A 57,671-nucleotide genomic window follows, 5' to 3' on the forward strand; every position below is an offset into this window, starting at 1 on the left:
CATTAACTCCCTGAGGGTATGAATGGTGGCATTCGGGATGTGCAGCATCAACCGCGTGACATAGCGAAAGATGACTGATTGCTTTTGCGTCATTTGTGCATCAAGCAGGGTGCCCAACACAAAATCATACAGTTCTAAAATGGAATTGGTCAGCCGTTCGCGTTCTAAGGGCGCATAGCCTGAGAGACGGTCTTGTCCCACGTCAAACAGATTGAGCGAGACAGGATATTCAACATCAGTCGGGTCAATGATGACAATACGGTCATGCAGTTCGCCGCCCTCGGCAAAGACCGCAAGATTGGATATATTGCGGATAAGGTCGCCTTGAGAGTCGAGTATAATAATTGACCGCTCACCGCGCATTACGGACCGCAAGTCATTGGCGATGAGATATTGCAGGGTTTGTGTCTTGCCATGCCCAGAACCCGCTAGAATATGATGATGTTCAAAGCGGGTTTTGGTGGGAATGGTGAAGTTCAACTTGCCCGAAAACAGGTCAGCAAGTGGAGTACCACCCACATAGGTCTGCACCAGTTCGTTCGCGTCTTTGATGTCTGTCTTGTTGGCATATTTGGGGGCGCGATTGAAGGCACTGGGGTCATGGGGATTGCCGCCAGAGGCCAGTATTAGTTTTACTTCAAGGGTGGATGTCAGGTCTTCAAATATACCCAATTCTTTGAAGTCATCATGGAAAACAAAGCCTGCTAGTTCATGCACCAAACCACCAAGGTCACTGATATTGTGAATGAGTTCAGACTGTACGCGAAGACCGTCATCTGTACTGCTTTCAGGAACCGATGCCCAGAGGCGATTGAAACAGGCGGTTGCAAGGTCGGTCAGCCGTTCGAGTACAAGGTCAAAGTTTGAAGCCAAGACCTTTTGCCGCTCCAAGAGCGTTTTGATTTCCCAGACTTTGGCAGTTGGTAGTTTGGGCTTCTCTTCGACAAAGGGCAGTTCAAACAGGTTTTCGAATTTGATGAGGCCCATAACGAAGTGAAAGATGCTTTGAACTCGATCCGCATCGTCTTGTACGGCCATGCGCTCGGCGACTTCGGTGATGATACGCTTAGCGACTGCAATACGACCAGCTTCATCCGCGACCCCGTGCTGTTCAAACAAGGCCGCAACTTCTTCATACAGCGTTCGCAGCTCTCTCCCTTCCTTTGACTGCCCCATGCCGCTCAACATGGCATGGATGCGTGGACCTAGGTCAAAGACCATATCAAAGCAGTGGACCTGAGAGGATGAAACGCTTGGCCTCTTCTGGGGGCATGGGAGTGATTGGGCGTGTTTCCTGACCATCCCAGTGCTTAGCGCTTTCCACCACTTGGCGGAAATAGTTGGTGATGGTTTCAAGGAAAGCTTCTTTACGTGCCAATTCAATCACAGATTTGCACTTGAACTTACGACCATGCAGCAGGTCTTTGACATAGATGGTTTCGCGTTTTTGGGTGTAGTAGATATATCCGCAAGCAATGCCGATGAGAACGGCTGCACCGAACACCATCATCGGTGAATACATCCGCGCTGAAAAAGCGAAGATGTTGACGGGCACCACCGCGACGATGGCCATCACAAAGGACAAGAGAATTGAGTTTCGGATGAGCTTTGGCTGAACCGCTTCGATCAGCATCGCGTCTTTCATCTTGTACTTGTTGATGAGAGCGTTTTCTTCGCTGTCTGGTTCAATTTTGGCCCAGAGCACGAAATTGGTTTTCTGGTGATTGTTGGTTTTTTGTTCTCGCTTAAACAGTAAATCCATAAATTTAATCTTCCCTAAATATTCAGGTATTGATTGAAATACTGAAAACTCATTCGCGTCAATGTATATGGCGATGCCGTTTGGGTGGGTGGTGGGTTTATACAGTAAAAAACTTTATGAAGTCAGGATGTTGAGAAACGACAAACTGCGCAGCTATGTGAGACAGTGTGTCGTGAAGTTGGCACATAGCTGGAGGGCAAACATGCATATACAGGGATATGCATGTTCCTTAGCCCGTTGTTAACACAGAATTCATAAACGGAAGCATGAAGTTCCTTACGACTTCATACTGCTCTTCTGAAAGTAATTTCTCTTTTGCGTCTGGATGTATTTGCTGTCCGTCAAAATCAACGCCGTGAAGACTGCCTGTTGCAAGTATCAGCTGACTTTCAGCTGGTCGCTGATTGATAGCAAAATCAATCATACGCTTTGCATTCTCTGGGTCGGGGTCTTGTTGAAGAGGCGTGTCAACTACAATGGGACAGAAACATGAGGTGGAGAACTCGTTAATAGTGTGCAGAACAGCATAGTTGTAAGCCAAAAGAAGCCGAGGTGCGCGGTTGCCCGTTTCGCGTATAGGGGGGCGAACTGAATTCCACATGTTTTCGGGAACATTCTGAACGCCAATTTTTCCGCAAAATTCACGCAGTTTATCAGCATAGAATTTTATGATTTTTTCTCTATGCTCCTTTTTGTTATATGCTTCCATCTTGCTTTTTGTCTCGGCGATCTGTTGGTTCAATAACCCAATGTCACCGTCGATAGACCGTTGCTCGTCCTCAAAGGTCGTGTCGACCAGACGCTCACTTTCATCGCGGAGCATATCTCCAAGCTTGATCTGCCCTCTTACTTCACTGAGGATTGATTGAATCGCATCAATTCGTTTTCGAACGCTTGGAACTGATTTTAGCTTCCGACTTATTTCCGCATCAAGCTTCTCCACCTTCGCTTTGGATTCTAAGAAGACGACTCGACATGCATCTGCGTCATTATGAAGGCCAAAGCGATTTGCGAAATCATTTTCATGAACGGTACTGCACAATGGGCAAACGATTTCGGCCTCGCTTAACTTTTTTGAAAATGCGATGTCAGCTTCAAGCTCCGCTAGGATTCTTGCCGATATCTCAACCTCTTCCTGCGTGGCGGTCCGTACGGATTGCAGTTGAGATATTTCACTCCGAACTTCATCATAAGATGCTTGCAAAGCATTTTGTTCTTTAAGCAGCGCTTCAATTCTGTCACCGAACTGCTCAACATTTAATGCGATCCCAAGCTTCTTCCGCTTGTCCGAAAACCGTTCCTTTGCTTTTAACAAGGCTGCTCGCTCTTGCGCTAATTCGCCTCTCTTCACTGTTACTTCGTCTGATTGTGCTTTCAGTCGGTAATATTCCTTGGGCCTAATGCCTGTATGATATTTTGAAATACTGTCTTTGTAAGAGCTAATGAACGCAAGCCCAGAAAAGGATGCCCATGTCTCCCCCCAACTATTCTCCTGATCTAGATAAAATGGCAAAAAGCAAAATGCTGGAGGCGGAGTAATATTCTTGCCCCCTTTCTGCTTCATCGAAATTTCAAAATCCAGTAACTCGCCAATTTTTGGTCCCAAATCGGATGTAACGGACGAACCTGTCCAAATAAGTTTTTCGTCGGCATTGAATAAAGCGAAACGCCCTGATTGCCGAAGCATGAAAAAGGTTATCCCAGAGATTTCAAATTCTAAAAGGCTCTCAACTTTGGCATTTTTCCAAGGATCAGGTGTACGAAATGGGTCTGCTCCCAAAGTCGCGTAAAGGGATTTTACTAAACTCGATTTGCCAAAGTCGTTATCGGCCACCACGGCAGAAGCCGCAAAATCAAAATTCTCAACTCTCGCGCTCTTTTCTTGACTTGATAGCAGCCAGAGCTTTTTGAATTTCAGCCTTTTCATACTGTTTCTTTCTCAAATTTCTAATCAGCGTTTTATAATTTTCCAGTTTAGTTGATTGAATACGTTTCATAGATAATCATCGCCTTAATTCGCTCTTCCGTTGCGGTCAGAAGTTCGCTTTCGATTTCAGCATGCACCACCGTATAAGCGTTCTGAACCAATTCGTTCAAACTCAATTCATCCCAATCATTTTCTGACAAGCAGCTTGCAATTATGCGTCTTGCTTTGCGGACAGCTTCATTGGGGTTTAATACTTCGATACGGTAAGCTTTATACTCGCGCATAAGCCTCTGCTTCGGTAGTGCCCCCATTTGGATGTCTGGCGCGATTGCCTCCCAGCTTGGGCAACTGACTGTCAAAGAAACACTGTCGATCCATGTTTGAGCATCTGCCTTTGTGATTCCACGCTTTTCGACCACGTCTGAAAAATTACTTAGATCGACATTTTTTTCTCGAGATTTTCGATCACACTCCTCAGAGACAGCCTTAAATAATGCGTCCAGTGAAAATTCGACAGTTTGACCAAGACTCTCGACAATAAATGTTTCCAACTTACCCTTAGCGTGATTGTCGGTATCGCTAAGGCTCAAGTCAGTTTGCTCAAGCCATATCAGCTCTGTTTTGATTGTGTCTTCAGCTGAAAACTCAGCCGACAACTTAGCGCTGATAGCTTGTAGCGTTTTGCTGTCGCATTCATCTAAACAAAATTTTGTTTTATCCGCAGGAGCAAAGTTAATAGATGCGTTGGAAAGAAAAGTAGCACTTTCAACTTGATCGCCAAAGTTGAGAACATTCTCATAGATTTTCCCCAAGTGCGAATGTGCTTTGGTACCTTTCTTTGTGGGTTGATTGGTCAAGGTGGCTGATGTCCAGTTCCCAGTTTGCCTTGATTTGACTTGGTAGAAACGAACCTTTGTAGGGGCCTGCGGACTATTTAGCAGCGCTATGTCGTCATGAAATTCGAACACCAGAGCAAATTCAGAACTCTTTTTATGCTCTTCTAGCACCAAGATAAGGCCGCAAAGAGCTTGATAGTGGTACCGCGCATTGGTTCGAGCGCCGCTGTCCTCACGCTGGGAAATTTGAACTAAATTTTCCTTTAAAGTGGCCAAGTTGAAATGCCTTGAAATACTACATCTAGGGGAACAATGCAGTATTTAAGTCATTTTTCAAGTATTTAGTGTCTAACGCCATGGCTTATTAAGACATTCGTTGACGACCCGAGTGTGCACCTCGGGCCGCCAGAGCTCCAATAAAGAGCCCGTGTTTACTCTCGAGCGAGTAAACGCTCTTCAAGCCAATCAAGTACTTCCTGTTCCACCCACCCGACACGATTAGGGCCCAGCGTTACCCGCTTGGGGAATTTGCCTGCCTTTTCCAGTCGAGCAATGTGTTGCGGTGAGTACAGAACCAACTCTTTAAGCGCCTTCTTCGACAGTATTTTCATCACGATATCTCCTTGAATAAGGAGCATCGCGATGCCCCGAGCTGAGGTTGAACCTCGGTCCGAGTGTTATACTTGTATCAAGAGTTGATCAGATTTTCTAGAAACGCGTCATACTCAATTAGCGCATCTTTCATCTCATCCGCATATGAATGCCTGTTGTACACCGCTGCAACGCCGCTAATGGTGCCGCTGACATGGTTCAACAACTTCTCCGTGACGTGAATGGGTGTCCCAATTTGCGCATGAACCGTTGCGAAGGTGCGGCGTAAATCGTGCAATGTGTATGGCTCAACATCATCCAACCCTTCATCAAACCGCTTTTTGTGCCATGCCCATGTTGTGAAGGGCTTTTCGAAGTCTGTTGCCGCTGGGAACAATAGGTCGCCAGTATTGGGCAAGTCGGCAATGACTCTTTGAGCCATTGAAGAAAGCGGAAAGCGATGCTCGCGTTTGTTCTTGGCAAAGCCTTTAGGGAACACGACCTCATCGTCTGAAATCCATGAACGCCTTAACTGACCGACTTCGGTTCTGCGCTGCCCTGTGAGGATAAGGAGCTGGACGATGGGTCCAAAGGGAAACGGGGTTTCTTGCGCACGCATGAAGACTTGACGCAGCTCATCTTCGGACAGCACCCTGTCGCGCTCTGCGGTCTTTTGTTTCATCGGCGGGACAACCGAATGCTCAACCAGTCCATGTCGAACGCACCAATTCATCATGGTGCGAATAGCGACATATGCATGGGATTGTTCCGATGGTGTCGATGAAAGGTTAGAAACCACTTTCATCACCTGCGCCCTGCTCACGTCCATAATGTCAGTCTTGAAGTTGAAATGCTTGTTCAGCAAACGGCGATAGTCAGCGACGGTGCGTGGTTTGTTGCGACCTTCACAGTCAGACAGGAATTGGAATCTAGCCTCTTCGAAGGAAACCTCTTGCCCCACTGGGACGACCAGTTCCTCTTCAAGTGCATTTCTGGAAAGAAGTTGCTTTGCACGCTTTCGCGCATCTGCCAATGACACATCTGGATAGCGTCCTAGGGTTTTCCTGCGGCGCTTTTCACCCAAGAGAACGATGTAGGATTTGCTTCGAGTTGAGCAACGGATGCCAAAGTTCGGTGTGAGCTCATCCCAATACGTCACCTGTCCATTCTCGGACAGCGGAAGCTTCTTCACAGCAAGGTCAGTCAAGCGGACGCGCATAATCTTAGGCTCATTTTAGGCTCAGGAATCTCACACGTAAGAACGTGTATCTATGTTCAACTATATGCCGATTTATTGATACTTTTCAATATACATAATGACTTAGGTGGCATCATGTTCACCTATGATTTTGACAGTCTGCGGATTGCAAATCCGTGTACACCGGTTCGATTCCGGTACTCGCCTCCACTAAATCCGCTTGGGACACCCCACAGACAATAGCGAATTTGCCTTTCAAAGGCGTGCATTCACGCCGTGAATTGTTTAGAGAATTCCACGAGTTCGATGACAGAGCCAAGCTCTAGCTTTTCCAGAATACGTGCGCGGTGATGGTCGACTGTTCGCGGAGAGATATCCAGAGCACGACCGATTTCCTTGCTGGCGGTGTTTGACGGGTTCTCCATCATAAATACTGCAATCTCCCGTTCGCGCGACGTGAGGCGGTCAAAACGCGCTTTTGCGTCGTTTTGGGCTGACAAAGCCGCGCGCATGTCCAAATCACGCGCAAAGGCGGTTTGGATACAGGCGACCAGGTCTCCTTGGCGGAACGGTTTTTCCAGGAAATCAACGGCCCCTGCTTTCATCGCCTGAACCGATTCAGGAATACCTCCGTGCCCGGAAATAAAGATGATCGGCAGGGTCAGATTGGTGTCGTTCATCAGAGACTGAAGCTCCAGCCCATTGATCTCGGGCATGCCGTAGTCCAACACAAGACAGCCATGTTCGTTTTGGTACTGGTCCAGAAAGGCGCGCGCCGAGTCGAAAGAAACGACTGAAAAGCCGCGTTTTTTCAGCGCGCGGGATAAAGTGCTGCGCACATCTTCTTCGTCATCAACCAGAAATACTGTTGGGCTATCCATAGAAACCATCCAGCCAAAGCGTCATCGCCTCTTCCTAGTCAATCTGGCGCGGGATCGTAAAGCAGAAGGTCGCGCCCGGCGTGCGGGTTTTGTCGTGCCAAAGTCGCCCACCGTTTGTTTCCACGATTTTCCGGCTGATGGACAAACCCAGCCCCATTCCGTCCTCTTTGCTCGTTTGAAACTGCTTGAACAGCTTCACATCCTTGGGCACGCCCGGCCCTGTGTCGGTGACGCTGACTTCAAGCTTGCCGTCTTTGGACACCGTCTGGACCGTCACCTCGCGATCAGCTGCCTTTGCCACCGAGATCGCTTCCAGCGCGTTGCGGATCAGGTTGATGAGCACCTGCGCGATTTGTACCCGGTTGCCAACCACAATCGGGTCAACGGCCTTCTCATAGACCAGTTTCACCTGATGATCTTCTGCCTCATGGCGCATCAAACGCTTGGCCTGTTCCAGAAGCTCGTTGAAATCGAATTCCGCAGTCTCGCCTTCGTCTTTACGCACAAACCCCCGCAGCGCGCGCACCACATCGCCACCTTGATGGGCCTGTTCATCCAGCTCGCTCAGAATGGCGATCAGATCCTCATTGATGGGCGTATCCTGTTTCGCGGTCGAAAGCGCTGCATCCACGTTCTGAGAAATCGCTGTCAGAGGCTGGCTCAGCTCATGCGCCAAGCCGCTGGCCATTTGCCCCATCACATTCACCCGCGAGAAATGCGCCAGGTCTCGGCTGAGTTCTTGGACTTTGGCCTCGGATTCACGACGTTGCGCGATTTCGTCAATCAGGGTTTTGTTGGCTTTGCTCAACTCGCGATAGGTGCGCGGCAGAGGCGCTTTTGCGGAGACCTCGCCCTGAGACACCAGCGCAGTCCGCACAGCGAAAGCGCGCACGGGGCGCAGGATCAGCTCTGCCAAGGCAAGACCGGCGAGCGCTGTGAAAATGGAAATAATAGCTGCAATTGACGTGTTTCGAGACCTGTTCTCTTTGATCTCGCCTATGAAATCGTCTTCAGGCGCGATCACAGCAACGGTCCAAGGCAGATCGATGCCGGCAAGAGGCGCGAATAGCCCAAGGTATTCTTGCCCTTCATATTCAAAGTTGGACTGCGTGCCAAAATCCTCGGATCCAGCGCCCTCGATATTCTCAAACGCAGCGCGTGAAATCGGGTCCGTCACGTCGTTGATATTGGTGAAACTCAGGGATCCATCCGCGTTTTCAACCTGAATTTGACTTGGGTCGGAATGGGCAAGTAGACTTCCTGTCTCGCTTAGGATCATAGCAGAGCCGCTTTCGCTGACCCGCAGATCAGAGAGGAATCGCGAGATATCGGAAATCTCGACATCCACGCCCACCACACCCTGCAGACCTTTGCCCGGCAAAACCACAGGCGCGGCGACGGTGATCCCCGGCTGACGTGAGGAGAAGAATATATAAGGATCCGTCCAGATCCGCGCATCCAGCGCCGTCGCCTCTATGTACCAAGGCCGCGTGCGCGCGTCGTATTTGTCCAGCGGATCCTTATCCCGCGCCACAACCTCATAGTTTGCTGTGCGCCAGATATAGTCGACCTCTCGGATACCGTTTTTGATCGTGATGAATTTGGTCCGAAACGGTCCGGGCCCTTTGCTCTTCATCACATAGACAAAGTTACCTTCTTCGTCGCCGTAGTTGACGCCCGCGATCTGGGGCTCGGTCTGGAGCAACTGAAAGAAATAGCGCTCCATGGTCTCGCGGTCTTTGACGCCCACAAGGCCACTGTTCAGCACACGCCGCGCCTGTTCCGTGGTTTCGCCAGCAGGTTCCAGAAAACGTTTCGTGTGCTCGATTGCATTGGCCCCTGCCCGCTCCATCAAGCCACGCGCATGTTCAAGGATGGCGCGTTCCGAGGACACATAGGAGGTGGTGACAACAAAGAGGATCGCAATAAACTGCAACCCGGCCAAGCTGATGGCCAGGACGAAGCCCAGCGAAAACCTCACCCCTTCTTTGCGCAGCTTACTTACCAAGAGTACCGATCACAGTCCTAAATCCGCAGAGACCTTGGCCACCGCCGCCCCAAGCTTGTCCACGACTTCTTCGAAGTGGTGGGGTTCCGAAATAAAGGGTGGTGCCAGCAGGACGTGGTCTCCGTGCTTGCCGTCAATCGTACCGCCCATCGGATAGCAAATCAAACCGGCTTCAAAGGCGGCCGCCTTGAGCCGCGCGTTGAACTTGTGGTTGGGATCAAGCTCCGCTTTGGTGTCGCGATCGGCGACGAATTCCATGCCGATGAAAAGGCCGCGTCCACGGATGTCCCCTACCAGAGGGTTCTGACCGAACGCATCGTTCAGCATGTCCGTCAATTGCTGCCCCTTGCTGGCCACCTGATCCACGAGCCCCCCGGTCAGCTTTTGCACCACGGCCAAGCCCGCCGCGCAGGCTGTTGGGTGGCCAACATAGGTATGCCCGTGCTGGAAAAACCCGCTGCCGTCTTTGATCGCGTCATAGATCTTGCCCGAACAGAGCATCGCGCCAATCGGCTGATAGCCCGCACCAAGCCCCTTGGCGATGGTGCAGATGTCGGGGCTGATATCTTCCTGATCTGCAGCAAACAGCGTCCCAGTCCGGCCCATGCCGCACATGACCTCATCTAGGATCAACAAGACCCCGTATTTGTCACAGATCTCGCGGATGCGTTTGAAATAGCCCTCTACCGACGGCACCGCGCCCATAGTCGCGCCGACGACGGGTTCGGCTATGAAGGCCATGACCTGATCCGCGCCAAGCTGCAGGATCTCGTCCTCAAGCTCGTTTGCCATGCGCTGGCCGAAGTCAAACGTTGTCTCATCGTCGCGCTTCTCGCGGTATTCATAGCACGGGCTGATATGGCTCACGTCGATCAGCAAAGGTGCGAATTGCGCACGCCTCCATTCGTTGCCTCCGACGGCCAAAGCGCCGAGTGTATTGCCGTGATAACTCTGACGGCGTGCGATGATCTTTGAGCGTTGTGGCTGGCCAATCTCAACGAAGTATTGTCGCGCTAGCTTCAAAGCCGCTTCTACTGCTTCGGATCCGCCGGACACGAAATAGACGTGCTCCAGCCCCTCAGGTGCGTGCAATACCAGCAGATCAGCTAGGGCCTCTGCAGGGTCTGAACTCAGAAAACCGGTATGCGCGAAAGCCATAGAATCAAGCTGAGATTTGATCGCGTCGATCACATCCTGATCGCCATGCCCCAGACAAGAGACCGCCGCTCCGCCCGATCCGTCAAAATAGGCCTTGCCGTCCGCGTCAAACAGGTGAACCCCGGCGCCGATTTTTCCAACCGGTGGTAACTTATTGGAATTTCTTGGAAATACGTGACTCATCTGATCGATTCCATAGTCGTGTCGAACGGATGCTGTCAAATTGGATAGGTGATTTCTATAGGTAGTGACGCGCATAGACAGAAAGCGTGCCTTTTAAGAACCTCTTAACGAGTGCTGTTCTGGGACCTCGGCTTTTGACCCTCAAACGCCGTGGAATGGGTGTGTGGGCCATTGGGCCGATGGGGGTTTCGCAGCACATAAAACTTTGGGAGAGACTCTATGTCATATTCAAAATTCACAGCTGCTGCCGCGACCGCTGTCGCGCTGACACTGTCCGCACCAGCTGCCTTCGCAGAAGACTTCGTCACCATCGGTACCGGCGGTGTGACCGGCGTTTACTATCCAACTGGCGGCGCGATCTGCCGTCTGGTGAACAAGGGCCGCAAAGAGCACGGCGTACGTTGTTCCGTGGAATCCACCGGTGGCTCTGTCTACAACATCAACACCATCCGCGAAGGCGAGCTGGAGTTCGGCGTTGCGCAGTCTGACTGGCAGTACCACGCCTATAACGGCACATCCAAATTCTCTGACGCGGGCGCATTCGAAGGCCTGCGCGCAGTGTTCTCTGTGCACCCAGAACCCTTCACCGTTGTGGCACGTGCCGACGCAGGCATCTCTTCTTTCGAAGACCTGAAGGGCAAGCGCGTTAACATCGGCAACCCAGGTTCCGGTCAGCGCGGCACCATGGAAGTTCTGCTGGAGGCAATGGGCTGGACAACTGGCGACTTCGCTCTGGCAACCGAGCTGAAAGCGGCAGAACAATCCGCAGCGCTGTGCGACAATCAGATCGACGCGATGGTGTACACCGTTGGTCACCCATCTGGCTCTATCCAAGAAGCAACTACCGCTTGTGACTCTGTTCTCGTGAACGTAGGTGGCGACGCGGTCGACGGCCTGATTGCTGACAACTCTTTCTACCGCTCCGCAACCATCCCAGGTGGCATGTATCGCGGCAATGACGCGGACACCTCGACCTTCGGTGTTGGCGCGACCTTCGTAACCTCGTCCGACGTTTCTGAGGACGCGGTTTACACTGTTGTTTCCGCAGTCTTCGAGAACTTCGACGATTTCAAAAAGCTGCACCCAGCTTTTGCCAACCTGAAACCAGAGGAAATGGCGACCGCAGGTCTGTCCGCGCCTCTGCACGCTGGTGCTGCGAAGTACTACCGTGAGCAAGGTTGGATCAACTAAACCAAGCGCTGCTTGCTTGCAGAGAGGCGGCCCTGCGCCTCTCAAACTTGGAGGGGCGTCCCTGGCGCCTCTCCACCATAACAACCCCAACATAATTGGGGCCGTCTGGGGGGACGATTATGACCGATCAAAAAACCGAAGGCCGTGCGCTGAGCGAGGAAGAACTACAGGAGCTTGTGTCGTCATCTGACGCGGGTGCCCGTAATCCGGTTGGTCATGTTGGCACATTCTTGGCGATCGTTGCCATCGTCTGGTCTGTGTTTCAGGTCGTTTTGGCCTCGCCTCTGGCAAACTACATTCTACCCGGTTCGATCATTAACAATTCCCGCCAGATCCACCTGGCATTTGCAATTTTCTTGGCCTTCATGGCCTATCCAGCGCTGAAATCCAGCCCGCGTGATTACATTCCGATCCAAGACTGGGTCATGGCCATCGCCGGCGCATTCATCGCGCTCTATGGCTATTTCTTCTACGACAAGATCGTGAATTCAGGCGGTCTTGCAGACAATACCGACAAATGGTTCGCGCTCGCGGGCCTTATCCTGCTGTTTGAGGCCGCCCGTCGTGCGCTTGGACCAGCAATGGCGATCATCGCGACGATCTTTTTGATGTATGTGTTCTTTGGCTCTTCCACTGTGGTGCCAGACGTCATCCGCTGGGGTGGCGCATCGCTGAAAAAGGCGATGAGCCATATGTGGATTACGTCCGAAGGCGTCTTTGGCATCGCGCTTGGTGTTTCGACCAAATTCGTTTTCCTCTTCGTTCTCTTTGGTGCGCTTTTGGATAAGGCGGGGGCCGGAAACTACTTTATCAAAATGGCGTTCGGAGCCCTTGGCCACCTCAAAGGTGGCCCTGCGAAAGCGGCCGTTGTTGGCTCTGCAGCCACCGGCCTTATCTCTGGGTCTTCCATCGCCAACGTTGTCACCACCGGCACATTCACGATCCCACTGATGAAACGCGTGGGCTTTAGCTCGGAACAAGGTGGCGCGGTCGAAGTGGCCTCATCCGTCAACGGTCAGATCATGCCCCCCGTTATGGGCGCGGCGGCCTTCTTAATGGTGGAATACGTCGGCATTTCCTACGTCGAAGTCATCACCCACGCGTTCCTGCCCGCGACCATTTCCTACATCGCGCTGGTCTATATCGTTCACCTCGAAGCGGTGAAACGCAACATGCCTGTCCTTGGCAACCGAGTGGTATCCATGGGCAAAACCATCGGCGGCATGGCGGCGTTTTTCGTTGGCTTCGCCCTGCTCTGCTATGGCGTCCAATACCCCGTTAAAGCCATTACATCGATCCTCCCTGCGTCTGGCCTGATCCTCTCGGCATTGGTTTTCCTCACCTATGTCGCCCTGCTCTATTTTGCGGCTGGGGTCCCTGATCTAGAGCCAGACGACCCCCATGCAAAGGAAGTCGAGCTGCCCGTGGTGGGCGAGATCTATAAATCGGGTCTCTATTTCCTGCTGCCTATCGTAGTGCTGGTCTACTTCCTGATGATCGAACAGAAATCCCCGGGCCTCTCGGCCTTCTGGGCAACCGCTCTGCTGTTCGTGATCCTTCTCACACAACGCCCGCTGAAAGCCATTTTCCGCGGCGAAAGTGAAACCATAGAGCGGTTCAAAGACGGAATTGTTGACCTGCTTCAAGGCTTGGTCGACGGAGCTCGCAATATGATCGGTATCGGTCTCGCGACTGCGACCGCAGGTGTTATCGTTGGCACCGTGACCCTGACAGGGGTAGGTCAGGTCATGGCTGATCTTGTCGAGTTCCTCTCCGGCGGCAACCTCATCCTCATGCTTGTCATGGTTGGCCTCTTGTCCCTCGTCCTCGGTATGGGACTCCCCACGACGGCCAACTACATTGTCGTGTCATCATTGATGGCTGGGGTTGTCGTCGAATTAGGCGCGCAGTCGGGGCTGATCGTTCCGCTGATCGCGGTGCACCTCTTTGTGTTCTATTTCGGTATTATGGCGGATGTGACACCGCCGGTGGGTCTGGCGAGCTTTGCTGCGGCTGCTGTGTCGGGCGGTGATGCGATCAAGACAGGATTCGTGGCCTTCTTCTACAGCCTGCGCACCGTGGCCCTGCCGTTTGTGTTCATCTTCAACACTGACTTGCTGCTGATCGACGTGACGCTTGCACAAGGGATACTCGTCTTTGTGACCGCCAGTATTGCGATCCTTGTCTTCACCGCGGGCACCATGGGCTACTTTGTCACCAAAAGCCGTATCTATGAGAGCGTCGCGCTGATCCTCATCGCCTTCTCACTGTTCCGTCCGGACTTCTTCCTCGATCGGATCCAACCGCCGTTCACGGATGTCGCCCCAACCGCGCTCGCGCAGACAGTTGAAAACGCGAGCCCCGGCACCGAGCTTAGGATTGTCGTCAACGGCCCTGACTTTGACACCGGAGATCTCAAGGACACGACCCTCGTGCTGGCGATCGACGACACGCCGGCGGCGGGCCGCATGGACGCCTTTGGCCTCTTGACCTTTGAAGAAGACGGCAAGCTGATCATGGAAGAGCCGCTCTTTGGCACGCCTTTCGCAACCACGTTGCAGGGCTATGACTTCTATGCCGATGATCTGGTGACCGTTAAGGAAATCAAAGCCCCAGCCGATCAGATGCCCAAAGAGCTTCTGTTCATCCCGGGTCTGATCCTCTTGGCCTTCATCTACTTCCTGCAACGCGCCCGCGCCTCGAAAGAAGGAGTTCCAGCATGAGCCGCCCAGTCCTATGTGCCATCGATATTTCAAACACTGGCAAAGATGATGCGGTCCTGAAAGAGGCCAAACGGCTCGCGGATCTGGACGGCGCGCAGCTGGATGTGGTCACCGTTATCCCTGATTTCGGCAAAAGTCTTGTTGCGGGGTTCTTTGACCAAAGCCACCATGACGATGCGGTCGCCTCGGCCAAAACTGCGCTGAAAGAACAGATCACCGCAAGTCTTGGGGCGGACGCTGACGCTGCCGTGCGCCATGTGGTTGCGACGGGCACCGCCTATGAGGAAATCCTGCGCGTCGCGAAGGAAACCGGCTGCGGGCTGATCGTGATTGGCGCGCATAAACCAGATTTTGCCGACTATCTGCTTGGTCCCAATGCCGCGCGCGTTGTGCGGCACTCGACCTGTTCCGTTCATGTTGTTCGCTAATAGACCCTTTAAATGACCCATAATTTCGCGCCGATTTCCGACGCCGACTGGCCCGAGGAAATCGCAAACATGCTGCCAGGTTTTGCGGGCGGCTTGAACGTCTATCGCACCATGGCTCACCACCCTGCCTTGCTGCAGGCCTGGTCTGCACTGCGCGAACATGTGGTCAATCAGACGTCACTGGGTGCTTTGCGCAGCGAAGTGGTCATCCTACGCACAGGAATGCGTCTGGGCTCAAGTTATGAATGGCAGCAGCACATCATTCGCGCGCGCAAGGCGGGGTTGTCAGACAAGCGGATTTCGCAATTGAATGGTGCGATCGATCAGATCCAGCACGACGAAGACCGGTTGCTGGCCCAAACCGTTGATATGCTGTTTGACAAGCATGGGCTCAGCGCAGAAGTACAAGAGCAACTCACAGGATTGATTGGCAAAAAAGGCGTTATCGACCTCATGGCAACCATCGGGTTTTATTCGACGCTTGGCTTCATCCTGAACAGTTTTGATACTCCTTTGGACGGCGATATCGCGCAGGAACTGACGCGTAGCCCGTTGACAGCGTAACAGGCGCTTGTCGCGAACTCATTTCCCCTTAGAGTGCTGATTAAGCAGCAAATCAGGGGCAGCGCATGACACAGGCATCTATTCCACCGACAATGATGGCGGTCGTGACCACAGGGAATGGTGGCTACGACAAGCTGGTCTATCGTGAAGAACCAACACCGCAGCCCGATGCTGGCGAGGTTTTGCTGCGCGTGCTCGCAGCGGGCGTGAACAACACCGAGATCAACACGCGACTCGGGTGGTATTCCTCGACCGTTACGGGCGACACAGAATCAACCGCTGAGGTGCAGGCCGAAAAGGGCGAGCAGAAGGCCGATGGCGGCTGGAACAAAGCCACGCCCTTCCCCTTCATCCAAGGCACAGATTGTTGCGGCGAGGTGGTGGCTCTGGGCGAAGGCGCACCCTCTTCGCTCTTTGGCAAGCGCGTCATCGTGCGCGCCTGTATGCGCCCGAATGGCTATGACACGATGGACAACATCTGGATGGCCTCGGATTTCGACGGAGCCTTTGCCCAATATGTCAAAGTCCCCGCCTCGGAAGTTTTCGCCGTCGACTGCGACTGGAGCGACGCCGAGCTCGCCACCATCCCCTGCGCCTATGGCACGTCGGAAAACATGCTGCACCGCGCGCAGGTGTCATCTGGTGAAACCGTTCTTGTGGCTGGTGCGTCGGGCGGCGTAGGTTCTGCGACCGTGCAACTTGCCAAGAGACGCGGCGCGACGGTGATCGCAATCACCAGCCCTTCGAAAGTCGACGACCTGAAAGCGCTTGGCGCGGATCAAGTGGTGTCGCGCGGTGCCGATTTGGTCGACGTTCTGGGAGATGAAAGCGTCGACGTTGTGGTAGACAACGTAGCCGGTGATCAATTCCCTCAGATGCTAAAAGTTCTCAAACGCGGCGGGCGATTGGTGTCGAGCGGTGCTATCGCTGGCCCGATCGTGGCGCTGGATATGCGCGATATGTATCTGAAGGATATCACCCTGATTGGCAGCACCGCTTGGGACGAGCCCGTTTTTCCAAACTTAGTTGGCTATATCGAACGTGGCGAAATCCGGCCTCTGCTGGCCAAGACCTTCCCCCTGAAAAACATAGCACAGGCGCAGGCTGAATTCCTTGAAAAGAAACATCTCGGCAACTTCGTCCTGATCCCGCCGCAGGACTAGGGCTCAACGAAACGCAGGAGTGGTTTGTAAAGACGCCCGGGGCGTTCAAAGGCCTGAAGGGCTGCCTGCCAATGCACGGCTGCAAACCCTTCGACACCTGGCAGATCAGTATCTTGCAACCGTGGCCACAGGGTCTGAAAGCCCACCTGCCACGCCTCTGGTGACAGATCTTTCAACCGATCCCGCAGGTGAAAACGCCGCAAATTCGCGCGCGTCTGCGCATTTGGAAAGACGCTTTGGCCAGACAAGAGGCCATAGCCCACGAACTCTCCGTCTGGCATTGCGTTCAGGATCGACAGGCCCAGAGGTCCGCCGACCGCATCAAACACCAGCCGCGTTGAAGCAGCGATGGATTGGATCAGCGGCGTATCGCTTTCGTGCACTGGCACGACACCCATCGCCTCAAGCGCCGCGCGCCGTTCTGGCGACCGGTAGATCCCAATCACCTCACTCGCGCCATCTTCACGCGCCCATTGCGCAAGAATTGAGGCGATGAATGACCCCGCGCCCGTCAGGACGACGCGTTTGCCCTGCGCAGGCCATTCGCGCAAAAGATATTGCGCCGTCAGAGGGTTAATATACCCCCGCGCGGCCACTTCCAGAGGCACATCCTCAGGCACCGGCACCGCAATGCTTGGATCACAATCCACAATTTCCTGCCACGTCCCATCCCCACGCAGAGGGAGCGCCAAGCGACCGATAAGGTTCTGGTAGGCTTCAGGCGCCTCAACCACCTCGCCGACACCTTCATATCCCGCAGTCATCGGCGGCGTGATCAGATGCTTATAAGCCCCCGTGATCGGGATCAGGTCCGACGGGTTTATCGGCGCGGCCAGCATCTTCACACGCAGCTTGTTCGGATCCCGACCTTCCGTCGCAACACGCTCAAAGGACAGAACATCCTGAGGACGTCCAAACTCGGCGTAGCGCAAAGCGAGGTGGGTTTGTTTTGAGGTGTCCATGAGCCCGTTTCAATCCAAAAACTGCCCGTTGTTAAGCCTTATGTAGACTAAGCGCACAAGTCAAAAGTCGGGCTCGCAGGGCAATCTACGCCACGTCGCGAGCGCAGAGGCTGCGCAAGCAGTCGTTGAAAGCGCAACGTTGCAAATGCAACTTAAATATCTGAAATAAAATAACTAAACCAAATCACCTAGATAGCGACCTGTTAGCGAAAACGTTGCAAGACTGCGTGGAAACCAACGCCTCTCAAGCATTGACTCACCGGCCCGCACTCATTATCCGCCCTGCCTAACCCGCGGGATCTCCGCCAGTCTGTGTAAGTCGCGTTTTGATCGAATTAACTGACGTCTCTGTCTCCTACAACGATAAGGTTGTGCTCTCTGAGGTCTCTTTGCGCCTCACAGAACGCCGCATTGGCGTGATTGGCAGCAATGGCAGCGGCAAAAGCACCTTTGCGCGGCTTTTGAACGGGTTGCTTCCGCCAGATCGCGGCACGGTCACCGTGGATGGGCTGGACACCAAGACACAAGCCAAGGACGTTCGCCAAAAGGTCGGCTTTGTGTTTCAGAATCCCGACAACCAGATTGTCTTTCCCCTGGTCGAAGAAGACATCGCGTTTGGTATGAAGAACCTCGGCTTTGACAAGGCGACCATCGCGGCCAAAACCGAAGAGGCGCTGAAACGCTATGACCTCTGGAATCATCGCACACATGCGGCGCAATTCCTGAGTGGCGGTCAGAAACAGCTCTTGGCAATCTCGGGCGTTCTGGTGATGGAGCCGAGCTATATCGTATTTGACGAGCCAACCACGCTTTTGGATCTGCGCAACAAGCTCACGGTGACACGCGCCATTCGAGAGCTGGAGCAAACAGCCATCGTTGTGACCCACGACCTCGATCTGATCGCCGATTTCGATCGCGTCATCGTTTTTGCAGACAACCGCGTGATGGCCGATGACGTGCCAAGCGTCGCGATCCGAAAATACCGCGAGGCGATGGGCGATGTTTGATCTTTATCGTCCCGGCACGTCCTTTTTGCACCGCGCGCCTGCGGGTGGAAAGGTTATGGCTTTGTTCGTTCTCGGCACGCTGGCCTTTATTGTCGATGACATCCGCTTCATTTTCGCGGGCCTTGCCCTGACCCTCCTGCTCTATCCCATCTGTGGATTGAAGCTGAAAAACGCATGGGCACAGATCCGCCCCACGCTTTGGATCCTGATCGCGATCTTCATCGCGCAGGCGATTTTCAACACGTGGCAACTGGGCGTTTTTGTGATCGCGCGCTTTGGGCTTTTGCTCTTGCTCGCAGGGCTTCTGACTCTGACAACCCGCGCCTCTGACATGATTGACGGTATCGAGCGGGGCCTCCCGTTCCTGCGTCCGCTCGGCGTGAACCCCGCGAAAGTGAGCCTCGCCCTATCGCTGGCGCTACGGTTCATTCCGGTGCTTGCCCAAATTACCCGAGAGGTGCGCGAAGCCCAGCGCGTGCGTGGGTTGGAAAACAGCGTGATCGCCCTCGCGGTCCCCCTTTTCGTGCGCACCTTGCGCATGTCTGACGATATTGCCGACGCCATCGAGGCGCGCGGCTACCGACCTTAACGATTGAGAAAACGAAGGACACAGTGATGACCCTTAACACCCGCGACATCGTGATGATCGCACTTTTTGCGGCGCTAACCGCCGCGCTCGGCCTGTTCCCACCGATCACCCTGCCAATCGCAGGCGGCGTGCCGATCACGGCGCAATCAATGGGCTGCATGCTCGCAGGCGCTCTGGCAGGCGCGAAACGCGGCGGCCTGGCGCTGGCGCTCTTTGCTCTGTTGGTCGCAATCGGTCTGCCCTTGATGGCTGGCGGCCGCGGCGGGTTCGGCCTGTTCCTGACCCCATCAGGCGGCTTTATCATCGGCTTTGCCGCCGCAGCCTTTGTGATCGGCTGGCTCTTTGCGCGTCATTCTGGCGAAGTGCCTCTGGTGACCTCGATAATCTACATCGCCATTGGTGGCATCGGCGTGGTCTACCTCTTTGGTATTCCGTGGTGGGCCTATACTGCCGAGCAGAGCATCGCTGTCGTTGCTGGCAAATGCACGGTCTTCCTACCAGGTGACTCGATCAAAGTCGTGCTGGCTGCGCTGATCGCGCGCGGCGTACGCAGGTCTTATCCGGGCCTCTGAACTGCCCAGACAAATTGACAAAGAAAGCGCGGCATCTTTGGTGTCGCGCTTTTTTCATGGAAGGTGGGTCGCTAAGGCCGTGCGCAAAGCTTCCGGTATCTCCAGTGACGCACCCGAAGCCTTGTCGACGCAAATCCAGACGATGTCAGCCGAGGCGCAGTTCCGTTCACCAACGACCATCATCAACTGAAAACTCAAGCTAGATCGCCCAAGACGCGCGAGCTTTGTCGCAACCACGATCTCTTCGTCATAGTAGCAAGGCGCTTCATAGGTCACCTCGATCTTGCGGACCAAAAAGACATACTGTCCATTGGGAGCAAAATCCGCGTCAAGCCCCGCTTGCCTCAGTGCATGACTTAAGGCGGCCTCAAAATGGCTGACATAGGCCGCATTATGCATGTGCCCATGCATGTCGATGTCCCGAAACGGAAGCCTGATCCGATAGCTGCTGTCCATCTGCGCCCTCTATCTGCCATGTCGCTTCTCTTTATGCGGCTGCGCCCTTTGCATCAAGAAAGGCCACGGCGCTCAACATCAGATTTCCTCTCGCCCCAAAGCAGGATAAAGAGGCCCGACTATCAGGAAAGGACCCCCATGCCCCTGCGCGCGGCCTTGGCTCATTTTGCACAAACGCAGCCGGATAAGCTGGCCGTATCCATCGATGCACGCAGTGTTTCGTTTCGCGATCTCTATGAACGCAGCCAGCGGCTCGACGGATTTCTGGCCACACTGGAGCGACAGGAGAGATCCCATGCATCGGTCCAAAACGTGCCGCTGATTGCGATCCACCTGGGCAACCACGCGGCTCTGCCGGAACTTTTGGCAGCCGCTCTGGCGGGGTCGTGCTGTGTCATGCTGCTGGACCCTCTGCTGCCTGAGGCCACAGTGCAAGCGACGCTTGATCGTTTGCCACCGGATGCATTGTTCTCCGCTTCGGGCGACGCGACTTTCTCCATCAAAGCGCCCGTCTTTTCGGTGACCTCGCAGGAATGCCTCGATCCTCTGATCGCCGCGGGAACCATTCCCAGTAAGCCCCCAAGCCCCACAGACCCATTCATGGTTGCCTTTACCTCGGGCACAACGTCGACCCCAAAGGCCTTCGCCCGAGACCGCGCCAGCTGGCAGAGGTCTTTGGCGCGCGGACAGACGCATTTTGCTGTTCATACAGACCTCAGCACCTTGGCCCCGGGGCCATTGGTCCATGGCTTGTCGCTCTATGCTTTGGCTGAGACCCTGCACGCGGGTGCGAGTTTTCACGCTTTGGGGAAATTTTCGGCCGAAGGCGTTGCGTCGATTGTGGCACGCGAGGACATCAAACGCCTGGTCTGCGTCCCAACGATGCTGGAAGCGCTAAGCGTGCATGGCGCGCCATTGCCGCAACTGTCTCAGATCACCACAGCGGGCGCGAAACTGAACCCGGATCTCTTGGCCAAAACGCGAGAGGTGGCCCCTTCCGCCGAGGTCACCGAATATTACGGCGCGTCGGAACTGGGCTTTGTGACCACAATCACGCATCTTGCGGACGGCGGCGATGCACAAAGCGTGGGCCCATGCTTTCCAGAGGTCGAAATCGACATTCGGTCTCCTAATGCAGATGGCAACGGAGAAGTCTGGGTGAAAAGCGACCTGATCATCGAGGACTACCTCTGGCGCGATGATGATCGCGGGTTCCGGCGCGAAGGGGCCTGGAGCACCGTCGGCGATATCGGGCGCATGATTGGTGGAGCGTTGCATCTGACCAGCCGCGCGGGCGGGATGGTGACGTCGGGTGGCAACAATATCTATCTGGAAGAGGTCGCGGCGCATCTGCGACGTCACCCAGCCATTCAGGACGCCGTGGTCTTGGGCATTGCAGACAGCTACTTGGGCACCAGGTTGGTGGCCATTGTTTCTGTCGTGACCCACTTGGAACATGCTGACCTACTAGAGCATTGCCAAACAGGCCTGCAAAAATACAAAATCCCACGCGATATGTATCGTGTTTCAGACTGGCCCATGACCTCCAGCGGCAAGATCGCAACCGGTCAGCTAGAGACTTGGATTGAAGAAAAGGACGACCGGCTTGCACCGCTTTGAGCCGCCAGACACCCATCAGCCGGTGATCATCGCCGCACGTCGCACGCCGATTGCGCGCGCAGGCGGTGCGTTGCGCGCGGTTGAGCTTGAGGATCTGGCGGCCCCTGTTCTGCAAGCGGTTTTGGCAGATAGCGGCGTCTCTGCGTCAGAGGTCGATGAGGTCATTCTGGGCAATGCGACCGGAGGCGGCGGCAACATCGCGCGGCTATCGGCGCTTCGCGCTGGGCTTGGGGTCGATGTGGCGGGCGTCACCGTTGACAGGCAATGCGGCTCTGGTCTTGAGGCGATTATGATGGCTTGCAACCTGATCGCTGCAGGCGCAGCTGATGTCATTTTGGCGGGTGGCGTTGAAAGCACCAGTCGAGCGCCCATCCGTATGCGGCGTTCAACGCAGGACGGTGAGCCACCAGAACCATACGCTCGCGCACGGTTTTCCACTGACGAGATTGGCGACCCTGACATGGGCATCGCCGCTGAAAACGTCGCGCAGCGCTTTGGGATCACGCGGGCGCGCGCCGATGGATTTGCCCTGCAAAGCCATCGGCGCGCCTGTCTCGCCCAGGATGCAGGATCCTTTGACACCGAGATCGTGCCGATTGAAACCGAGACCGCCCATTACCTGACCAAAGATGACGGCCCCCGCAAAGACACCTCTCTTGAGAAACTCGCGCAGCTGAGGCCCGCGTTCAAAGACAACGGCGTCGTTACGGCGGGAAATGCCTGCCCTCTGAATGACGGAGCCTCCGTCGTGCTTGTCACAAGCTTGGCCAAAGCTCGCGCACTGAATGTCTCTGCAGCGCTGACATATGCAGGTGGTGCCTCTGCAGGCGTAGATCCAAACATCCTCGGCATCGGTCCGGTGGCCTCTACCCGGAAATTGCTCACGAAACACCCAGAGCTTTCCCCAGACAACGCGCGCTTCATTGAGTTCAACGAAGCCTTCGCAGCACAAGTTCTCGCCTCGCTGGACGCGCTGAACATTGAGGAAACTCGGGTCAATCTAGACGGAGGGGCTCTGGCATTAGGCCACCCCTTCGGAGCCTCAGGTGCCGTGCTTGTGACTCGCCTGTTTCACCAATTCCGCCCGCTGCCGACGTCCGATGCAAAGTCAAATCTGGGCCTCGCCATGATGGGCATAGGCGGCGGCATGGGCCTTACGGCGGCCTTTCGATATAAGAGGCTGACATGAGCTTTGCATCGATCTTGATCACTGGCGCCAGCGGCGGTCTGGGAGCGGCATTATCCAAGGAATTGGCGGGGCCGGATGTGACCCTCGTTTTGGTCGGCCGCAATCTGGAACGCCTGACTGCCGTCGCCGAGGCTTGCGCAGCTCAGGGCGCCAACGCCCACCCCTTGCAACTGGATTTGACTGATCAGGATGCCGCGTTGATCCAACTGACCAAGGCAGATCAAACCCACAAGTTCGACCTTGCCATCGCCAACGCAGGCGTCGCCTATGGCCGCGAAACGCCAGAACTTGCCCGCAGCACAACCGCGACAAATGTCCTGGGCGTGCTCAGCACCATCCAAGCCGTCGAGCCCGGCATGGTGGCACGCGGCAAGGGACAGATTGGCTTGATCAGCTCTCTGGCCGCCTTTCGAACCCTCGGAGGCCCTGCGGCCTATGCGGCCAGCAAAGCCTGGGTGCGCCTTTTTGGGGAAGCCATGCGCGGGCGGCTGGCGCGCAAGGGTGTCGGCGTCACGGTGATCTGCCCGGGGTTCGTGGATACGCCGATGGTAGACGACCGCACCCGTGCCCAGTTTGGCGCCTCTATGATGCCCGCCGACAAAGCCGCGCAAAAGATCGTCAAAGCGCTTGCGAAAAACCACGCGCGCCTGTCGTTTCCCTCAGGCTTTTCCTTGCGCACATGGTGGCTGTCTACCCTGCCTGCCTGGTGGACAGATCGCAAAATTCGCCGCGCTGCGCGCAAGGCCTCTAAGCAAACAAATCTTTGAAGTCTTCGCGCAGAACGCTCTTTTGCACTTTACCCATCGTATTGCGTGGTAGGGCTTCGAGGATCACCAATTTCTTCGGGTGTTTGAACTTCGCCAAGGACTGCGAAACCGCCGCTGCAATTGCCTCTAGATCAGGGGTTTGCCCAGGCAATGGCACAAGCACACCAACGGGGCTCTCGCCAAAATCAGGATGGGGCACCGCGATCACCGCGCTTTCCAGAACGCCCGGCTGGTCATCCAAAATCTGTTCGATTTCTTTGGGATAGATATTGAACCCGCCAGAGATGATCAGATCTTTGTTGCGCCCCAGAATGTGGACATAGCCATCGCCGTCCACTTTCCCCAGATCGCCCGTGATAAAAAACCCGTCGTCCCGCAACTCCGCGGCTGTTTTTTCGGGCATCTGCCAATAGCCCTGAAACACATTGGGGCCGCGCACTTCGAGGACGCCGATCTCTCCGGCAGGCAAGGTGTCCCCGGTTTCGGGGTCCGTGATCTTGAGCTCTACGTCAGGCAGAGGAAAGCCGACGGTGCCTGCGCGCCGGTCTCCGTCATAGGGGTTTGACGTGTTCATATTGGTTTCCGTCATCCCGTAACGTTCCAGAATACGGTGGCCGGTGCGCTCTTCGAATTGCACATGGGTTTCGGCCAAAAGAGGAGCCGAGCCAGACACGAAAAGCCGCATATGAGATGTCAGCTCTTGGGTAAACCGCGCATCGTTCAGCAGACGTGTGTAAAAGGTCGGAACCCCCATCAGGCTTGTGGCACGGGGCATAAGCTCGATCATCTGATCCAGATCGAACTTCGGCATAAAGATCATCTTGCCGCCCACCAAAAGCATCACATTGGTGGCCACGAACAAACCATGGGTGTGAAAAATCGGCAAAGCGTGCAAGAGCACGTCGGATCCATCAAACCGCCACTCCTTCACGAGCGTCTGAGCATTGGACAACAGATTGTGCTGAGACAGCATGGCCCCTTTAGAGCGACCCGTCGTCCCCGAGGTATAGAGAAACGCCGCAAGATCGCTCCCGTCGCGCGCAACGGTCTCAAACTGCGTGATGCCGTCCGATTTCTGCGCAAGACTTCCTGAGCCATCCGCGTTCAAAGTCTCAACCGGAACTCCGATGATGGAAATCGCATCGGATTTAGCACCGTCACAGACCACCAGTTTGGCGCCGCTGTTTTCGATGAAATAACGCAGCTCATCGACTGTATAGCCTGTGTTCAGCGGCAAAAACACGACGCCCGCCTGAATACAGCCCGCAATCAACGCCAAAGCCTGCGGAGATTTCTCGACCTGAATGGCCAAACGATCCCCGGCAGCCATACCCAGATCCGCGATCGCCTGCGCAAAGCCGGCGGCTTGGGCTACGAACTCACGATAAGTGATCTCTTGACCGTCAGGCAGAATAAGAAAGGTGTCAGAGTTCTCTGCGTGGCACCCAAACAGGGCGTCATAAAGAGGATTGGCCATAAAACTACCTGTGGTTTCAGCAAGCTCAGCGTCTTATAGGGGCAGGTCATTGCAAAGCCAACAAAAGCGGACAGGCGGATATCCTAAAATTCTTGTCACGATACAAAATGTTTATTCAACTGTCCTATGACCCTAGGTTATGCTTAACCTAGACGCGGCAAAGGCCCTGTTTATTTAAAAACGCTCAAGACTTCATATGACGATCAAAACCATCGCGACGACTCCGATAGCTGGTCAGAACCCCGGCACCAGCGGACTGCGCAAAAAGACTGCTGTTTTTCAAAGCCCTAACTTTCTGGAAAACTACGTTCAATCCATCTTCGACGGCATTGGCGGCGTAGAGGGCAAACGTTTTGTGATCGGCGGGGATGGACGGTTTTTCAATCGTCAGGCCATCGATGTGATCCTGCGTATGGCTGCGGCCAATGGCGTCGCTGAATGTATTGTGGGGCGCGACGGCTTACTGTCGACGCCCGCGGCGTCCCATCTGATCAGACTTAATAAAACCGATGGGGGGCTGATCCTTTCTGCAAGTCACAACCCCGGCGGCCCGAATGCCGATTTCGGTTTGAAATTCAACGGAGCAAATGGCGGACCAGCTTCCGAAGCGGTGACCGCGAAGATCTTTGACGCATCTCAAAACATACAAGAATATCAAATCCTTGACGCCGCCCCCGTAGATTTGAGGCTTGAAAGGACAACAAAGCTCGGAGACATGTCAGTCAAGGTCATCGACCCGGTTGCTGACTATGCAGCCTTGATGGAAAGCCTGTTTGATTTCGACGCCATTCGCACGCTGTTTCAAAACGGTTTCCGTATGTCTTTCGATGCCATGCTGGCAGTAACAGGGCCATATGCAAAAGAGATTTTTGAGAACCGCCTGGGTGCAAAACATGGCACGGTGATAAACGGCGAGCCCAGCCATGACTTTGGCGGAGGCCACCCCGACCCCAACCCAATCTGGGCGCGGGAACTGATGGCGATCATGCATTCTGACACGCCTCCGGATTTCGGAGCGGCCTCGGATGGGGATGGCGACCGCAATATGATCACCGGGCCTCGGCGCTATGTCTCCCCTTCGGACAGTTTGGCGATTTTGGCGGATCTGGCACATCTGGCACCGGCCTATAAAGATGGGCTTGCAGGGGTTGCGCGGTCTATGCCCACGTCCTGTGCGGTGGATCGCGTTGCCGCGGCCAAGGGCATCGAAGGTTTTGAAACCCCAACGGGCTGGAAATTCTTCGGCAACCTTTTGGACGCGGGTCGCGCAACACTGTGCGGAGAAGAGAGCGCGGGCACCGGCTCGGACCATGTACGCGAGAAAGACGGGCTTTGGGCGGTGCTCTTGTGGCTGAATATTTTTGCAGTCACCGGCAAGTCGATGGATCAGATCCTTGCCGATCACTATGCCGCCTATGGTCGTACCTACTATAGCCGCCATGACTATGAGGCCGTTGAAAGCGATAAAGCCAACGCGCTGATGTCCGCGTTGCGCACCAAACTTCCGGACCTTGCTGGACAAGTGGTCAACGGTTTGACGATCAAAGCGGCAGACGAATTTGCCTATGACGACCCCGTGGATGGCTCTCGATCCGAAGGCCAAGGTCTGCGCATTCTGTTTGAAGGCGACGCGCGCGCGGTCTTTAGATTGTCTGGCACGGGCACCGAAGGCGCGACGTTGCGCGTTTATCTCGAAAAACTGGAAACCGCGAAGAACAAGTTCAAAGCGGACCCGCAAAAGGCTTTGGCCAATGTGATTGCTGCGGCTGAAACTTTGGCCGGGATCAAAGCACACACAGGTCGCTCAGCACCTGACGTCATTACATAAAAAACCCCTCCGCGCAGGGCCGCGAAGGGGTTTGTGCTCCGTCTAACCCTAGCTCTAGACGAAGCGATTGACGTAGTTTTCCAAAATTTCCTGACGACCGGAGCGTGGGGCTGGGTTGATGCCTTCAGACAAAACGCGCTCTGAAATCGAGGCGAGATCGCTGTTCAGCATCGTTTCGGCCTCTGGCGTTTTCCAGCCCGCATATCGGTCATCCAGTGCCTTCTGCAAGCCACCATCTTCGACCATTGCCGCCGCCGCCTTAAAGCCGCGCGCGCAGACATCCATGCCACCCGCGTGGCTCGCAATAAGGTCAATCGGGTCAATGGACTGCCGACGAATTTTGGCGTCAAAATTCGTCCCGCCCGCGCCCAGACCACCGGCTTGGATGATGTGGTAATAGGTCAGCGCGACTTCGGGCACGTTGTTAGGGAATTGATCCGTGTCCCAGCCAGACTGATAGTCATTGCGGTTCATATCAATCGACCCCAGCATGCCCTCCGAGGCTGCGACCGCGATCTCATGCTCAAAGCTGTGACCGGCAAGGATCGCGTGACCCTGTTCAAGGTTCAGCTTCACCTCATTTTCCAAGCCGTATTTGCGCAGGAACCCGATGCAGGTCGCCGCATCATAGTCATACTGATGCTTGGACGGCTCTTGTGGCTTTGGTTCGACCAAGATCTGCCCTTTGAAGCCGATCTTGTGCTTATAGTCGACAACCATCGAAAGGAAGCGCCCCATGTGATCCAGCTCTTGGCCCATGTCGGTATTCAGCAGCGTCTCATAGCCCTCACGACCACCCCAGAGCACATAGTTCTCGCCACCCAGCTTGTGGGTTGCGTCCATGCAGCCCTTTACTGTCGCAGCGGCAAAAGCAAAGACATCAGGATCCGGGTTTGTTGAGGCACCACCCATCCAGCGCATGTGGCTGAACATATTGGCGGTGCCCCAGAGGAGTTTTGTGCCTGTCTCTTGCATCTTTTCACCGATGTAGTCGGTGATTTCATTCAAGGTCGACAGGTTGTCGGCAAAGTTGCCCTGCTCGGGACGAATGTCCGCGTCATGCCAGCAGAAGTAGGGCGCATTCAGGATGTCAAACATCTCGAATGCCACATCTGCTTTCATCTTGGCGCGGCCCATATCGTCCTGAGGATGCCAGGGCCGAACCAGCGTCTGACCACCGAAAGGGTCGCCCCCTTCCCACGCGAAGCTGTGCCAATAGGCGATGGCAAAGCGCAGGTGCTCCTCCATCCGTTTGCCCATGACGATCTCGTCGGGGTTATAGTGCCGAAAGGCCAGATCGCTGGTGCAATCAACGCCCTCATAGGCGAGCTTTTCGATACCGTCAAAGAACCCGGTGCTCATTTTCTTATTCCTTTTTAGTGCGTTAGATTATTTTTCGCCCGGCTTTTTGCCGAGAATAATCATACCCAACAGATCGTCATCCGTGACGTCTTCCACGTCGACAGTTCCTACCAATTGACCGTTTTTCATGACCGACGCCCGGTCACAAAGTTCCATCACCGCATGGACATCGTGGTCGATCAAAAAGATCCCAATGCCTTGGGCTTTAAGTTGCTTGATCAGATCCGCGACCATTTGCGTTTCGTGCGGACCGAGCGCAGCGGTCGGCTCGTCCATGATCAGGATCTTGGCGTTGAAATAGACCGCCCGTGCAATCGCAACGGACTGGCGTTGACCACCCGACAAGGCCGAAACCGGATCGCTGAACTTCTGGAAGTTCGGGTTAAGCCGCGCCATGATCTTGCGGCATTCCGCTTCCATGGCCTGATCATCCACCAAGCCCAGCGGTGTGACCAACTCGCGCCCCAGAAAGAGGTTTGAGGCCGCATCAAGGTTATCTGCCAGCGCCAGCGTCTGATAGATCGTCTCGATATTATGGTCGCGCGCATCGCGGGGGTTGGTGATTTCCACCTTGTCGCCATTGATGCGGATTTCGCCGCTGTCCATCTGATAGGCGCCCGAGAGCACTTTGATCAGCGTGGACTTCCCAGCCCCGTTGTGGCCCAACAGGCCGACAACTTCGCCCGGATGCAGATCGACGCTCACATGGTCGACCGCCTTAATGCCGCCGAAGGCAATCGAGATGTCTTTCATCTCGACCAGCGGGGTTGCGCCCTGAGCGCGGAGTTCTTTTGCAGTCGCCATTATTTCGCTCCCACACGTTTACGATAGACGATGTCGATGAAGACAGCGAGGACGAGGACAGTGCCAACAACGATGTTCTGGAACGGCGCATCCACACCAACCATCGCCATGCCGGACTGAAGCGCCTGCATGATCAATGCGCCAAGGATCGCGCCATAGATCGTCCCTGCTCCCCCAGCGAGCGCCGTGCCCCCGATGACTGCCGCCGCGATAACACGAAGCTCGTCGAGTGTGCCGATGTCGTTTGAGTGGTTCGCCAGACGGGCTGAGGCGACGACTGCGGACAATGCACAGAGGAAACCCATCAGCGCAAAGATCTTGACGGTCAGGAAGCGGGTGTTGATGCCCGACAGTTCCGCCGCATCCGGGTTGCCGCCGGTTGCATAGATATAGCGGCCCAGACGCGTGCGTTTCGCCACCATCGTCATGACAATCGCCACAGCGATCAGGATCAGAACCGAGATCGGCAGGCCGTATCCAACCGTCAGACCTTCCGGCATCACCTCGCCGCGTGCTTCAAACATACGCTCCAAACGGCGGGTCGGGATGTTGTAGCTGTTCAGGATCCAAACAAAGCCCAGGATCGCGGCCGTGATGATCCCAGAGATCGTGGCTTCCGCCCAGACCGGCTTCACACCAAACCCATGTGCGGCTTTCGCACGGCGGCTGCTCCAGAGTGTCCAGACGGCCGCAGCGGCAGCGATCAGACCGATAATCCAGCTCCATGTGGTGCCGAGCGTTCCGTTGGTGCCGCCAAAGATCAGGAAAGTGCTGTCCAGCGGACCTTTGGTCTGACCGCTGGTTAGATACCACGCCACGTTGCGCCACACGAGAAAGCCGCCAAGCGTCACGATAAAGGCCGGAATTGCGAGATAGCCAACCATCCAACCCTGGAAGGCCCCGATCAAGGTGCCCACGGCGAGACCAGCGACAATGGTGATCGCCCACGTCATCGGGTGGTCCAACCCAAAGCCAAGCGTGCCCGGCAGCCATTCGGTCTGGATCATCGCCATAACGGCGGAACAGGTCGCCAGCAGCGCACCGACCGAGAGGTCAATGTGGCGATTTACGATCACAAAGACCATGCCCGAGGCCATGATGGCCACCGACACTGTCTGGATCGACAGGTTAAATATGTTGCGGGGTGTCAGGAAACGTCCATCGGTGAAGATGTTGAATCCAATACACAGAATTACAAACGCGCCAATCATACCCAAAAGCCGAGCGTCCAGTTCCAACTGTTGGAACAGGCCCTTGGCTTCTTTCTTGGGGATTGGCTGAGACGTGGTGTCGGTCATATCCGAACTCCAGGGATCAGCAGTCTTTAACTTAAGGCACCGCCACCGTAGCAGCGGCGCCCCGATTTACAAAATGGCCTTAGTTACAAGGAGCAGGGCCACCGGAAACGCCTTGGCACAGCGCTTCTTGAGTGATCCAGCCAGCGTCAACGACCAGGGACAGGTTGTCCGCAGTGATTGGAACTGGGGCCAAGAAGGTTGCGGTCATGGTGGTGCCTGATGGGGACGTCCAGGACTGCGCGCCCTCAACGTCTTTCATCATGCCGCCACCGGCCAGAGCCACAGCGATCTCGCCCGCTGCACGACCCAGATCACGTGCGTCTTTCCAGACGGATACAGTCTGAGTGCCTTTTGCAACGCGGTTCAGAGCTGCGTGGTCGCCGTCCTGACCAGACACAGGAATACCTTCCATACCTTGCGCAGTCAGAGCTGCAACAACACCACCTGCGGTACCGTCGTTGGACGCAACAACTGCATCAACGTTGTTGTCGTTTGCAGTCAGGATCTGTTCCATGTTGCGTTGCGCGTTCGCTGGCAGCCAGCCATCGGTATAGGCTTCGCCCACGATGGTGATTGCGCCGCTGTCGATTGCCGCTTGGATGATCTCTTGCTGGCCACCGCGCAGGAAGTCTGCGTTCGGGTCAGTCGGAGAGCCTTTGATCATGACGTAGTTGCCAGATGGCTGTGCTGCGAAAACTGCGCGTGCCTGCATGCGGCCAACTTCGACGTTGTCGAATGTCAGGTAGTATGCGCGGCTGTCCTCAATAAGACGGTCATAAGCAATCACAGGGATGCCTTCGTCTGCTGCTGCTTGTACCGCTGGGCCAATCGCTTGTGCGTCTTGTGCCAGAATGATCAGAGCATCAACACCCTGAGCGATCAGGCTTTCGATGTCAGACAGCTGCTTAGAAGAAGACGACTGCGCGTCTGCAGAAACATAAGATGCACCTGCTGCGTCCAGCGCGCCAACAATGGCCGCCTCATCTGTTTTCCAACGCTCCTCCTGGAAGTTGGACCAACTCACGCCAACAGTAACATCCGCAAAAGCCGCAGTGCTCATCAGCATCGCTGCGACAGAAACAGTACCAAGTACTTTCATAACTTTCCTCCCATTAAGTCCGAACACAAACTTCGTGTTTCGGCGCTAACACAGTTGGTAGTTCAATTTATTTTACTTGTCAAAATATTTATGATAGGCCAGTGAAACTCGCAAAAGGTTAACGAAAAAACCGTTATTTTGCGGGATGGGAGGACAACATCGAACGCGCGACCACCAACGGCGATCAACGCGATCATGGGCGACTGTCTGTTTTGGATTCGATCCGGTCGGCAGGAGAAATTGCTCGAATCGATATCGCGGATGCCACAGGCTTTAGCCCGGCCACAGTCACCGCAATTACGTCAGAACTTTTGAATGCCGGTTTGATCGAAGAGATCATTCCCGAGAACAAACAATCCCAAAGCCGACGCGGTCGTCCGCGTGTTGCGATTAAACTGGCGGGACGGTCTCATCTTATTGCGGGCGTGAAGCTGGGCCATAAAGTGATCTCGGTGCTTGTGCTAGATTTCGAAGGTCAGGATGTGGTCAGCCAAGAGTTTCCGATCGCAAACCCGCGCATGGATCCGGACGAGTTCGTAGAAGTAATGCTCGAAGCCGTCTCCAAGACCTGCGAGAGCGGTGGTTTCACGATCAATGACCTCTCGGGCATCGGTCTCAGCATGGCGGGTCTGATCCACGCGACGGACGGATTTGTGCATTGGTCAAGCTCGCTCACCGAGCGCAACGTCGATATGGGTGCACTGATGGAAAAGGCCTCGCCCTGCCCCGTTTTTATCGACAACGACGCGAACTTGGTTGCCAAGGCCGAACACCTCTTTGGCGTTGCGCGCAATCTTGAGAATTTCATCGTGATCACCATCGAGCATGGCGTCGGGATGGGGATCATAATTGACGGCAAGATCTATCGTGGCATTCGCGGTTGCGGCGCGGAACTTGGCCACACCAAAGTTCAGCTCGAAGGCGCGCTGTGTCAGTGTGGGCAGCGCGGCTGCCTTGAGGCCTATGTCGGCGACTATGCGATCCTGCGTGAAGCGCATAGCGTTCTGGGCGAAGAGATTCACGAGGACGTTGGTTCTCTTTATGACGCAGCAAATAATGGCGACCAACTGGCGGTCTCGGTGCTGGACCGTGCCGCGCGGATGCTGGCGCTGGGTTTGGCGAATGTCGTGAATATCTTTGATCCCGAGCTGATCATTCTGGCAGGGGCGCAGATGTCCTATCGCCACCTTTATGAGGACAAGATCATCGATGCTGCCAAACAGCAGGTCGTTCAGATCGACGCCGAGATGCCGCCCATTCGCGTGCACGCCTGGGGCGACTTGATGTGGGCCAAAGGCGCTGCTGCCTATGCCATCGATCAGGTCTCGGCCCTCAAAGTTCGGGAACTTTCGCGCAATGCTGACTAAGTATCTGGCGAGCGGCCTTTGCTGTCTTGGCAGCTTGGCTTGGGCCGAGCCCGCGGCACCTAAAATGACGCGTATCGACGTACCATCTCATGTCTATGCAGGCGGATGGGAGCATTTCGTGGGCGGAGGCGTTGCGACGTTCGATTGCAATTCAGACAGTTTCCCAGATCTCTATGTCGCTGGTGGAGAAAATCCAGCTCAACTGATGATCAATGACGGCGATTTCGGGTTCACCGCGCGGACGCCAGAAGAGCTCTCAATCACCGGCCTCACCGGCGCTTACCCGATAGATATCGATTCCGACGGCATCACCGACCTCGCGATCCTGCGCGTCGGAGAAGATATGATCCTGAAGGGTAAAGGAAACTGCCAGTTTGAACCCTTTGCCGATCTTGGCTTCGCGTCGGCAGATCACTGGACAACCGCATTTTCGGCGACTTGGGAGGACAACAATACCCTGCCAACGCTGGTCTTTGGTACCTATGTCGACCGCGCGGATCCCAAAGGACCGTTTGAAACATGCGACGCAAGTCTGCTCTATCGCCCGGATGGTGACCGCTATGGCGAACCGATCACGCTGGAGCCTGGGTTCTGTACGCTTTCGATGTTGTTCACCGATTGGGCTCGCACCGGCCGCGCGGATCTGCGTGTGAGCAACGACCGCCATTACTATGTGAAGGGCGGCCAGGAGCAGCTTTGGGCGATGGAAGACACGCCACGCCTTTATAGCGAAGAGGACGGCTGGCGGCCCTATCAGCTTTGGGGCATGGGCATAGCCTCGCGAGATATCACGGGCGATGGGTTTGCGGATGTTTATCTGACCTCGATGGGCGATCAAAAACTGCAGTTCTTTGAGGCAGGGTCCGCCCCAGCCTATAAAGACGCAACCTTTGAACGCGGCACCACCGCACACCGCCCCTACACGGGCGGTGACGGACGGCCTTCGACCGGCTGGCACGCGGGTTTTGGGGATTTCAACAACGACGGGCTCGACGATATTTTCGTGGCCAAAGGCAATGTGGAACAGATGCCCGTGGCCGCGATGAAAGACCCAAATAACCTGCTGCTGCAAACCCCAGACGGTGATTTTGTCGAAATGGGAGAGGCCGCAGGCATCGCCACCTATGACCGCAGCCGTGGCGGCGCGCTCGTTGATCTGGATCTGGACGGCAATCTGGATCTGGTCGTGGTCAATCGCCGTGCCAACCTTGAGGTCTATCGCAATGAAGGCACGGGTGGAAACTGGCTAGAGATCTCGCTCACGCAAGATGGTGTGAACCGCAATGCCATCGGAGCCTTTATCGAACTGCGTTCAGACGTGGGCCTGCAGACCCGAGAGATCACAATCGGAGGCGGTCACGCCAGCGGCGCGCTTGGCGCGGAGCATTTTGGGCTTGGCAACTCGGACACAGCCGAGGTGCGCGTGATCTGGCCGGACGGCACAGAAGGCGCGTGGCAATCACTATCGGCCAACACCCGCACCGAGATTGCGCGCTAGTCTAACGGCAACCCACTGGGAACGGCCTCTGGCACGCCAAAACGTTTGGCGGGATCTTCGAGTGTTTCCAGAAAGCTGATCAGATCGTTGATGTCCGCTTCGGACAGCGCGCTTGGTGCAAGGACATTTGCGGCAAGGATCGCAGAGGTCTCATCGGCCGACATGGCCCGCAGATCATTCGCGCCAGGAAACGCTGGCAAATGGGCTTTCGCCAAATCATAGCTCGCGAAGGCCTCTTCGACATTGATGTGGTGACGGATCATATCACCCAAGTCCGCATAGGCCCCATTATGCCCGTAAGGTGCTGTAATCGTAACGTTTCTTAGGCTCGGCGTGCGAAAGGCGTAGGCGTCGGCGGGGTCTCCGGTCACGCGCATACGGCCAGTGTCCTGCGCATGGCTTTCAAACCGAGCAGCCTTGCCGGGGCCGATCTGAGGCAGGCCAATGGCGTGAAAATCGTGATCCGTTTGGAACCAGCCTGAATGACAGGACGCGCAGCCAGCCTCACCGTAAAACAGTGCCATGCCGCGCGCCGCCTCAGCGGGCATTTCAGCCTCGCCGCGCATGGCCTGATCAAAGAGGCTATTGTCCGCGCGCCATTCAAAGCGGATGAAGTCGGCGACGAGATTGGCGATCAAAGGGAACGTGATCTCTTCGCCCGGCACGACTTTGGCGAATTCTTCCTGATAGGTTGGGATTTCGGCCACCCGCGCGGCAATCAGATCCCAAGCTCCGCCGTCTGATGATAGAAACCCAAGGCGCACAGCTTGGCTGATTTCGTTTTCCGAATAATGCCCCGCCATCTCATCCGGAGACAGAACAGGAAACATCGCCTGCGCGGAGAGCACGGAATCAAATCCGCTGGTCATTTCAGACCCCAACGGCGTGCGAATGCCATCTGGCTCATTAGGATCGGCCTCAAGGCGGCCGTCGTGGAACATGACCTGAAACTCTAGCGCGCCAAGGTTCCACATAGCGGGCGCGTTGCGGGGAATGCGTTGCTCAGGCACGTTGGCCGCATCAATGATCCGCTTGGGGCCAAGGCCTATGCCGCCCTCTCCGATTGACAAGGAAACCCCATCGCCCGTGCCGAGATCTGGATGATGACAGGTCCCACAACTGATGTTCTTGTTGCCCGACAGGATCGGATCATAGAACAGCAGCTGCCCCAATTTGGCCCGCAACGGATCCACCGGGGCGAACTCTGGCAAAGGCCCAAGATCCTGCGCCGCTGCGCCAGAGGCTAGAAATATGCCGACCCAAGCCGCCCTCATAGCCCCGCACGCTCTGCATCTGCGATCAATGCTGGCGCAAGGGCCGCATAGCGTTGGTACCCGGCCTCGTAGGCCTCTGAAAGCTCTGCGCGCGGATCAATGGTTTCCGCGATGTCTGGCTGGGTCATGATCTCTTCCAACGATGCCTCCTCTGCGGCAGCCATAGCCAAACGCACAGCGCCCATCGCGGCTCCGAATTCACCATCAGCCGGCAGTCGCAGTGGCATATCAAAGAGCGTCGCGATGGTTTCCAGCCAAAAACGCGACCGCGCGCCGCCCCCGAGGGCCAAGACAGAGGATAGCTCGGTCCCCGTTGCTTTCAACGCCTCGAGATTGTCGCGCAGGGCATAGGCCACGCCCTCCATGACCGCAGCAGTCAGGGCCTGTGGATCGCTTGCGATATCCAGCCCCACAAAAGAGCCGCGCAGGGCTGCATTGTTATGCGGGGTACGCTCACCGGACAGATAAGGCAGGAACATCGCCCGGTTTGGCCCTGTGATCTGATCGGGCAAAGCCCGCGCGAGATCGCTGGGTGTTTGCCCCAAATTACGCGCAAGCCAGTTCAGGCTGTCGGTCGCCGCGAGGATAACGCCCATCTGATACCACCGCGCGGGCACCGCGTGACAGAACGTGTGAACCGCGGTCTCGGGCGCTGGCGCATAGCTGTCCTTCGCGGCCAGCAAGACGCCGGACGTCCCCAGCGACACAAACCCCTGCCCTTCCGCAAAACACCCTGCCCCGCAAGCCGCCGCCGCATTGTCGGCTGCTCCTCCGGCCACCACCACAGGCGCTCTGATGCCCCAAGCCTCTTTCAGAGAACTGCGCAGCATGCCAGAGACCTCAGAGCCTTCGACCAATGACGGCATGTGATCTTCCGTCAACCCGCCGGCCTTAAGTGCGTCACCTGACCAAGCGCGCGCGCCTGTGTCCAGCCAGCTTGTTCCGGCGGCATCGGATTGATCGGCCACAAGCTCCCCTGTCAGCCAAAAACGCAGGTAATCCTTAGGCAACAAGATCTTAGCGGTTCTGGCAAAGACCTCGGGCTCGTGTTTCGCGACCCATAAAAGCTTCGGCGCTGTGAACCCCGGGAAGACGATATTGCCCGTGATGTCACGCATCTTTGGTGTGGCGTCGAGCGCGGCGGCCTCGGCCGAGGACCGCGTGTCATTCCATAAGATACATGGTCGCAGAACTTGACCAGCGCTATCCAGCAAAGTCGCGCCATGCATCTGTCCACTGAGGCCAATGCCTTTGATATCCGCCACTGCGGCGGCATTACGCGATTTCAGCGCTCCAATGGCGCTTTCACAGGCCGCGATCCAATCAGCAGGGTCTTGTTCAGACCAACCCGCATGCGGATGCGGGTTGTCATAGCCTGCCTCAGCACTATCGATTACCCGCCCCGCCGGGTCCGTCAAAAGCGCGCGCAAGCCAGATGTGCCGAGATCCAATCCCAGGTACATCGCGATCCTCCCAATTTATTTTATTTGCAAAAATAAATAAATCGACCCGCGCGTCAAGCTGGAAATTTTAGCTGATCCGACGATAGACCTCATCAATGACATCAACCGCCACCATCACATCCTCTCGCGTGGTATCAAACTGCCCCACCTGAAAACGGATGATCTTCTGCTCTCCAAACGATCCCTGCGTCACATAAATCCGCCCGTCATCATTCAGAGCATCCACGAGCGCTTGCTGCATGGCGTCATCTCCGGGGCATCTGAAGGAAAACAGGCTGAGGATCGGCTCTGTAACGATGTCAAAACCGTCCATGGCCCGGATCGCCTCACAGACCTCGCCCGCCCATGTCACATGGTTGCGCAGACGCATCCGCAGGCCTTCCAGGCCGTAGGCGCGGATAAGGAACCACAGCTTCAGCGCTCGGAACCGCCGGCCCAGAGGGATCGTCCATTCGGAATAATTCGTAACCTCGGCCCCGGTGGTTTTTAGATATTCCGGCTCGATCTTGAGTGTATTCAACTGGGGCGTTGCGTCCTTCAGAAACTGCACGGAACAGTCAAACTGCGCTCCGAGCCATTTGTGGGGGTTAAAGACGATACTGTCGAAGCCTTCGACATCCGCCCAAAAGTCAGCCCGAAATTCCGGGCAGATCATAGCGGCCCCAGCCCATGCCGCATCCAGATGGGTATAAAGATCCTCATCCTCAGCGACCTGTAAAACAGGCCCCAGCAGGTCGCATGCCCCGACCCCTGTACCGCCCGTGATCGCGATGATCCCCGCAGGACTATGCCCCGCCGCGCGATCCGTTTGAATAGCAGCGCGCAGCGCATCCGCATCAATCGAATGACGCGGACCAGAGGTCGGCAGTTTCACCAGATTGTCCTGTCCGATCCCCGCGACCCAACAGGCCCGGTCAATCGAGGAATGCACCTGATCAGAACAATAGATCCTAAGATTGCCTTTGCCCGCCAGCCCCTCGCGGTTTCCGGAATAACCCGTCGCACGTTCCCGCATGGTCAGGATTGCCGACAAAGTCGCCGAGGACGCGCTGTCCTGAATAACCCCAGTCATCTGTTCTGGCAGCCCCATCGCCTGACGCAGCCAGTCGACCATGACACCTTCCATCTCGGTCGCAGCCGGAGACGTCTGCCACAGCATACATTGCGCTGCAATCGTGGTCACCAGCATCTCGGCCAGCATGGACGGCGGGGCCGCATTGGCTGGGAAATAGGCAAAGAAACGCGGGTGCTGCCAATGGGTCATGCCCGGCATCACGATGCGCTCGAAGTCTCCGATGATGGCGTCCATTGCTTCGCCTGCCTCAGGCGGGCTGTCAGGCAATTGCGCGGCAATGTCACCCAATGCGGTTTGCGCGCGCACCGGACGATCGCGAAGAGTTTTATGGTAGTCCGCTGCCCATTGCGAAATCTTCTCGCCCCAAACAGCAAACTCGTCCCAATCCATCGTATCTAGGCCTCGTCGATCCCGCCCATGCAGACGTATTTCGTCTCCATGAAGTCCTCCAGACCGTAACGAGAGCCTTCGCGGCCTAGCCCCGACATCTTGACCCCACCAAAGGGAGCCTCTGCAGTCGAGATCAGCCCCGTATTCACGCCAACCATGCCAAAATCAAGCGCTTCAGACACGCGCCAAACCCGTGCTAGATCGCGCGAATAGAAATAGGACGCGAGCCCAAAGTCCGTGTCATTGGCCGCCTCGACCGCTTCGCTTTCATTGTCGAATTTGAACAGAGGCGCAACAGGGCCGAAGGTTTCCTCGATGGTCACCAGCATATCGCTTGTGACATCCGTCAGGATTGTCGGCTGATAGAACAAACCGCCCAAGTCATGCGCGTTTCCACCTAGCGCAACGCTTGCGCCCTTGGAGGTCGCGTCCTCGACGTGTTCTTTGACCTTCGCCACAGCGGCGTCATCGATCAGAGGCCCAAAGGTGATGCCTTCATCAAAGCCGTTGCCTGTTTCCAAGGTCGCAACTTTAGCCGCCAGTTTCTCGGCGAATTCATCATAGACACCGGCCTGCACGTAGATCCGGTTGGCACAGACGCAGGTCTGCCCGTTGTTGCGGAATTTCGCGATCACAGCGCCCTCGACGGCGGCATCCACATCTGCGTCATCAAAGACGATAAACGGCGCGTTGCCGCCTAGTTCAAGACCCAGCTTCTTGATCGTCGGCGCGCACTGCTCGTAAAGCAAAGCGCCGATTTCGGTCGAGCCCGTAAAGGTCAGCTTTCGCACAGTTTTGGAGCTGGTCAGCGCTCCGCCAATCGCACCAGCGCTGCCGGTTACGACCGAAAACAACCCCTTAGGCAGCCCCGCGCGTTCGCCGAGCAAGGCCAAAGCCGTTGCGGACAATGGAGTCTGGCTGGCGGGCTTTAGGACCATCGCGCACCCGGCCGCAAAAGCAGGGCCCGCTTTGCGGGTGATCATGGCGCTTGGGAAGTTCCAGGGCGTGATCGCGGCCACAACGCCAATGGGTTGCTTCAGCGTCAAAAGACGTTTGTCGGGCGCATGGCCCGGCGTGATATCCCCATAGGCACGGCGCGCTTCTTCAGAGAACCACTCAAGGAAGGATGCAGAATACGCAATCTCGCCTTTCGCTTCGGCCAAAGGCTTCCCCTGCTCGGCCGTGAGAATGGTGCCAAGATCGTCCTGATGCTCCATCATCAGATCGTGCCACCGTCGCAGAACCTGCGCGCGGTCTTTGGCGGTGCGCTGCGCCCATGCTTTCATGGCTTCTGCCGCGGACTCGATCGCGGCATCGGTTTCCGCGGCGCCCAAGTTCGGAACACGTCCAATCACAGCACCCGTTGCCGGGTTCGTCACGTTGATAGCATTCTCATCCGTCGCCTCGACCCAAGCGCCTGCGACATAGGCGGCCTCTACCAACAAACTTGGGTCTTTTAGCTGCAAATCCGACATACTGTGGTCTCCGACGATCTAAAGTGAGCAGTGTTTCAGGACAAAGTCTTGCCTTGCAAATCGACACAGAGCAAGCCCTCTCAGGAAGGCGCAGCTAGACAGGAAACCAAGTAAATGAACCCCACCAGATTCAGTTCATTGATGAGTCCAGAAGCCGGCGCCCTGGCAAACTATAGATGGGCTGGCGTCACCGATGTCAGCGACCAACAAGCCAACAATGATTGCGGTGCATAAAACAAATATTCTCATGAACGACTCCCTTGCTGTGTTGACAGTTAAACGCAGCAACTCAGAGGTTCCGTCGCAAAACACAAAAAAGACCTCCAAACAAACTGGACATTTTTTGAATTTTGTATATTTCACCCCCACCAATAGCCAGAAAACCTAGGCAACGCGCAAAACGCGCCTATACGATAGGATGGACTTGCCTCTGACTTTTGGCCACAAAGCACTATGTCTGAGGCGCGGAATCGCCCCATTTCACCGCATCTCGTAGCACCTGCAAAATGAGCTCCCTATGTTTCGAATTTTGGCACTCCTTTCCCTTTTGATCTCTACAACTGCACAGGCCCAGGATGCGCCTAAGCTGGTAAAACTGTTCGAGGTCGTCGAAAATCAATCCAGCGTCCAGCGTCAGTTCTTTGGCCATGTTGCGGCGAAGGAAACCGTAGACCTCGCCTTCCAAGTTGGCGGTCAAGTGGTCGATATCCCTATTGTCGAAGGTCAGCCTGTTGCACAGGGCGCGCCGATTGCAACGCTGGACGTAGAGCCGTTTCAGCTGGCTCTGGATCAAGCCCGCGTGCAAAAAGACCAAGCAGATCGCACGCTGGAACGTTTGAAGCAATTACAAGGTGGCGCGGTCAGCCGGGTTTCTGTGGATGACGCTGAAACCCAAGCGAAGCTTGCTGAAATCGCAGTGCGCAACGCGGAACGGTCCTTGCGGGACGCGCAACTTTCGTCACCCTTTGATGCAATCGTTGCCTCGCGCTTTGTTGCCAACTTCTCAACCATCGGCGCAGGCACACCGGTTGCGCGTCTGCACGATCTGTCTGAGCTGCGCGTAGAGATCAACGTGCCAGAGGTTCTGTTCCAGCAAGCAGGAGAGAACCCTGACGTTGAGCTGTTCGCCAAATTCCCGGCCAGCGACGAAATGTTCCCGCTAGAGGTACGCGAATTCAACGCCGAGACGTCCCAAGTCGGGCAAACCTTCCGCATCACACTTGGCATGGCCCCACCTGCGGGCCTCGTGGTTCTGCCGGGCTCTTCTGTGACCGTCTTCGCGACCCTCAAAGGTCAATCCGCAACAATCCTGATCCCACAATCCTCGGTCAAAGCGGCCAACGATGGCGCAACGCAAGTGATGTTGTTTAATCCAAACTCCGCAGATGAAGGCACCGTCACGACAGTGCCGGTCTCAATCGCGCCGACCTCTAATGGCTTGTTTATGGTCACCGAAGGCCTGAACGCGGACCAAGAAATCGTGGCGAGCGGCGTCAACCTTCTATCTGACGGCGACCGCGTCAAACGTTTCACCGGTTTTTCGAATTGAGCTGACCCATGAATATCGCGCGCATTTCCATTGATCGCCCGATCCTGACGGGGATCATCATTTTGGGCTGTTTCCTTGGCGGGCTCTGGGGGTTTTCAACCCTTGGCCGCCTCGAAGATCCGGCCTTCACAATTAAAACTGCTGTGGTCGTCACCCAATACCCCGGTGCCGATGCGATGCAGGTCGCCAAAGAGGTCTCGGAACCGATTGAATCCGAGATCCAGAAAATGAGCGAGGTCAATCAGGTTCGCTCTATGAACCAACCCGGTCTCAGCTGGATCACCGTGGACATGAAAGACACGTTTGACGGTGAGGCCTTGCCGGAAATCTGGACCAAGCTCAGAAACCGCGTGGACGCGGCACCTTTGCCGGATGGAGCAATGCGTCCCTTTGTGAATGACGGCTTTGGCGATGTGTTTGGGATCTACTACGCGGTAACGGCTCCGGGCTATACGGATGCCGAGATCTATGAACTCTCGACCTTCCTGCGTCGTGAGTTGCTGACCGTAGACGGGGTAGCCGACGTGAACCTGTCGGGTGTGCCCGATGAGGTGATCTATGTGCATCCGGATCCGGTTCTGACCGCAAACCAGAACATCCCTCCTGCGGCGATCCAAGGTGCGTTGTCGAGTGCCAACTCTGTCCAAGACGGCGGCTCTCTGCAAAGCGTCGACGGTCGGACCCTGATCCAAGGCCCAGAAGGCAATGACACCGTTCAGGAAATCGCAGGCCTTACGGTCGGCATTGGCGGTGAGGTTCTGAATCTCTTTGACTTCGCCTCTGTTGAGCGCAAGCGGGATGAAAATCCGAGCCTAATCATCCGCCACAACCAAGCGGATGCTTTCACCATTGGTGTGGCTGGTCAGGCCAGCGAGAACATCGTCGATGTGGGTCACCGAGTAGACGCGAAGCTCACGGAACTCGCGCCCCAGATCCCATTGGGGGTCGAGCTGCAGCCCATCTATCAACAGCACATCGTGGTCGAAGAGGCCTCTTACGACTTCCTCGTAAACCTCGCCATGTCCGTCGGCATCGTGGTCATCGTTCTGGCGCTCTTTATGGGGCCACGTGCGGCGATTGTCGTTGGCTCGACGCTCCTGCTGACGGTTGTGGGCACGCTCATGTTCATGGCGTTCTTATCGATTGAGATGGAGCGGATTTCGCTGGGCGCCTTGATCATCGCTATGGGGATGCTGGTGGATAACGCCATCGTTGTCGCCGAAGGGATGCAGATATCTATGCGGCGCGGGCTTTCCTCGCGTGATGCCGCGGACGACGTGGCGAATAAGACGCAGATCCCACTGCTTGGTGCGACGGTGATCGGGATTATGGCCTTTGCGGGCATTGGTCTTAGCCCTGACGCGACGGGCGAATTCCTGTTCTCGCTCTTTGCCGTGATCGCGATCTCGCTGATGCTGTCGTGGCTGCTGGCGCTGACCGTCACACCGCTTCTGGGTCACTACTTCTTTAAACGTGGTGGCGGCGGAGACGCGGACGCCTATGACGGGCTGATGTTCCGCGCCTATGCAAGCGTTCTGCGCCTGTCGCTGCGTCTGTGGTGGCTGGTGATCCCTGGGCTTTTGGCCGTGACCGTCGTGTGCTTTGCGCTCTTTGGGCAGATCAAGCAGCAGTTCTTCCCGGACAGCAATACGCCGCTGTTCTTTGTACACTATAAGCTCGCGCAAGGCGCTTCGATCCACGAGACCTCACGCGACATTCAGGTGATGGAAGAGTGGCTTGCGACGCAAGAAGACGTGGTGTCGTCCACGGCCTATGTCGGCCAAGGCGCTGCGCGCTTTATGCTGACCTATCAGGCCGAGGATCCAAACCCGAGCTATGGTCACATCATCGTACGCACAGAAAGCCTCGAAGAAATCGCGCCTCTGATTGCAGATCTTGAGGAATTTGCAGCAGCAAACCTTCCCCAAGGCGAGCTGCGCGCAAAACGTCTGGCCTTTGGTCCGGGTGGCGGCGATCCAATTCAGGTGCGTTTCTCTGGCTCTGATCCTGTTGTCCTGCGCAATCTGGCCAACCAAGCCATGGCACGTCTGCAAGAGGCTTCGCCCAACATCGTTGCCCCTCGCGTCGACTGGCGCGAGATGGAACAGGTCTTACGTCCGGTCTATGCAACCGAACGCGCACAAGAAGCTGGCATCACGCGTGACGACATAACCGGCGTTCTGCAATATGCGACGGTTGGCACAAACTCCGGCGTCTACCGCGAAGGGGAGCGTCAAATCCCAATCGTACTGCGCGCGGATCCAGCCGCGGGTCTCTCGTTGACCGACCACGTGGTCTATTCGCAGAGTGCGAACGCCAATGTGCCGTTTGAACAGGTCACAGATGGTCTGGTGTTTGAAAGCCAGAACACGCTTCTGATGCGCCGCGACCGCGTGCTGACAATCACCGTCGGTGCCGACGTCGTCAAAGGCCTGACAGCCGCGCAGGTCCAGACCGAAGTGCAAGAGACTATCGACACGATGCCTCTGCCTGCGGGCTACAAAATGGAATGGGGTGGCGAATACGAAAGCTCTCGGGATGCGCAAGCGAGCCTTGCGGGGCAACTGCCGCTGAGCCTGATCATCATGGTTCTGATCTCTGTCCTCTTGTTCAACGCGCTACGTCAGCCGCTTATCATCTGGCTCTTGGTGCCGATGTCGGTGAATGGTGTGAGCCTGGCCCTTCTGGGCAGCGGATTGCCGTTCACTTTTACGGCTCTGCTCGGCCTGCTGTCGCTGTCAGGCATGCTGATCAAGAACGGTATTGTTCTGGTTGAAGAGATCGACATCACACGTCGCGCGATGCCGGAACAGTCACTGATGGACTCGATTGTCTCGGCCTCGACCTCGCGATTGCGTCCGGTAATCTTGGCTGCTGCGACGACAATCCTGGGGATGACCCCACTGATCTGGGATGCGTTCTTCCAGTCGATGGCAGTGACCATCATGGGCGGTCTGGCCTTTGCCTCGATCCTCACGCTGATCGCTGCCCCAGTGTTCTACTGGACCTTCTTTGGGCGCGACCGAAAACGCGCCGCTGCCTAGGTCCAGGCTCTAAACATCCAAGCGCGCGGCAGCCTCCTGCCGCGCGTTTTTCTATGCGGGAACTAGGTCGCGGCGCGCGAACAACATGGCCACGGTGATCCCCGACAGCAAATGCCAGATGCCCCAAAAGGCCGCGACGACGGCCATGCCTCCGAGTCCGCTAAAGAACCCAAAGATCAGGATCAGGCCGAGTCCAGAGTTCTGAATACCTGTCTCAATTGTCACGGCACGGCGGTCAAAGGCAGAGAGCCCCGCAATCGTCGCAATGCTATACCCCCCGATCAAAGCCAATGCGTTGTGCACCAAAACCAGTCCTGCCACGACACCGGCATATTGCAGGAACAGACTCCAGTTTGCCCCCAATGCAATCACAATAAAGGCCACGAAAATCCCCATCGACAGATATTGCATCGGCACGCGAATACGCGCTGTAATATCCGGCCTACGCGCATTCAGCGCGACGCCTAAACAGAGCGGAAGCACCAACATCAATCCGACTGTTATGGCAACAGACACGGGATCAATAGACGTAGCTCTCAGGATTTCCCGGGTCGGCCCATAGAGGCTGCCCCAAAAGGCGATATTGAATGGGGTCAGAATAATCGCGCCAACAGTGGCGAAGGCCGTCATCGACACAGACAAAGCAACGTTGCCTTTGGCGCGATGGGTCATGAAGTTGCTGACATTCCCGCCCGGACAGGCCGCGACCAGCATCAATCCCAGTGCAATAGACGGCTGAGGCGCGACCACCAGTATCATGCAAAAGGTCAATGCAGGCAGCAAAAGAAACTGCGAGACGATACCTGTGATTAAAGGTTTTGGCGCTGTGAACAGACGTTTGAAATCGGCGACCTTCAGATCAATCGCGATCGAAAACATGACGATCGCCAAGATCCCATTCAGGATCTGCAACCCTGTTGGCGAAAAATTCAAGACAACGTCGTCTACGCCCGCCACCATTAAAATCGACATGAAACCCCTCACCTCCCAGTCGCAACCTGTCTATGCAGGCTCAACCAAGCTGGCCTGTTGCCAACGATCTGTCAAATTTGTTGAACCCGAACCTTCAGGTCGGGAAATCAAGCATTCTCAAATGCAGCTTTCGTGATATGTTAATTGTCAGACAATCACGGAGCCCCATTTGACCACGCAAAACACCGAACATCCGATGGACGAGCTGTTGCGTGCCCGTCTTCGGATTCCTGAAGGTGCGGATCTGCCTTTGGCGATCTTGCGAGGTTTTTTGTATTCGGTCGATGCGATCCTGCGGACGACCACGGGGCAGCCGTTCTTCGCGCTGCGAGAAGCCGAAGAGGTGCTACGCGACCTCAAGGGCAAAACAGGACCTGCGCTGATTGACGCAATGCTTGCCAGAAATGGCGGCACCACCCTGACTGCACATGGTCTAGAGAATGTTCCCACCGAAGGCCCTGTGATCATTGGGTCTACCCATCCCATCGGCACCTTTGACTTCCTCGCGCATGCTGGCGCCTTAAAAGATCATAGACCCGACCTGAAGGTCGTCGCCAATCGAGAAGCCGAACGTTTTCTGGGCAAGGATGGCATCATTCCCGTCGACTTTGATCGCAGCGACAAAGTGCTGACGGCGCGTCAAACCCGCGATGGCATGGTGTCTCACTTGCGCGATGGTGGGGCGATGCTGATCTTTGGATCGGGAAAAGTGCCAGATATGAAGGATGGGCTTCTCAAAGAACCTCCTTGGCGTCCCGGCATCACACGTATGTCCAAAGAGTGCGACGTGCCGATTATTCCCGCCTCGCCAGATATGCGTAATTCGATCCACTATTATCGCACCCGAAAAATCGCGCGTATCCTGAGCTTTAACAATGCCTATATCGGCCGCGAATTTGCGTCCCTGCGCTATTCGTCCGAACTCTTGTCGAAACTCGGCGGAAGCTATGACCTTCACTACGGCCCAGCCGTCGAACCGGGGACGGCACCGCATGTGTTGCAAAAAATCGCTGAAGACCTCGTACCCGGCCTTTATCAGCCAATCGAGTCTGCCACTTAAAACAGCAGGACATCAGTTGCGACGAACAAAACGCCTTAAAGTCGCCTATTCGCCAATGTAAACGCAGACTTAACTCGCTTATCGTAGATTTGAGGAGTTAACGAGTTTGGATCCCGGTTTTGGCGAACTTCACGCTGCAATACGTTTATCAAGTGTCGGATTTTGATCAGTCCGGCAGCAATCAGGCTCCACCGAATGAGTCTGGTGCAAAGGCTGCTGGCACGCCGCCATTCAACCTTCAACTGGATGCCGATGCGGGACCTCAACAACTGACAATCTCTGACACGGATGACAGTGGTTTTGACGAAATCAACAGCGCCGGGCAAACCCTCCAGTCAGACATTACTTTGGATGGGGTGACCTATCCGGCGGGGTCAAAAGTCGTGGTCAACTATGAAATCATCACCGATGACGGGTTTTCTGGCTTTTCGATCACGATTGGTGACAACAACAGCGGCAAAAACGTCACCACCGCGTTTGTTTCGACTGAACCGATGGAACCTGGTGAGCTCTACACATTCACTTCCGAGTACAACATCGGGCGCGGCGAGAGGGACTACGCCGACTTCGCCTGCTTTGCGCAAGGAACGCTTATTCGGGGCGTGGATAGGGATATTCCCGTGCAGGATCTGCGTGACGGAGACATTATCCAAACCGAGAACGGCCCCAAACCCATTCGCAAAATTCTGTGTCGACGACTTACACGTCGGAATCTACGTAAGACTCCGAACATGCGCCCCATTCGTTTGGTTGCAGGGTGCTTGGGCATGGGGTTACCAAGCACGGATCTGCTATTGTCACCTCAGCATCGCTTGCTGGTGTCATCGGGCAAGCGCCAGCTGCTTTCCGGGGCCACCGAGGCCCTGCTGCCTGCCAAGAAACTGACGTCTCTGCCCGGTGTCTTTGTGGACGAAGGGGTGCGCGCGGTGACCTATTTCCACATCCTGCTTGAGGCGCATGAGGTCATATATGCGAATGACGCGCCGACGGAGTCGCTTTATCTTGGCACTTTCGGCCTTGCGGCTTTATCCCAGCTTCAACGCATTGAACTGCTGGGCCTTTTCCCCGAGATCACCGATCCGGATTTCGAATGGCCCCATGCAAGGCCTGCTCTGCGCCCGAAACAGCAAGAGCGCCTGATCGCCCGCCTTTCGCGGTAAGGCTGACGACAGCCTTTCGCCATGCGCCAAGCCTCTCTATAACTCAGCCCAATGGGTATCGCCCAAGGAGGAGCCATGTTCGCGCGGTTAAAACATCTTTGGTCCACGCGGCGCGTGCCGTTCCTTGTGTTTTTCGGTTCTCTTGCAGTGGCCTTGTGGTTTGCGGGAAATTTTGTGGCCGAAGTGATCTACTGGAACGACCCACGCCATAAAAACCAGGCACTAGAGCCATGGATGACGCCGCGCTACGTCCAACACTCCTACGCGCTGAGGCCAAAAACCGTCGCAGAGATTCTTGGGATCGACCACCCCTTTCCCGCTCGAATGCGCATGTCTGACATCGTTGCCGAGACGGGCCAAAGCTATGATGCGCTGACCGACGAGCTGCGGGCACAAGCCGCGATCGAAAAGGCTGAGCGGAAGGCGCGCGGAGATGAGTGACACGCTGATCGGGCTTCTGCCGCTGTATGGGGCCTATATTATCGCGCTGATCGTGGGTCTGAGCGCCATGGCTATCACCCTACCCGCATCGGTCCTGGTTGCCACAGCCGGGGGCTTTGCCGCCGCAGGAGACCTGGCGCTTTGGCAGGTCGGTTTGGGGGCCTTCATCGGCTTTAGCATCGGCGATCAATGCGCGTTTTTTCTGGCGAGGTCCAAGGGGCCATGGATCATGGGCAAGCTTAAGTCCAGCAGCAGCCGAGCGAAACTGATTGACCGCGCCGAAGGCTTTTTGACCCGAAACGGCATTGCCGCCGTTTTGCTGTCGCGCACAGTGCTCAGCCCGCTTGGCCCCTATGTAACCTATATCAGTGGCGCAATTGGCCTGGGCTGGGTCAAGTTCACAAGCGCAGCCATGGTAGGTGCCGCCCTTTGGTCCGGTGCCTACAGCTATTTGGGCTATGTCTTTGCAGGCAATATCAGCCAGATTTCTTCTGCACTTGGCAACGCTTTGGGCTTTATCGCGGCGGCTGGTGTTTTGGTCGGCAGTGGCTATTGGCTCTTTCGACGGCCCTCGGCGGACAGCAAAGCCGCCGAGACCGCACCCGAGGAGAGCGTTTAAGCCACCGACGCCCCTTCGCTGAGCTCTTCAAGAAAGGCGCTTAGCAGCTGAGCTTTGCCCGCATAGCCGGATTTCTTGTAGATCGAGTTGGTCTGAGCCTTGATGGTGCCCTGCTTTGAGTCTCGGATCTCGGCGATTTCAGCGATGCTGCATCCCTTAAGGATCAGGCGCGTCACTTCACGCTCGGCCTCTGAAAACTGCCAATCTTCGAAGTGCGCATCCAACATATCTCGGAATGCACTTGAAGCATGCGAGATCTTATACTCCAGCGTTTGCTGATATTTGCGCATGCGATAGGTGTCGATCGCAACGATGATTGTAGAGACCACCAGCGCCAGCAGGATTAAGAACTCGGCGACCTCAAACAACATGGAATCGTCCGCATCCTCCATCCCCAAGAGGCCCAACAGCTCTTCGATGAGCATGAGCATACCAAAGGCGAAGGCAGAGCCGATCGCATAGATCAATCGTTTAGAGTTTGGCATTTATCTTCTCACCAAAGTTTTCGGGAATGGCATTGCGGGACGGGTACAAAATTCATCTTTACGTTGCAACTCGCCGAACTCAAAGTAGCATTTCGTTCGAAGATTGACAGGTTTTGACCCATGGTTTTTGGGATGAGCGTTTTCTAGATGTAAGTGGTACAAACTGAAAACAGCAAATGTGATATTTATAACCTTTGTTTAGCGCCTGCCCGCTTACCTTCAGAACGTGGTTCATGTTCTGATAGTCATGTAGGCATCTGGTCCGAAACCGCACATTCGTGAAAAGCGCCTGCTGCCTGCATAGATGCAGAGCTCACAGATCAATGCCATGTTCTGTATTATCGGCAACAATTCCTAGCTGTCTTATGCGCAAATCTAAGCTAGAGATTGATCAGAACAAAAGACCTAAACCTTTCAGCCCACCTTTTGGCAATACTATTTGAGGGACGCGCGGCATGCAGGACAATAGAAACATTCTGGTCGTCGGGGGCGCTGGTTTCATCGGATCGCACACGACGCTGGCGCTGCGGGACGCAGGATACAACGTCACCATCTACGACAATTTTTCCACCGGGCATGAGGACGCCTGTTTTGGCGCATCCACAATTCGTGGAGAGCTCTCTGATCAAGCACAGCTCACGCAAGTTTTGCGTGACCAAGACATCAATTGTGTCGTGCATTTTGCAGCCCTTATCGAAGCAGGGCAGTCAGTCATTGATCCCTACGCATTCTTCCAAAACAACGTCGCCGCAACCCTGAGTCTGTTAAAAGCGATGCGCGCCGCAGACGTCTCTAAACTCGTGTTTTCCTCAACTGCGGCTGTCTATGGCAATCAGGACCGTGATCTCTTGTCCGAAGACCTGCCAAAGCTGCCTGTGAACCCATATGGCGACAGCAAGTTGATGGTAGAGACCATGCTTAAGACCGCCGCCAACGCTTATGGTCTGACATCGATTGCCCTTCGATACTTCAACGCGGCCGGGGCCGACCCAGAAGGGCGCACTGGCGAGAGGCATGATCCGGAAACGCACCTCATTCCGCTGTTGATCCAGGCGGCCTTGGGACAACGCGACAAGTTCATGATCTTTGGCACGGATTATGACACGCCCGATGGTACCTGTATTCGAGACTATATCCACGTCAGTGACCTTGCGAGCGGCCATGTAGCGGCCGTTGAACATGTTCTTGGTCAAACGGATGGGTCATTTGACGGGATCAATCTGGGAACCGGCAAAGGCCACAGCGTTCGCGACGTGGTCGACACCGTGAAACGCGTCTCGGGTCGTGACTTTCTGGTCGAAGAATGCCCACGCCGTGCAGGCGATCCGGCAAAACTGGTCGCAGATGCGCGTCGTGCCCAGGATGTGTTGAACTGGCAGGCCGAGCGCAGTGATCTTGAAACGATCGTCGAAGATGCGTGGCGGTTCTTTAGCGCTCGCGCATAGTTGGGTCACTACAGATGCCGGCCCGAAACTAAATCGCGAGGCTATGCGTGTGCTGTACCGACAGTGCCGCATCCAGATGTGCGCAGATCAAACGGGCCGCGGCTTCGTAGCCCGGGCGAATGGACAGGCCCAGAGGTTGCGGATCCACGATGTCAGCAAATTGCTGGCAAAGCGCATCAATCAAGGACGCAAAATAGATCTCTGACTGTTCAGTGCTTTCGACCAGTCGACTGACGTCAATCCCGTGCGTGCACATAATCTGCTCGACGAGCCCGGCCAGAAGCCGGTCCTCTTCGCGCATGTAATACCCCTTGTGCCCTGCCAGCCCGTAGGTTTGCACCCTTTGTCTGTAGGCAGAGGTCGACACGGCATTCTGGCAATACCCCCGACGGAATCGCGAAATGGCGGACGCTCCAAATCCGATCAGGGTTTCGCAAGGATCGTCGGTATAGCCCTGAAAATTGCGCCGCATCCGCCCCTGCCGAGCCGCGCATGCAAGACTGTCATCAGGGAGCGCAAAGTGATCGATTCCCAAAGGCTCAAACCCAATCGCACAGAGGCGCTCTCGAGCCAGTTCCGACATGTCGAAACGGGTTTCAGGGCCCGGCAGGTGCTCCGAGGGGATCATGGATTGGCGCTTTGAAACATGCGGTACATGCGCGTAGCCATAAAGGGCCAATCGGTTGGGTTTCAGCAGAACGACCTGATCCAATGTCTCGCTCAGACTCTGCACGGTTTGGTGAGGCAACCCATAGAGGAAGTCCACATTCAAGCTGTGGACACCATGCCCTCTCAGGATGTCGCAGACCACTTGCGTTTGCTCAAAGCTTTGAAGGCGGCCAATGGCCTTTTGCACCTTGAGGTTAAAGTCCTGAACCCCGATGCTGGCGCGTCGCATGCCCCGCTTTGCCAAAAGCGCTAACAAATCAGGCGCTGCTTCGGTCGGATCGATTTCCACCGAGAACTCGAAGCCTTCGGCAAGGTCAAATGCAGCGAAAACCGCATCAAGCAGACGATCCATAAGTGCAGGGCTTAAGAGCGTAGGTGTACCACCTCCCAAGTGAAGCCGCGCCATTTTCAACTTTTCGCGTGGGAGGTCTGACGCGACTTCAATCTCGGTTATGAGATCTTCGATATACCCTTCAACCGGCGACAGCGTCTTGGTGCCTTGTGTACGACAGGCACAGAACCAACAGAGGCGACGACAAAATGGAATATGAATATATACCGAAACGGGATCATGCGCTGGCAGCTGTTCAAGCCAGTTGCGCTGATGGCGAGCACCCACGTCCTGCTCAAAGCGATTTGCAGGCGGATAGCTGGTATAGCGCGGCACTTTGGCGTCAAAGAGGCCATAGCGTCGAAGGGTACTTATCTTGTCCATGGGTTGCTGATAAGGTGGACGTCCGACAGCTACTTTGATCCAGATCAATCAACATGACTTTTGTTTTCAACGAACGCGAAAAATGCGGCAGCTGCCCAATCCGTCACCGTGCCATCTGTGCGCGCTGTGACGAAGACGAGCTGACCTTGCTAGAGGATATGAAATCCTATCAGACCTTTGAGGCTGGTCAGCCGATCATTTGGCGCGGGGATGACTTGACGCATTTTGCCTCGGTGGTTTCTGGGATCGCGTCCCTGTCCAGAACGCTGGAAGACGGGCGCACGCAAATGGTTGGCCTGCTTTTGCCGTCAGACTTTATCGGTCGCCCTGGCCGCGAGACGGTGGATTTCGACGTCACGGCCGTCACAGAAGTCACACTGTGCCGCTTTCAACGCCGCCCGTTTGAAGACCTCGTAGACCGAGTCCCGCATATCGCGCAGCGCATGATGGAAATGGCGCTGGACGAACTGACGGCAGCGCGAGAGTGGATGGTTCTTCTGGGGCGCAAAACCGCTCGGGAAAAGATCGCGACGTTTCTTGAGATGATCGTGCGGCGCGAAACAGTTCCGACCCAGTCCATTCAGGAATACCAACTGCCCCTGACACGCGAAGAAATCGCGAACTTTCTTGGCCTCACGCTGGAAACGATCAGCCGCCAGCTGACGTCGCTTAAGAAAGACGGAGTTGTTGAGTTCATCGATCGCCGCCATTTTCGGATCAAAGATCTGAATGCGCTGCATTTAGCCAGCGGAGACGACGCGGACGGCGGCGTCATCGTTTAATCACTCCGACTTGATCCAGATCAAAGTTCCCTCCCCTCAGCCCAGAGTAGGACCCCAATAAAGGGACCGGTTTGACCGGTTCTCTTCGTGCACATTTGCAAGAAGGGGTCTTTGCATGATGGTTTTTAGGCTTGTCGCACTCGCACTCGTGGTGCTTGTTGCGGCTTATGCGGCGGATCAGGGACGCGACCTGGCGTTTCGAATCCATGGTTTGATAATTCTGCTGGTGGCGGGGATGTTGTTCCTTTGGGAATTGCGTCGCTCGGATGCGCCTGCACCTGTTCACGCACAGGGCGACTATAAAGACGATGTCGTCCGCGCCGGCGTGATCGCGACGGCCTTTTGGGGCATGGCGGGTCTTGCGGTTGGGGTCTTGATCGCTTTTCAACTCGCGTTTCCTGCGCTGAATTTCGACTGGGGCGCGCCGTTCACAAACTTTGGTCGCCTGCGTCCACTGCACACCAGTGCGGTGATTTTTGCCTTTGGTGGCAACGCCTTGCTGGCCGCGAGCTTCTACATCGTGCAACGGACCTCTCGGGTGCGCCTCTTTGGCGGCAATCTGGTGTGGTTTGTATTCTGGGGATACCAGCTGTTCATTGTGCTGGCCGCCACCGGATACCTTCTGGGCGCAACTCAGTCCAAAGAATATGCCGAGCCGGAATGGTATGTTGATATCTGGCTGACCATCGTTTGGGTTTGCTACCTGATCGTGTTCCTTGGCACGATCCTGCGCCGCAAAGAGCGTCATATCTACGTCGCCAACTGGTTCTTCCTGGCCTTCATCATCACCATTGCCATGCTGCATGTGGTCAACAATCTGGCCGTGCCTGTCAGCATCTGGGGCAGCAAATCTGTGCAGCTTTTCTCGGGTGTGCAGGATGCGATGACCCAATGGTGGTATGGCCACAACGCGGTGGGCTTCTTCCTGACTGCGGGTTTCCTGGGCATGATGTACTATTTCGTGCCGAAACAGGCGAACCGTCCGGTTTATTCCTATAAACTGTCCATCGTGCACTTCTGGGCGCTGATCTTCCTCTATATCTGGGCGGGTCCGCACCACTTGCACTACACGGCTCTGCCTGATTGGGCTTCAACACTGGGTATGGTGTTCTCGGTCGTACTTTGGATGCCGTCCTGGGCCGGTATGATGAACGGTCTGATGACGCTGAATGGCGCATGGGACAAGATCCGCACCGATCCGATCATTCGCTTCCTCGTGGCCAGCCTCGCCTTTTACGGCATGGCAACCTTCGAAGGCCCAATGATGTCGATCCGCGCGGTCAACAGCCTTAGCCACTACACCGACTGGACAGTTGGACACGTGCATTCCGGTGCGCTGGGTTGGAACGGTATGATCATCTTTGCGATGGTTTACTTCCTGACACCTCGCCTCTGGAACCGTGGATCCATGTATTCCAACGCGGCGATGAACTGGCACTTCTGGCTCGCGATGATCGGAATCGTGCTCTACGCAGCCTCCATGTGGGTCTCGGGCATTATGGAAGGCCTGATGTGGCGCGAAGTTGATGACCAAGGCTTCCTTGTGAACAGCTTTGCCGACACCGTCAGCGCCAAGTTCCCAATGTATGTGGTGCGCGGATTGGGTGGGGTTCTCTACCTCGGTGGTGCTGCGCTCATGTGCTGGAACATGTGGATGACCATCCGTGGCTATGAGCCGGTCACCCAGAAAGTCGCAACCATGACACCTCCGGCGGGCGCCACTGCGGCCCCAGCTGCAACCCCCGCTGAATAAGGAGATCCAACGATGGCTTTGATCGACAAACACGTCATCCTTGAACGCAGCCCGACACTTCTGCTGGCCTTCTCGCTGTCGGTTGTGACGATCGGCGGGATCGTGGAAATCGCGCCGCTCTTTTGGCTGGAAAACACCATCGAAGAGGTAGAGGGCGTCCGCCCCTACTCTCCTCTCGAGCTGGCCGGGCGGGATATCTATATCCGCGAAGGCTGTTACACCTGCCACAGCCAGATGATCCGCCCGATGCGGGATGAGGTCGAGCGCTATGGTCACTATTCGCTGGCGGCCGAGAGCATGTATGACCACCCGCATCAATGGGGGTCTAAACGCACGGGGCCTGATCTGGCGCGGGTCGGTGGACGCTATTCTGATGAATGGCATCTGGACCACCTGATCGACCCACAATCGGTTGTGCCCGAAAGCGTCATGCCCAGCTATGGCTTCCTGATGGAGGCCCGTCTGGACGGCGATCACATCGGCGAATTGATGGAGACCCACCGTTTCGTCGGCGTGCCTTACACGGACGAGCAGATTGCCAATGCCTATGCTGATTTCCGCGTGCAGGCCGATCCTAACAGCGATTGGGACGATATGGCAGAGCGCTATCCCGGTGCCGCCATCGGCAACTTTGACGGGCAACCAGAGCTGACCGAAATGGATGCTTTGATCGCCTACATGCAGATGCTTGGCACTCTGGTCGACTTCTCGACCTTTGTTCCAGACGCAAGCCGGTAGGAGGGAAACGATGGAAACCTACAGCTTCCTCAGAGCCTTCGCAGACAGTTGGTTCCTGATCGCAATGTTCACGTTCTTTCTGGGGGCCTGCGCTTTCGCCTTTTGGCCGACGCTGCGCGGGGCACGCGAAGACGCCGCCGGAATTCCGCTGCGCGATGACGCCCCGGGTTGCGCCAAAAACTGCGCTGCCTGTGCCTGTAAAACAGATTTCATTGAGGGTCCGCACAATGGCTGAACCACGTATTGACGAACTGACCGGTCGCGAGACCATGGGCCATGACTTTGACGGCATCGAAGAGCTGAACAACCCGATGCCACGCTGGTGGCTGATCAGCTTCTACCTGCTGATCATCTGGGGCATTGGCTATACAATCGCCTATCCTGCCTGGCCGATGATTTCCGGCGCGAGCAAAGGCTTGCTCGGATATTCCACACGCGGAGAAGTCGCCGCCGATATCACAGCGCACGAAGCCGCCAACGCAGAACTGGTCACGGCACTGCTTGCCCAGGACATGGGTGAATTCGATCCACAGTCGGATCTGCACCGCTATGCTGCTGCGCGGGGTGGCGCGGTCTTTCGGGCGCAATGCAGCCAGTGCCACGGGGCCGGTGCTGCGGGGGGCGAGGGCTATCCGAACCTTTTGGACAATGACTGGCTTTGGGGCGGTTCGCTTAAGGACGTTGCCTACTCGATCCGCCACGGTATTCGGAACCAGACCGACGACGACGCGCGCTATTCGGAAATGCCTGCCTTTAAAGACATTCTTGAAGCAGAGCAGATCGCGGCGATTGCGGCCTTTATTCCCACCCTGCCCCAAGCGGATTGGGAAAGTGAGGCAGGTGTCCTGTTTACAGACAACTGCGCCTCATGCCACGGCGATCAGGGCACAGGTGACCGCGAGTTGGGGGCGCCCAACCTCGCAGATGCTCTCTGGCTCTATGGGGGCGACCAAGAGACCTTGGTTGAGACAATCACCTATTCCCGCTTTGGTGTCATGCCCGCTTGGGGCCAGCGCCTCAGCGAGGAAGACGTCCGCGCCGTGGCAACCTATGTGCATGCCCTGGGTGGCGGCGAATAAACGCTATAAAAACCATCGCCTCAGCGCTTCTTGATCTGGATCAAGGTTGCGCTGAGGCACATGCATCATGAAGGCCATAGTTGTCACAACTGGTCAAAAAAATGCCTGAGTCGAGTACCTCTCTTTATGCCGCACGCGAGCCGATTTTCCCCAGACGGGTGTCGGGTCGGTTCCGGAACCTCAAATGGGTGATCATGGTGGTCACTCTTGGCATTTATTACCTGACGCCCTGGATCCGTTGGGACCGCGGTCCAAACCTGCCAGATCAGGCAGTTCTCGTGGACCTCGCAGGGCGCCGATTTTATTTCTTCTGGATCGAGATCTGGCCGCATGAATTTTACTTTGTCGCGGGTCTTTTGATCATGGCAGGCCTTGGCCTGTTTCTATTCACATCGGCATTGGGGCGGGTTTGGTGCGGCTATACCTGCCCTCAGACCGTCTGGACCGATCTGTTCATACTTGTGGAGCGCTGGATCGAGGGTGACCGCAATGCGCGCGTCAAACTGCACCACGCGGGCTGGTCTGTCCGCAAAGCGCGTTTGCGCCTGACGAAATGGATCGTCTGGGCCCTGATCGGCTTGGGCACCGGTGGTGCTTGGGTGTTTTACTTTGCCGATGCACCGACGCTCTTCAGAGATTTGATTAATCTAGAGGCCGCGCCTGTTGCCTATGCCACCATCGCAATTCTCACCGCGACGACGTTCGTATTCGGTGGCTTCATGCGCGAGCAAGTCTGCATCTACATGTGCCCCTGGCCACGCATTCAGGGTGCGATGATGGACAACGACACGCTGACAGTTGGCTATCGCGACTGGCGCGGAGAACCACGCGGCAAAGCGCGCGATGCGAACGCAGGCGACTGTGTGGATTGCATGGCCTGTGTGAACGTGTGCCCTATGGGCATCGACATCCGCGACGGGCAGCAAATGGAGTGCATCACCTGCGCGCTTTGCATCGATGCCTGCGACGACGTGA

The 57,671-nt window shown here is 55.8% G+C and carries 50 protein-coding genes (2 of these 50 only partly in view); 27 read left to right on the forward strand and 23 right to left on the reverse strand.

Annotation, left to right across the window (positions count from 1 at the left end; all coding sequences use genetic code 11):
- The 9 genes from HZ995_RS01640 to HZ995_RS01680 all read right to left on the reverse strand — a co-directional run.
- Nucleotides 1–1,221: the 5' portion of a type IV secretory system conjugative DNA transfer family protein gene (locus HZ995_RS01640; protein WP_209356954.1), read on the reverse strand. The gene continues 837 nt to the left of window position 1, outside the view; the window shows 1,221 of its 2,058 coding nt (coding positions 1–1,221); it begins with the start codon at nt 1,219–1,221; its stop codon lies beyond the left edge, outside the window.
- A gap of 1 nt (nt 1,222) precedes the next feature.
- Nucleotides 1,223–1,762 carry a hypothetical protein gene (locus HZ995_RS01645; RefSeq protein WP_209356955.1) on the reverse strand — a complete coding sequence of 180 codons (540 nt, stop codon included), beginning with the start codon at nt 1,760–1,762 and terminating at the stop codon, nt 1,223–1,225.
- A 229-nt stretch (nt 1,763–1,991) separates the two neighbouring features.
- Entirely contained in the window at nt 1,992–3,689 is a 1,698-nt protein-coding gene (locus HZ995_RS01650; RefSeq protein ID WP_209356956.1) for a hypothetical protein, read from the reverse strand.
- A gap of 47 nt (nt 3,690–3,736) precedes the next feature.
- Nucleotides 3,737–4,801 (reverse strand): dsDNA nuclease domain-containing protein, encoded by a 1,065-nt coding sequence (locus HZ995_RS01655; protein WP_209356957.1) that lies wholly within the window; start codon nt 4,799–4,801, stop codon nt 3,737–3,739.
- Nucleotides 4,802–4,956: 155 nt separating this feature from the next.
- A complete protein-coding gene (locus HZ995_RS01660) occupies nt 4,957–5,136 on the reverse strand; it encodes a helix-turn-helix transcriptional regulator (RefSeq protein WP_209356958.1) in 180 nt (59 codons plus the stop codon).
- 77 nt (nt 5,137–5,213) lie between these two features.
- The gene (locus HZ995_RS01665; protein ID WP_245168711.1) at nt 5,214–6,323 is read right to left on the reverse strand and encodes a tyrosine-type recombinase/integrase; all 1,110 of its coding nucleotides are present in this window, start codon (nt 6,321–6,323) and stop codon (nt 5,214–5,216) included.
- A 260-nt stretch (nt 6,324–6,583) separates the two neighbouring features.
- A complete protein-coding gene (locus HZ995_RS01670) occupies nt 6,584–7,195 on the reverse strand; it encodes a response regulator transcription factor (protein WP_245168712.1) in 612 nt (203 codons plus the stop codon).
- 34 nt (nt 7,196–7,229) lie between these two features.
- The gene (locus HZ995_RS01675) at nt 7,230–9,176 is read right to left on the reverse strand and encodes an ATP-binding protein (RefSeq protein WP_209356961.1); all 1,947 of its coding nucleotides are present in this window, start codon (nt 9,174–9,176) and stop codon (nt 7,230–7,232) included.
- Between the two features lie 36 nt (nt 9,177–9,212).
- A complete protein-coding gene (locus HZ995_RS01680; RefSeq protein ID WP_209356962.1) occupies nt 9,213–10,544 on the reverse strand; it encodes an aspartate aminotransferase family protein in 1,332 nt (443 codons plus the stop codon).
- Between the two features lie 219 nt (nt 10,545–10,763).
- On the opposite strand from HZ995_RS01680, the gene HZ995_RS01685 reads away from it, so the two are divergent.
- The 5 genes from HZ995_RS01685 to HZ995_RS01705 all read left to right on the forward strand — a co-directional run bounded on the left by HZ995_RS01685 (nt 10,764) and on the right by HZ995_RS01705 (nt 16,613).
- Nucleotides 10,764–11,735 carry a TAXI family TRAP transporter solute-binding subunit gene (locus HZ995_RS01685; RefSeq protein ID WP_209356963.1) on the forward strand — a complete coding sequence of 324 codons (972 nt, stop codon included), beginning with the start codon at nt 10,764–10,766 and terminating at the stop codon, nt 11,733–11,735.
- A 119-nt stretch (nt 11,736–11,854) separates the two neighbouring features.
- Entirely contained in the window at nt 11,855–14,458 is a 2,604-nt protein-coding gene (locus HZ995_RS01690) for a TRAP transporter permease (protein ID WP_209356964.1), read from the forward strand.
- Entirely contained in the window at nt 14,455–14,886 is a 432-nt protein-coding gene (locus HZ995_RS01695) for a universal stress protein (RefSeq protein ID WP_209356965.1), read from the forward strand. Before HZ995_RS01690 ends, HZ995_RS01695 begins: the two co-directional genes overlap by 4 nt.
- Nucleotides 14,887–14,898: 12 nt before the next feature.
- Nucleotides 14,899–15,450, forward strand: coding sequence for a carboxymuconolactone decarboxylase family protein (locus HZ995_RS01700; protein ID WP_209356966.1), 552 nt, complete (start codon nt 14,899–14,901; stop codon nt 15,448–15,450).
- Nucleotides 15,451–15,515: 65 nt separating this feature from the next.
- Entirely contained in the window at nt 15,516–16,613 is a 1,098-nt protein-coding gene (locus HZ995_RS01705) for an alcohol dehydrogenase family protein (protein WP_209356967.1), read from the forward strand.
- Here the strand turns inward: HZ995_RS01705 and HZ995_RS01710 are convergent.
- Nucleotides 16,610–17,575, reverse strand: a complete 966-nt coding sequence (locus HZ995_RS01710; RefSeq protein ID WP_209356968.1) for a zinc-dependent alcohol dehydrogenase family protein — start codon at nt 17,573–17,575, stop codon at nt 16,610–16,612. The two genes, HZ995_RS01705 and HZ995_RS01710, sit on opposite strands and share 4 nt — an antisense overlap.
- A 326-nt stretch (nt 17,576–17,901) precedes the next feature.
- Here HZ995_RS01710 and HZ995_RS01715 point away from each other — a divergent pair, with 326 nt between their 5' ends.
- The 3 genes from HZ995_RS01715 to HZ995_RS01725 are packed head-to-tail and all read left to right on the forward strand — an operon-like array spanning nt 17,902 to nt 19,743.
- Nucleotides 17,902–18,582 carry an energy-coupling factor ABC transporter ATP-binding protein gene (locus HZ995_RS01715; protein WP_209356969.1) on the forward strand — a complete coding sequence of 227 codons (681 nt, stop codon included), beginning with the start codon at nt 17,902–17,904 and terminating at the stop codon, nt 18,580–18,582.
- On the forward strand, nt 18,575–19,171 hold the full coding sequence (locus HZ995_RS01720) for an energy-coupling factor transporter transmembrane component T family protein (protein ID WP_209356970.1): 597 nt from the start codon (nt 18,575–18,577) through the stop codon (nt 19,169–19,171). Before HZ995_RS01715 ends, HZ995_RS01720 begins: the two co-directional genes overlap by 8 nt.
- Before the next feature lie 26 nt (nt 19,172–19,197).
- Complete coding sequence (locus HZ995_RS01725) at nt 19,198–19,743, forward strand: biotin transporter BioY (RefSeq protein ID WP_209356971.1); 546 nt, start codon at nt 19,198–19,200, stop codon at nt 19,741–19,743.
- Between the two features lie 54 nt (nt 19,744–19,797).
- Here the strand turns inward: HZ995_RS01725 and HZ995_RS01730 are convergent, their stop codons facing one another.
- Nucleotides 19,798–20,199 carry an acyl-CoA thioesterase gene (locus HZ995_RS01730; protein WP_209356972.1) on the reverse strand — a complete coding sequence of 134 codons (402 nt, stop codon included), beginning with the start codon at nt 20,197–20,199 and terminating at the stop codon, nt 19,798–19,800.
- A gap of 138 nt (nt 20,200–20,337) precedes the next feature.
- On the opposite strand from HZ995_RS01730, the gene HZ995_RS01735 reads away from it, so the two are divergent.
- The 3 genes from HZ995_RS01735 to HZ995_RS01745 are packed head-to-tail and all read left to right on the forward strand — an operon-like array spanning nt 20,338 to nt 23,775.
- The gene (locus tag HZ995_RS01735) at nt 20,338–21,819 is read left to right on the forward strand and encodes an AMP-binding protein (RefSeq protein ID WP_209356973.1); all 1,482 of its coding nucleotides are present in this window, start codon (nt 20,338–20,340) and stop codon (nt 21,817–21,819) included.
- Complete coding sequence (locus HZ995_RS01740) at nt 21,806–23,008, forward strand: thiolase family protein (protein ID WP_209356974.1); 1,203 nt, start codon at nt 21,806–21,808, stop codon at nt 23,006–23,008. The genes HZ995_RS01735 and HZ995_RS01740 overlap by 14 nt, the downstream gene beginning before the upstream one ends.
- Complete coding sequence (locus HZ995_RS01745; RefSeq protein ID WP_209356975.1) at nt 23,005–23,775, forward strand: SDR family NAD(P)-dependent oxidoreductase; 771 nt, start codon at nt 23,005–23,007, stop codon at nt 23,773–23,775. The genes HZ995_RS01740 and HZ995_RS01745 overlap by 4 nt, the downstream gene beginning before the upstream one ends.
- Here the strand turns inward: HZ995_RS01745 and HZ995_RS01750 are convergent.
- Nucleotides 23,756–25,252, reverse strand: coding sequence for a malonate--CoA ligase (locus tag HZ995_RS01750; RefSeq protein WP_209356976.1), 1,497 nt, complete (start codon nt 25,250–25,252; stop codon nt 23,756–23,758). The two genes, HZ995_RS01745 and HZ995_RS01750, sit on opposite strands and share 20 nt — an antisense overlap.
- 196 nt (nt 25,253–25,448) lie before the next feature.
- Between HZ995_RS01750 and HZ995_RS01755 the strand changes: the two genes are divergently transcribed.
- A complete protein-coding gene (locus HZ995_RS01755; RefSeq protein ID WP_209356977.1) occupies nt 25,449–27,080 on the forward strand; it encodes an alpha-D-glucose phosphate-specific phosphoglucomutase in 1,632 nt (543 codons plus the stop codon).
- A gap of 54 nt (nt 27,081–27,134) precedes the next feature.
- On the opposite strand, the gene xylA is transcribed toward HZ995_RS01755, so the two are convergent.
- The 4 genes from xylA to xylF all read right to left on the reverse strand — a co-directional run bounded on the left by xylA (nt 27,135) and on the right by xylF (nt 31,643).
- Entirely contained in the window at nt 27,135–28,442 is a 1,308-nt protein-coding gene (gene xylA / locus HZ995_RS01760; RefSeq protein WP_209356978.1) for a xylose isomerase, read from the reverse strand.
- A 27-nt stretch (nt 28,443–28,469) separates the two neighbouring features.
- Nucleotides 28,470–29,246, reverse strand: coding sequence for an ATP-binding cassette domain-containing protein (locus tag HZ995_RS01765; protein WP_209356979.1), 777 nt, complete (start codon nt 29,244–29,246; stop codon nt 28,470–28,472).
- Nucleotides 29,246–30,544: a sugar ABC transporter permease gene (locus HZ995_RS01770; RefSeq protein WP_209356980.1), complete on the reverse strand. Its 1,299-nt coding sequence runs from the start codon at nt 30,542–30,544 to the stop codon at nt 29,246–29,248. The genes HZ995_RS01765 and HZ995_RS01770 overlap by 1 nt, the downstream gene beginning before the upstream one ends.
- 79 nt (nt 30,545–30,623) lie before the next feature.
- Complete coding sequence (gene xylF, locus HZ995_RS01775; RefSeq protein WP_209356981.1) at nt 30,624–31,643, reverse strand: D-xylose ABC transporter substrate-binding protein; 1,020 nt, start codon at nt 31,641–31,643, stop codon at nt 30,624–30,626.
- 212 nt (nt 31,644–31,855) lie between these two features.
- On the opposite strand from xylF, the gene HZ995_RS01780 reads away from it, so the two are divergent.
- Together HZ995_RS01780 and HZ995_RS01785 are read left to right on the forward strand one after the other, a co-directional pair.
- Nucleotides 31,856–33,010: an ROK family protein gene (locus tag HZ995_RS01780; protein ID WP_245168713.1), complete on the forward strand. Its 1,155-nt coding sequence runs from the start codon at nt 31,856–31,858 to the stop codon at nt 33,008–33,010.
- A gap of 64 nt (nt 33,011–33,074) precedes the next feature.
- Nucleotides 33,075–34,508 carry a CRTAC1 family protein gene (locus HZ995_RS01785; RefSeq protein WP_245168714.1) on the forward strand — a complete coding sequence of 478 codons (1,434 nt, stop codon included), beginning with the start codon at nt 33,075–33,077 and terminating at the stop codon, nt 34,506–34,508.
- Here HZ995_RS01785 and HZ995_RS01790 read toward each other — a convergent pair.
- The 4 genes from HZ995_RS01790 to HZ995_RS01805 all read right to left on the reverse strand — a co-directional run bounded on the left by HZ995_RS01790 (nt 34,505) and on the right by HZ995_RS01805 (nt 40,185).
- Complete coding sequence (locus HZ995_RS01790) at nt 34,505–35,782, reverse strand: cytochrome-c peroxidase (protein WP_209356983.1); 1,278 nt, start codon at nt 35,780–35,782, stop codon at nt 34,505–34,507. The genes HZ995_RS01785 and HZ995_RS01790 overlap by 4 nt on opposite strands.
- Nucleotides 35,779–37,245, reverse strand: coding sequence for a xylulokinase (gene xylB, locus HZ995_RS01795; protein WP_209356984.1), 1,467 nt, complete (start codon nt 37,243–37,245; stop codon nt 35,779–35,781). Before xylB ends, HZ995_RS01790 begins: the two co-directional genes overlap by 4 nt.
- Before the next feature lie 67 nt (nt 37,246–37,312).
- Nucleotides 37,313–38,710, reverse strand: a complete 1,398-nt coding sequence (locus HZ995_RS01800) for a pyridoxal phosphate-dependent decarboxylase family protein (protein WP_209356985.1) — start codon at nt 38,708–38,710, stop codon at nt 37,313–37,315.
- A 5-nt stretch (nt 38,711–38,715) separates the two neighbouring features.
- A complete protein-coding gene (locus HZ995_RS01805) occupies nt 38,716–40,185 on the reverse strand; it encodes an NAD-dependent succinate-semialdehyde dehydrogenase (RefSeq protein ID WP_245168715.1) in 1,470 nt (489 codons plus the stop codon).
- A 517-nt stretch (nt 40,186–40,702) separates the two neighbouring features.
- Here HZ995_RS01805 and HZ995_RS01810 point away from each other — a divergent pair.
- A complete protein-coding gene (locus HZ995_RS01810; protein WP_209356986.1) occupies nt 40,703–41,734 on the forward strand; it encodes an efflux RND transporter periplasmic adaptor subunit in 1,032 nt (343 codons plus the stop codon).
- An 8-nt stretch (nt 41,735–41,742) separates the two neighbouring features.
- Nucleotides 41,743–44,778 (forward strand): efflux RND transporter permease subunit, encoded by a 3,036-nt coding sequence (locus HZ995_RS01815; protein WP_209356987.1) that lies wholly within the window; start codon nt 41,743–41,745, stop codon nt 44,776–44,778.
- 51 nt (nt 44,779–44,829) lie between these two features.
- On the opposite strand, the gene HZ995_RS01820 is transcribed toward HZ995_RS01815, so the two are convergent.
- A complete protein-coding gene (locus HZ995_RS01820; protein ID WP_245168717.1) occupies nt 44,830–45,750 on the reverse strand; it encodes a bile acid:sodium symporter family protein in 921 nt (306 codons plus the stop codon).
- Between the two features lie 169 nt (nt 45,751–45,919).
- On the opposite strand from HZ995_RS01820, the gene HZ995_RS01825 reads away from it, so the two are divergent.
- From HZ995_RS01825 to HZ995_RS01840, 4 genes are all read left to right on the forward strand, one after another.
- Nucleotides 45,920–46,810, forward strand: coding sequence for a 1-acyl-sn-glycerol-3-phosphate acyltransferase (locus HZ995_RS01825; protein ID WP_209356988.1), 891 nt, complete (start codon nt 45,920–45,922; stop codon nt 46,808–46,810).
- 119 nt (nt 46,811–46,929) lie between these two features.
- Nucleotides 46,930–47,970 carry a Hint domain-containing protein gene (locus HZ995_RS01830; protein ID WP_209356989.1) on the forward strand — a complete coding sequence of 347 codons (1,041 nt, stop codon included), beginning with the start codon at nt 46,930–46,932 and terminating at the stop codon, nt 47,968–47,970.
- A 75-nt stretch (nt 47,971–48,045) separates the two neighbouring features.
- Nucleotides 48,046–48,411, forward strand: coding sequence for a hypothetical protein (locus HZ995_RS01835; RefSeq protein ID WP_209356990.1), 366 nt, complete (start codon nt 48,046–48,048; stop codon nt 48,409–48,411).
- Nucleotides 48,404–49,030, forward strand: a complete 627-nt coding sequence (locus HZ995_RS01840) for a DedA family protein (RefSeq protein WP_209356991.1) — start codon at nt 48,404–48,406, stop codon at nt 49,028–49,030. Before HZ995_RS01835 ends, HZ995_RS01840 begins: the two co-directional genes overlap by 8 nt.
- Here HZ995_RS01840 and HZ995_RS01845 read toward each other — a convergent pair.
- A complete protein-coding gene (locus HZ995_RS01845; protein ID WP_209356992.1) occupies nt 49,027–49,515 on the reverse strand; it encodes a helix-turn-helix transcriptional regulator in 489 nt (162 codons plus the stop codon). The two genes, HZ995_RS01840 and HZ995_RS01845, sit on opposite strands and share 4 nt — an antisense overlap.
- Nucleotides 49,516–49,970: 455 nt before the next feature.
- Between HZ995_RS01845 and galE the strand changes: the two genes are divergently transcribed.
- Entirely contained in the window at nt 49,971–50,960 is a 990-nt protein-coding gene (gene galE, locus HZ995_RS01850) for a UDP-glucose 4-epimerase GalE (protein WP_209356993.1), read from the forward strand.
- Between the two features lie 28 nt (nt 50,961–50,988).
- Here galE and hemN read toward each other — a convergent pair whose 3' ends face one another.
- Entirely contained in the window at nt 50,989–52,344 is a 1,356-nt protein-coding gene (gene hemN, locus HZ995_RS01855; RefSeq protein WP_209356994.1) for an oxygen-independent coproporphyrinogen III oxidase, read from the reverse strand.
- A 53-nt stretch (nt 52,345–52,397) separates the two neighbouring features.
- Here hemN and fnrL point away from each other — a divergent pair, with 53 nt between their 5' ends.
- From fnrL to ccoG, 6 genes are all read left to right on the forward strand, one after another.
- The gene (fnrL, locus tag HZ995_RS01860) at nt 52,398–53,126 is read left to right on the forward strand and encodes a transcriptional regulator FnrL (RefSeq protein ID WP_209356995.1); all 729 of its coding nucleotides are present in this window, start codon (nt 52,398–52,400) and stop codon (nt 53,124–53,126) included.
- Between the two features lie 115 nt (nt 53,127–53,241).
- Nucleotides 53,242–54,879, forward strand: coding sequence for a cytochrome-c oxidase, cbb3-type subunit I (gene ccoN, locus HZ995_RS01865; protein WP_209356996.1), 1,638 nt, complete (start codon nt 53,242–53,244; stop codon nt 54,877–54,879).
- 12 nt (nt 54,880–54,891) lie between these two features.
- Entirely contained in the window at nt 54,892–55,617 is a 726-nt protein-coding gene (gene ccoO, locus HZ995_RS01870) for a cytochrome-c oxidase, cbb3-type subunit II (RefSeq protein WP_209356997.1), read from the forward strand.
- Nucleotides 55,618–55,627: 10 nt separating this feature from the next.
- Nucleotides 55,628–55,852 carry a cbb3-type cytochrome c oxidase subunit 3 gene (locus tag HZ995_RS01875; RefSeq protein WP_209356998.1) on the forward strand — a complete coding sequence of 75 codons (225 nt, stop codon included), beginning with the start codon at nt 55,628–55,630 and terminating at the stop codon, nt 55,850–55,852.
- Nucleotides 55,845–56,696 carry a cytochrome-c oxidase, cbb3-type subunit III gene (gene ccoP / locus HZ995_RS01880; RefSeq protein WP_209356999.1) on the forward strand — a complete coding sequence of 284 codons (852 nt, stop codon included), beginning with the start codon at nt 55,845–55,847 and terminating at the stop codon, nt 56,694–56,696. The genes HZ995_RS01875 and ccoP overlap by 8 nt, the downstream gene beginning before the upstream one ends.
- Before the next feature lie 101 nt (nt 56,697–56,797).
- Nucleotides 56,798–57,671, forward strand: the 5' portion of a protein-coding gene (gene ccoG, locus HZ995_RS01885) for a cytochrome c oxidase accessory protein CcoG (protein WP_209357000.1). It continues 536 nt past the right edge of the window; only the first 874 of its 1,410 coding nucleotides appear in the window; it begins with the start codon at nt 56,798–56,800; its stop codon lies off the right edge, out of view.

Origin of the sequence: Cognatishimia activa, from assembly GCF_017798205.1 — a bacterium.
GTDB classification, from domain to species: Bacteria; Pseudomonadota; Alphaproteobacteria; order Rhodobacterales; family Rhodobacteraceae; genus Cognatishimia; species Cognatishimia activa_A.

Coding starts and splice junctions, on each gene's coding strand:
- HZ995_RS01645 (WP_209356955.1), bottom strand. CDS start 1,762: ATGGATTTACTGTTTAAGCGAGAACAAAAAACCAACAATCACCAGAAA.
- HZ995_RS01650 (WP_209356956.1), bottom strand. CDS start 3,689: ATGAAAAGGCTGAAATTCAAAAAGCTCTGGCTGCTATCAAGTCAAGAA.
- HZ995_RS01660 (WP_209356958.1), bottom strand. CDS start 5,136: ATGAAAATACTGTCGAAGAAGGCGCTTAAAGAGTTGGTTCTGTACTCA.
- HZ995_RS01670 (WP_245168712.1), bottom strand. CDS start 7,195: ATGGATAGCCCAACAGTATTTCTGGTTGATGACGAAGAAGATGTGCGC.
- HZ995_RS01680 (WP_209356962.1), bottom strand. CDS start 10,544: ATGAGTCACGTATTTCCAAGAAATTCCAATAAGTTACCACCGGTTGGA.
- HZ995_RS01685 (WP_209356963.1), top strand. CDS start 10,764: ATGTCATATTCAAAATTCACAGCTGCTGCCGCGACCGCTGTCGCGCTG.
- HZ995_RS01690 (WP_209356964.1), top strand. CDS start 11,855: ATGACCGATCAAAAAACCGAAGGCCGTGCGCTGAGCGAGGAAGAACTA.
- HZ995_RS01695 (WP_209356965.1), top strand. CDS start 14,455: ATGAGCCGCCCAGTCCTATGTGCCATCGATATTTCAAACACTGGCAAA.
- HZ995_RS01700 (WP_209356966.1), top strand. CDS start 14,899: ATGACCCATAATTTCGCGCCGATTTCCGACGCCGACTGGCCCGAGGAA.
- HZ995_RS01705 (WP_209356967.1), top strand. CDS start 15,516: ATGACACAGGCATCTATTCCACCGACAATGATGGCGGTCGTGACCACA.
- HZ995_RS01710 (WP_209356968.1), bottom strand. CDS start 17,575: ATGGACACCTCAAAACAAACCCACCTCGCTTTGCGCTACGCCGAGTTT.
- HZ995_RS01720 (WP_209356970.1), top strand. CDS start 18,575: ATGTTTGATCTTTATCGTCCCGGCACGTCCTTTTTGCACCGCGCGCCT.
- HZ995_RS01725 (WP_209356971.1), top strand. CDS start 19,198: ATGACCCTTAACACCCGCGACATCGTGATGATCGCACTTTTTGCGGCG.
- HZ995_RS01730 (WP_209356972.1), bottom strand. CDS start 20,199: ATGGACAGCAGCTATCGGATCAGGCTTCCGTTTCGGGACATCGACATG.
- HZ995_RS01735 (WP_209356973.1), top strand. CDS start 20,338: ATGCCCCTGCGCGCGGCCTTGGCTCATTTTGCACAAACGCAGCCGGAT.
- HZ995_RS01745 (WP_209356975.1), top strand. CDS start 23,005: ATGAGCTTTGCATCGATCTTGATCACTGGCGCCAGCGGCGGTCTGGGA.
- HZ995_RS01750 (WP_209356976.1), bottom strand. CDS start 25,252: ATGGCCAATCCTCTTTATGACGCCCTGTTTGGGTGCCACGCAGAGAAC.
- HZ995_RS01755 (WP_209356977.1), top strand. CDS start 25,449: ATGACGATCAAAACCATCGCGACGACTCCGATAGCTGGTCAGAACCCC.
- xylA (WP_209356978.1), bottom strand. CDS start 28,442: ATGAGCACCGGGTTCTTTGACGGTATCGAAAAGCTCGCCTATGAGGGC.
- HZ995_RS01765 (WP_209356979.1), bottom strand. CDS start 29,246: ATGGCGACTGCAAAAGAACTCCGCGCTCAGGGCGCAACCCCGCTGGTC.
- HZ995_RS01770 (WP_209356980.1), bottom strand. CDS start 30,544: ATGACCGACACCACGTCTCAGCCAATCCCCAAGAAAGAAGCCAAGGGC.
- xylF (WP_209356981.1), bottom strand. CDS start 31,643: ATGAAAGTACTTGGTACTGTTTCTGTCGCAGCGATGCTGATGAGCACT.
- HZ995_RS01785 (WP_245168714.1), top strand. CDS start 33,075: ATGACGCGTATCGACGTACCATCTCATGTCTATGCAGGCGGATGGGAG.
- HZ995_RS01790 (WP_209356983.1), bottom strand. CDS start 35,782: ATGAGGGCGGCTTGGGTCGGCATATTTCTAGCCTCTGGCGCAGCGGCG.
- xylB (WP_209356984.1), bottom strand. CDS start 37,245: ATGTACCTGGGATTGGATCTCGGCACATCTGGCTTGCGCGCGCTTTTG.
- HZ995_RS01800 (WP_209356985.1), bottom strand. CDS start 38,710: ATGGATTGGGACGAGTTTGCTGTTTGGGGCGAGAAGATTTCGCAATGG.
- HZ995_RS01805 (WP_245168715.1), bottom strand. CDS start 40,185: ATGTCGGATTTGCAGCTAAAAGACCCAAGTTTGTTGGTAGAGGCCGCC.
- HZ995_RS01810 (WP_209356986.1), top strand. CDS start 40,703: ATGTTTCGAATTTTGGCACTCCTTTCCCTTTTGATCTCTACAACTGCA.
- HZ995_RS01815 (WP_209356987.1), top strand. CDS start 41,743: ATGAATATCGCGCGCATTTCCATTGATCGCCCGATCCTGACGGGGATC.
- HZ995_RS01820 (WP_245168717.1), bottom strand. CDS start 45,750: ATGTCGATTTTAATGGTGGCGGGCGTAGACGACGTTGTCTTGAATTTT.
- HZ995_RS01835 (WP_209356990.1), top strand. CDS start 48,046: ATGTTCGCGCGGTTAAAACATCTTTGGTCCACGCGGCGCGTGCCGTTC.
- HZ995_RS01840 (WP_209356991.1), top strand. CDS start 48,404: ATGAGTGACACGCTGATCGGGCTTCTGCCGCTGTATGGGGCCTATATT.
- HZ995_RS01845 (WP_209356992.1), bottom strand. CDS start 49,515: ATGCCAAACTCTAAACGATTGATCTATGCGATCGGCTCTGCCTTCGCC.
- galE (WP_209356993.1), top strand. CDS start 49,971: ATGCAGGACAATAGAAACATTCTGGTCGTCGGGGGCGCTGGTTTCATC.
- hemN (WP_209356994.1), bottom strand. CDS start 52,344: ATGGACAAGATAAGTACCCTTCGACGCTATGGCCTCTTTGACGCCAAA.
- fnrL (WP_209356995.1), top strand. CDS start 52,398: ATGACTTTTGTTTTCAACGAACGCGAAAAATGCGGCAGCTGCCCAATC.
- ccoN (WP_209356996.1), top strand. CDS start 53,242: ATGATGGTTTTTAGGCTTGTCGCACTCGCACTCGTGGTGCTTGTTGCG.
- ccoO (WP_209356997.1), top strand. CDS start 54,892: ATGGCTTTGATCGACAAACACGTCATCCTTGAACGCAGCCCGACACTT.
- HZ995_RS01875 (WP_209356998.1), top strand. CDS start 55,628: ATGGAAACCTACAGCTTCCTCAGAGCCTTCGCAGACAGTTGGTTCCTG.
- ccoP (WP_209356999.1), top strand. CDS start 55,845: ATGGCTGAACCACGTATTGACGAACTGACCGGTCGCGAGACCATGGGC.